38 protein-coding genes (1 of these 38 running past the window's edge) are annotated in these 57671 nt (G+C 66.8%); 14 read left to right on the forward strand and 24 right to left on the reverse strand.

All coding sequences use genetic code 11. The features are described 5' to 3' along the window. From tuf to rpsL, 4 genes are all read right to left on the reverse strand, one after another. Positions 1 to 877 (reverse strand): elongation factor Tu (gene tuf, locus YWC_RS0121660; protein WP_027867275.1); only part of this gene is annotated, 877 nt, incomplete at its 3' end. Between the two features lie 84 nt (positions 878 to 961). Then, complete coding sequence (fusA, locus tag YWC_RS0121665; RefSeq protein WP_027867276.1) at positions 962 to 3067, reverse strand: elongation factor G; 2106 nt, start codon at positions 3065 to 3067, stop codon at positions 962 to 964. A gap of 117 nt (positions 3068 to 3184) precedes the next feature. After that, positions 3185 to 3655, reverse strand: a complete 471-nt coding sequence (rpsG, locus tag YWC_RS0121670) for a 30S ribosomal protein S7 (protein WP_027867277.1) — start codon at positions 3653 to 3655, stop codon at positions 3185 to 3187. A 148-nt stretch (positions 3656 to 3803) separates the two neighbouring features. Continuing rightward, positions 3804 to 4190 carry a 30S ribosomal protein S12 gene (gene rpsL, locus YWC_RS0121675; RefSeq protein ID WP_027867278.1) on the reverse strand — a complete coding sequence of 129 codons (387 nt, stop codon included), beginning with the start codon at positions 4188 to 4190 and terminating at the stop codon, positions 3804 to 3806. A gap of 363 nt (positions 4191 to 4553) precedes the next feature. Between rpsL and YWC_RS0121680 the strand changes: the two genes are divergently transcribed. Continuing rightward, positions 4554 to 6332: a phosphoethanolamine transferase gene (locus YWC_RS0121680; protein WP_027867279.1), complete on the forward strand. Its 1779-nt coding sequence runs from the start codon at positions 4554 to 4556 to the stop codon at positions 6330 to 6332. On the opposite strand, the gene YWC_RS30260 is transcribed toward YWC_RS0121680, so the two are convergent. Further along, positions 6319 to 7902 (reverse strand): MutS-related protein, encoded by a 1584-nt coding sequence (locus YWC_RS30260; RefSeq protein WP_051306641.1) that lies wholly within the window; start codon positions 7900 to 7902, stop codon positions 6319 to 6321. The genes YWC_RS0121680 and YWC_RS30260 overlap by 14 nt on opposite strands. 56 nt (positions 7903 to 7958) lie before the next feature. Next, positions 7959 to 8843 (reverse strand): LysR family transcriptional regulator, encoded by an 885-nt coding sequence (locus YWC_RS0121690; RefSeq protein WP_027867280.1) that lies wholly within the window; start codon positions 8841 to 8843, stop codon positions 7959 to 7961. A 99-nt stretch (positions 8844 to 8942) separates the two neighbouring features. Here YWC_RS0121690 and metE point away from each other — a divergent pair, with 99 nt between their 5' ends. From metE to YWC_RS0121740, 10 genes are all read left to right on the forward strand, one after another. Then, on the forward strand, positions 8943 to 11228 hold the full coding sequence (gene metE, locus YWC_RS0121695; protein ID WP_027867281.1) for a 5-methyltetrahydropteroyltriglutamate--homocysteine S-methyltransferase: 2286 nt from the start codon (positions 8943 to 8945) through the stop codon (positions 11226 to 11228). 165 nt (positions 11229 to 11393) lie between these two features. Then, positions 11394 to 12662, forward strand: coding sequence for an efflux RND transporter periplasmic adaptor subunit (locus tag YWC_RS0121700; protein WP_027867282.1), 1269 nt, complete (start codon positions 11394 to 11396; stop codon positions 12660 to 12662). A 29-nt stretch (positions 12663 to 12691) separates the two neighbouring features. Further along, positions 12692 to 13402: an ABC transporter ATP-binding protein gene (locus YWC_RS0121705; RefSeq protein WP_027867283.1), complete on the forward strand. Its 711-nt coding sequence runs from the start codon at positions 12692 to 12694 to the stop codon at positions 13400 to 13402. 13 nt (positions 13403 to 13415) lie between these two features. Continuing rightward, positions 13416 to 14726, forward strand: a complete 1311-nt coding sequence (locus YWC_RS0121710; protein ID WP_027867284.1) for an ABC transporter permease — start codon at positions 13416 to 13418, stop codon at positions 14724 to 14726. 24 nt (positions 14727 to 14750) lie between these two features. Continuing rightward, entirely contained in the window at positions 14751 to 15983 is a 1233-nt protein-coding gene (locus tag YWC_RS0121715; RefSeq protein WP_027867285.1) for an ABC transporter permease, read from the forward strand. A 30-nt stretch (positions 15984 to 16013) separates the two neighbouring features. Continuing rightward, positions 16014 to 17345: a sigma-54-dependent transcriptional regulator gene (locus YWC_RS0121720; RefSeq protein WP_027867286.1), complete on the forward strand. Its 1332-nt coding sequence runs from the start codon at positions 16014 to 16016 to the stop codon at positions 17343 to 17345. Beyond that, positions 17342 to 18715 (forward strand): sensor histidine kinase, encoded by a 1374-nt coding sequence (locus YWC_RS30265; RefSeq protein WP_036215390.1) that lies wholly within the window; start codon positions 17342 to 17344, stop codon positions 18713 to 18715. The genes YWC_RS0121720 and YWC_RS30265 overlap by 4 nt, the downstream gene beginning before the upstream one ends. A gap of 16 nt (positions 18716 to 18731) precedes the next feature. Continuing rightward, the gene (locus YWC_RS0121730) at positions 18732 to 19331 is read left to right on the forward strand and encodes a glutathione S-transferase family protein (protein ID WP_027867287.1); all 600 of its coding nucleotides are present in this window, start codon (positions 18732 to 18734) and stop codon (positions 19329 to 19331) included. Between the two features lie 41 nt (positions 19332 to 19372). Further along, complete coding sequence (locus YWC_RS0121735; RefSeq protein WP_027867288.1) at positions 19373 to 20149, forward strand: spermine/spermidine synthase domain-containing protein; 777 nt, start codon at positions 19373 to 19375, stop codon at positions 20147 to 20149. Between the two features lie 246 nt (positions 20150 to 20395). Continuing rightward, on the forward strand, positions 20396 to 22837 hold the full coding sequence (locus YWC_RS0121740) for a TonB-dependent receptor plug domain-containing protein (RefSeq protein ID WP_027867289.1): 2442 nt from the start codon (positions 20396 to 20398) through the stop codon (positions 22835 to 22837). A gap of 65 nt (positions 22838 to 22902) precedes the next feature. On the opposite strand, the gene YWC_RS0121745 is transcribed toward YWC_RS0121740, so the two are convergent. The 12 genes from YWC_RS0121745 to YWC_RS0121800 form a co-directional block, all read right to left on the reverse strand. Continuing rightward, positions 22903 to 24243: a GGDEF domain-containing protein gene (locus tag YWC_RS0121745; protein ID WP_027867290.1), complete on the reverse strand. Its 1341-nt coding sequence runs from the start codon at positions 24241 to 24243 to the stop codon at positions 22903 to 22905. A gap of 167 nt (positions 24244 to 24410) precedes the next feature. Continuing rightward, positions 24411 to 26294, reverse strand: coding sequence for a Kelch repeat-containing protein (locus tag YWC_RS32250; RefSeq protein ID WP_169728146.1), 1884 nt, complete (start codon positions 26292 to 26294; stop codon positions 24411 to 24413). A 23-nt stretch (positions 26295 to 26317) separates the two neighbouring features. Further along, on the reverse strand, positions 26318 to 27847 hold the full coding sequence (locus YWC_RS0121755) for a hypothetical protein (protein WP_229413158.1): 1530 nt from the start codon (positions 27845 to 27847) through the stop codon (positions 26318 to 26320). Beyond that, complete coding sequence (locus YWC_RS34065; protein WP_027867292.1) at positions 27847 to 29841, reverse strand: DUF4175 family protein; 1995 nt, start codon at positions 29839 to 29841, stop codon at positions 27847 to 27849. Before YWC_RS34065 ends, YWC_RS0121755 begins: the two co-directional genes overlap by 1 nt. Further along, positions 29825 to 30796, reverse strand: coding sequence for a BatA domain-containing protein (locus YWC_RS0121765; RefSeq protein ID WP_027867293.1), 972 nt, complete (start codon positions 30794 to 30796; stop codon positions 29825 to 29827). The genes YWC_RS34065 and YWC_RS0121765 overlap by 17 nt, the downstream gene beginning before the upstream one ends. After that, the gene (locus YWC_RS0121770) at positions 30793 to 31698 is read right to left on the reverse strand and encodes a DUF58 domain-containing protein (RefSeq protein WP_027867294.1); all 906 of its coding nucleotides are present in this window, start codon (positions 31696 to 31698) and stop codon (positions 30793 to 30795) included. The genes YWC_RS0121765 and YWC_RS0121770 overlap by 4 nt, the downstream gene beginning before the upstream one ends. A 2-nt stretch (positions 31699 to 31700) precedes the next feature. Then, complete coding sequence (locus YWC_RS0121775) at positions 31701 to 32705, reverse strand: AAA family ATPase (RefSeq protein ID WP_027867295.1); 1005 nt, start codon at positions 32703 to 32705, stop codon at positions 31701 to 31703. A gap of 3 nt (positions 32706 to 32708) precedes the next feature. Continuing rightward, the gene (locus YWC_RS0121780; protein WP_027867296.1) at positions 32709 to 33329 is read right to left on the reverse strand and encodes a DUF4159 domain-containing protein; all 621 of its coding nucleotides are present in this window, start codon (positions 33327 to 33329) and stop codon (positions 32709 to 32711) included. Between the two features lie 16 nt (positions 33330 to 33345). After that, the gene (locus YWC_RS0121785) at positions 33346 to 34683 is read right to left on the reverse strand and encodes a TldD/PmbA family protein (protein ID WP_027867297.1); all 1338 of its coding nucleotides are present in this window, start codon (positions 34681 to 34683) and stop codon (positions 33346 to 33348) included. A gap of 14 nt (positions 34684 to 34697) precedes the next feature. After that, positions 34698 to 36335 carry a TldD/PmbA family protein gene (locus YWC_RS0121790; RefSeq protein WP_027867298.1) on the reverse strand — a complete coding sequence of 546 codons (1638 nt, stop codon included), beginning with the start codon at positions 36333 to 36335 and terminating at the stop codon, positions 34698 to 34700. A 147-nt stretch (positions 36336 to 36482) separates the two neighbouring features. Further along, positions 36483 to 37817 carry a TldD/PmbA family protein gene (locus YWC_RS0121795; RefSeq protein ID WP_027867299.1) on the reverse strand — a complete coding sequence of 445 codons (1335 nt, stop codon included), beginning with the start codon at positions 37815 to 37817 and terminating at the stop codon, positions 36483 to 36485. Positions 37818 to 37832: 15 nt separating this feature from the next. Continuing rightward, complete coding sequence (locus YWC_RS0121800; protein ID WP_027867300.1) at positions 37833 to 39467, reverse strand: TldD/PmbA family protein; 1635 nt, start codon at positions 39465 to 39467, stop codon at positions 37833 to 37835. 390 nt (positions 39468 to 39857) lie between these two features. Between YWC_RS0121800 and YWC_RS0121805 the strand changes: the two genes are divergently transcribed. Beyond that, on the forward strand, positions 39858 to 40658 hold the full coding sequence (locus YWC_RS0121805) for a class I SAM-dependent methyltransferase (RefSeq protein ID WP_027867301.1): 801 nt from the start codon (positions 39858 to 39860) through the stop codon (positions 40656 to 40658). 107 nt (positions 40659 to 40765) lie between these two features. Beyond that, on the forward strand, positions 40766 to 42337 hold the full coding sequence (locus tag YWC_RS0121810) for a S1C family serine protease (RefSeq protein WP_027867302.1): 1572 nt from the start codon (positions 40766 to 40768) through the stop codon (positions 42335 to 42337). 120 nt (positions 42338 to 42457) lie between these two features. Here YWC_RS0121810 and YWC_RS0121815 read toward each other — a convergent pair whose 3' ends face one another. Beyond that, positions 42458 to 44071, reverse strand: a complete 1614-nt coding sequence (locus YWC_RS0121815; protein ID WP_027867303.1) for a serine hydrolase — start codon at positions 44069 to 44071, stop codon at positions 42458 to 42460. A 35-nt stretch (positions 44072 to 44106) separates the two neighbouring features. Continuing rightward, positions 44107 to 45960, reverse strand: a complete 1854-nt coding sequence (locus tag YWC_RS0121820) for a M1 family metallopeptidase (RefSeq protein WP_027867304.1) — start codon at positions 45958 to 45960, stop codon at positions 44107 to 44109. Positions 45961 to 46091: 131 nt separating this feature from the next. Between YWC_RS0121820 and YWC_RS0121825 the strand changes: the two genes are divergently transcribed. Then, positions 46092 to 46667 (forward strand): TMEM165/GDT1 family protein, encoded by a 576-nt coding sequence (locus tag YWC_RS0121825; protein WP_027867305.1) that lies wholly within the window; start codon positions 46092 to 46094, stop codon positions 46665 to 46667. Between the two features lie 4 nt (positions 46668 to 46671). Here YWC_RS0121825 and YWC_RS0121830 read toward each other — a convergent pair whose 3' ends face one another. From YWC_RS0121830 to YWC_RS0121845, 4 genes are all read right to left on the reverse strand, one after another. Beyond that, complete coding sequence (locus tag YWC_RS0121830; RefSeq protein ID WP_027867306.1) at positions 46672 to 48315, reverse strand: CehA/McbA family metallohydrolase; 1644 nt, start codon at positions 48313 to 48315, stop codon at positions 46672 to 46674. A 116-nt stretch (positions 48316 to 48431) separates the two neighbouring features. Further along, on the reverse strand, positions 48432 to 49298 hold the full coding sequence (locus YWC_RS0121835; RefSeq protein ID WP_027867307.1) for a hypothetical protein: 867 nt from the start codon (positions 49296 to 49298) through the stop codon (positions 48432 to 48434). 4 nt (positions 49299 to 49302) lie between these two features. Continuing rightward, positions 49303 to 57384: a GH36-type glycosyl hydrolase domain-containing protein gene (locus tag YWC_RS34070; protein ID WP_036215393.1), complete on the reverse strand. Its 8082-nt coding sequence runs from the start codon at positions 57382 to 57384 to the stop codon at positions 49303 to 49305. 157 nt (positions 57385 to 57541) lie between these two features. Further along, positions 57542 to 57671 carry the end of an aminotransferase class V-fold PLP-dependent enzyme gene (locus YWC_RS0121845; protein ID WP_027867308.1) on the reverse strand. 1835 nt of this gene lie beyond the right edge of the window, so 130 of the gene's 1965 nt are visible here — the last part of the coding sequence; its start codon lies beyond the right edge, outside the window; the stop codon is at positions 57542 to 57544.

A 57671-nucleotide genomic window follows, 5' to 3' on the forward strand; every position in this document is an offset into this window, starting at 1 on the left:
GGCCACGCTGGACGTCTTCACGCTTGGTGCCGCGCAGCAGCAGGCCGACGTTGTCGCCAGCTTGACCCTGGTCCAGCAGCTTGCGGAACATTTCCACGCCGGTGCAGGTGGTCTTCACGGTGTCGATGATACCGACGATTTCGATCTCTTCGCCGACCTTGATGATGCCGCGCTCGACACGACCGGTCACCACGGTGCCGCGACCCGAGATCGAGAACACGTCTTCCACCGGCATCAGGAAGGCGCCGTCAACGGCACGTTCCGGGGTCGGGATGTAGGTGTCCAGAGCTTCAGCCAGTGCGACGATCGCGTCTTCGCCCAGCGGACCAGCAGCGCCTTCCAGGGCCATACGAGCCGAACCCTTGATGATTGGCAGGTCGTCGCCCGGGAACTCGTACTTCGACAGGAGCTCGCGCACTTCCATTTCGACCAGTTCCAGCAGTTCTGCGTCGTCGACCAGGTCGCACTTGTTCAGGAACACGATGATGTACGGAACGCCAACCTGACGCGCCAGCAGGATGTGCTCGCGGGTCTGCGGCATCGGGCCGTCAGCGGCCGAGCACACCAGGATCGCGCCGTCCATCTGCGCTGCACCGGTAATCATGTTCTTGATGTAGTCGGCGTGGCCTGGGCAGTCAACGTGGGCGTAGTGACGGTTTGCGGTTTCGTACTCGACGTGCGCGGTGTTGATGGTGATGCCGCGTGCTTTCTCTTCCGGAGCCGCGTCGATCTGGTCGTAGGCCTTGGCTTCGCCGCCGAACTTCTTCGACAGAACGGTTGCGATTGCAGCCGTCAGGGTGGTTTTACCGTGGTCAACGTGACCGATGGTGCCGACGTTGACGTGCGGCTTGGTCCGTTCGAATTTACCTTTTGCCATTTCCTATCTTCCTTTAAAAGAAACGAATATTTATTTTTAGCTTGTTGGGGACAGGTTCTCGTGGAACCCGCCCCCGGTTTTTTATTACTTGGACTTTGCAGTCACGATCGCGTCGATCACGTGCTTCGGAGCTTCCGAGTAGTGCTTGAACTCCATCGTGTAGGTCGCACGGCCCTGGGTCGCCGAACGCAGCGAGGTCGAGTAACCGAACATTTCCGACAGCGGGACTTCGGCCTTGATGATCTTGCCGCCGCCGCCCGGGATTTCGTCCATGCCCTGCACCATGCCGCGGCGGGACGACAGGTCGCCCATCACGGAACCGGCGTAGTCTTCCGGCGTTTCCACTTCCACGGCCATCATCGGCTCGAGGATGACCGGCGATGCCTTGCGGCAGCCGTCCTTGAATGCCATCGAACCGGCCATACGGAACGCGTTCTCGTTCGAGTCGACGTCGTGGTACGAACCGAAGGTCACGGTGACTTTGACGTCAACGACCGGGTAGCCAGCCAGCACGCCGCTGGTCAGGGTCTCGCGCACACCCTTCTCGACTGCCGGGATGTATTCGCGAGGAATGACACCACCCTTGATGGCGTCGACGAATTCGAAGCCCTTGCCCGGCTCTTGCGGCTCGATGGTCAGGACTGCGTGACCGTACTGGCCGCGGCCGCCCGACTGCTTGACGAACTTGCCTTCGACGTCGGTGACCGCCTTGCGGATGGTTTCGCGGTAGGCAACCTGCGGCTTGCCGACGGTTGCTTCCACGCCGAATTCGCGCTTCATGCGGTCAACGATAATCTCCAGGTGCAGCTCGCCCATACCACCGATGATGGTCTGGCCCGATTCTTCGTCGGTACGCACGCGGAACGACGGATCTTCCTGTGCCAGGCGGTTCAGGGCCAGGCCCATCTTTTCCTGGTCGGCCTTGGTCTTCGGCTCGACAGCCTGCTGAATGACCGGCTCAGGGAAGACCATCTTTTCCAGGGTGATGATGGCCGAAGGATCGCACAGGGTTTCGCCGGTGGTCGCTTCTTTCAGGCCGACTGCAGCGGCGATGTCGCCGGCGCGGACTTCCTTGATTTCTTCGCGCTGGTTGGCGTGCATCTGCAGGATACGACCCAGGCGTTCCTTCTTGCCCTTGACCGGGTTGTAGACGGTGTCGCCCGAATTGATCATGCCCGAGTAGACGCGGAAGAAGATCAGCTGGCCGACGAACGGGTCGGTCATGATCTTGAACGCCAGTGCCGAGAACTTCTCGTTATCGTCAGCCTTACGGGTGACCGGCTGGTCGTCTTCATCGGTACCTGCCACTGGCGGAATGTCGACTGGCGATGGCAGGTATTCGATCACGGCGTCGAGCATGGCTTGCACGCCCTTGTTCTTGAACGCGGTACCGCACAACATCGGCACGATTTCCGATGCGATGGTGCGCTGGCGCAGGGCGGTCTTGATCTCTTCTTCCGACAGATCGCCTTCTTCCAGGTACTTGTTCATCAGGTCTTCGTTCGCTTCAGCAGCGGTCTCGACCAGTTTTTCACGCCATTCGTTCGCCAGCTCAACCAGGTGCTCCGGGATGTCGGCGTATTCGAATTTCATGCCTTGCGAAGCCTCGTCCCAGATGATTGCTTTCATCTTGACCAGATCGACTACGCCTTGGAAGTTGTCTTCCGCGCCGATTGGGATCACGACCGGGATTGGGTTCGCCTTCAGGCGTGCGCGCATCTGCTCGTACACTTTGAAGAAGTTCGCACCGGTACGGTCCATCTTGTTGACGAATGCCAGACGTGGGACTTTGTACTTGTTAGCCTGACGCCACACGGTTTCCGACTGTGGCTGCACGCCACCGACTGCACAGTAAACCATGCAAGCGCCGTCGAGCACGCGCATCGAACGCTCGACTTCAATGGTGAAGTCAACGTGGCCCGGGGTGTCGATGATGTTGATGTGGTGAGGCTGGAAGTTCTTGGCCATACCGCTCCAGTAGCAGGTCGTCGCTGCCGAGGTAATGGTAATGCCGCGTTCCTGCTCCTGCTCCATCCAGTCCATGGTGGCGGCGCCGTCGTGCACTTCGCCCAGCTTGTGGTTCACGCCCGTGTAGAACAGGACGCGTTCGGTGGTGGTGGTCTTACCAGCATCGATGTGAGCGGAAATACCGATATTGCGGTAGCGCTCAATGGGGGTCTTGCGTGCCATAATTTTTCCTAAATCTTTGAATGGACAAAACCGGGCGGCATCTTGGAGTCAAAATGTGCCCGGCCTGAACAACGAATACTGCGTTGGCCGCGCCCCCTGAAGGGTTTGGCCGTGTGCTTAGAAGCGGAAGTGCGAGAACGCCTTGTTCGCTTCTGCCATGCGGTGCACTTCGTCACGGCGCTTCATTGCGCCACCGCGCATTTCAGCCGCTTCCATCAGTTCACCACCCAGGCGTTGCGGCATGGATTTTTCGCTGCGCTTGTTTGCGGCTTCGCGCAACCAACGCATGGACAGCGCCATACGACGAACCGGACGAACTTCCACTGGCACCTGGTAGTTGGCGCCGCCGACACGGCGGGATTTCACCTCGACCATCGGCTTGCAGTTGTTGATCGCGGTCGTGAACACTTCCAGCGGGTCCTTGCCCGATTTTTGCTGGATGTGCTCGAACGCACCATAGATGATGTTTTCAGCGACCGATTTCTTACCGGACAGCATCAGAACGTTGACGAACTTGGCGACATCGGTGTTGCCGAATTTTGGATCCGGCAGGATTTCGCGCTTGGGTACTTCACGACGACGTGGCATTTCAATTCCTTCCTATCTTCAGTTGAGTGCGGGATCCGCACTCGCGAAAGACCCTCATGATCTTTCACTTACTCGGCCTTCCGGCCGGCTCAACTTAACTTTTTAATGTGACCTGTACGTGACAGGGTCCGCAGGATTACGCGAAGAATTACTTCTTGGCGCCGGCCTTGGCGCGCTTCGCACCGTACTTCGAGCGAGCCTGCTTACGGTCTTTCACGCCCTGGGTATCCAGCGCGCCGCGGACCATGTGGTAACGCACACCCGGCAAGTCTTTCACACGGCCGCCACGGATCAGGACGACGCTGTGCTCTTGCAGGTTGTGGCCTTCACCGCCGATGTACGAAATGACTTCGAAACCGTTGGTCAGGCGAACTTTAGCGACCTTACGCAGTGCCGAGTTCGGCTTCTTCGGGGTCGTGGTGTAGACACGGGTGCAAACACCGCGCTTCTGCGGGCAGTTTTCCAGTGCCGGGGACTTGCTCTTCACAACCGCGGCTTCACGCGGCTTGCGAATCAGTTGATTGATGGTTGGCATCGTTCAAAAATCCAACAAAATTACTACGTTGATGACCCGGACCCTTGTTGCGCTTGTCCGGGGACTGAAACCTAGTCCCGGATTCGTGCTCACAGCAGAGGCGACGAAAGCCACTCACCGAAGGAGCGGCTGCGAATGCGTATACCATGTGCAGAATAAATCGAGAACTCGCGAGTATAGACCCGATATGCAAGTGGGTCAACCGCTATGGCGGCCGGCCGAACCGGCTGCGGGGCAAACCTGGGGTTTACCGTGATGGATGTGGCAAGCCTGCTACAAAGCGGCTTTCAAACTTGCGGCAAAGATAGTGTATTTCCAGCTATAAAGACAGGATAATAGCCGATTTCGCCCTCTTCCTGCCCGATGTCCCGCCTGCTTCGTCCCGCCAACCTGTACCTGCTGCTGAGCTACGCCCTGCTGTCGAGCATGCCTTTTGCGGCGAAGCTGCTGGACCTGCCAGGCGCGCAAGGCGGCAGCGACCCGTGGCAGTTGCTGGGCGCCGGCGTGTTCGCCTGGATCGCGGCCTGGGCCCTGTGCAAGCGCCCGGCCTGGTTCCACTGGGCCCTGCTGCCGGCCTTCCTGGCCCTGCCGACCGAGCTCTACCTTCTTATCCATTATGGACAGGGGATTTCGACCCATCACCTGGGCATCATCGCCGAGACCAGTCCCAGCGAGGCACTCGAGTTCCTGGGCGGGAAAGCCTGGCTGCTGGGCGCGGTGATCACCGGCGTGCTGCTGTGGTTCGGCTCGACCTGGGCGGCAGCCTGGCGTACCCGCGACCTGGACTGGAACGACCGCTCGCGCTGGATCGTGCTGGCAGTGCTGGGCGCCGGCGCCGCGGTGCTGGCCTACGGGCAGAAATCCGGCTTCGCCCAGGCCGACGGGAAGCACGCTGCCGCTACCGCGGGAAGCTGGCCGCCACTGCCCGCCTGGACCAGGCCGCCGGTCGACCTGGCGCTGTTCGCCCAATCCTGGCCCTTTGGCCTGAGCGCGCGCGGCCTCGACTTCTATAAAGAGCGGGTCTACCTGGCGGAACTGAACCGGCGCAGCGCCGCCTTCCGCTTTCATGCCAGGCAGGCGGGCAGCGAGCACGGGCCGCAGCTACTTGTCGTGGTGCTGGGCGAATCCTCGCGCTACGACCGCTGGAGCCTGAACGGCTATGCACGCGAGACCAATCCCTTGCTGGCGCAGGAAGAGAACCTGGTCATGCTGAAGGATGTGGTCACGCCGGTATCGGCTACCCGCCTGTCGATCCCGGTGATCATTTCGCGTAAACCTGCGATGCAGAGCCTGAAGGATGGCTTCTCCGAAAAATCCTTCCTGTCGGCCTTCAAGGAGGCCGGCTTCAAGACCTTCTGGATCTCCAACCAGGTCTCGTTCGGCAAGTTCGACACGCCAGTGTCGGTGTTCGCGAAAGAAGCGGACGACGTCCAGTTCCTGAACCTGGGCAGCGTGTCCGACGCATCCAACCACGACGCGGTACTGCTCGAGCCCTTGCGGCGCGCCATCGACGACCCGGCGCAGAAGGTGCTGGTGGTGCTGCACACACTGGGTAGCCACTGGAACTACGCGCACCGCTACCCGCAGGAGTTCGACCGCTGGCAGCCCTCGCTGAAGTCGATCGAGAAGCCCGACTACACCAATCCGCGCATCGAGCCGCAGATGAACAACAGCTACGATAGCGCCATTTTGTATACCGACTGGTTCCTGTCGAACGTGATCGGGGTGCTGAAGGAAACCGGCCTGCCCGCCTCGCTGCTGTACGTGGCCGACCATGGACAGACCCTGTACGACAAGTCGTGCAAGATCGCCTTCCACGGCCATAACACCCAGTACGAATTCCACGTGCCGGCCTTCGTCTGGTATTCGGGCAGCTACGCCGAGCGCTTCCCCGGCAAGGTCGAGCAGCTGCGCCGCCACCGCAAGGCCAGGCTCTCGACCGAGAACATGTTCCACACGGTGCTCGACATGGCCGACATCCGCTACCCCGGCGAAAGCCTGGAACGGAGCTTCGTCAATCCGGCCCTCAAGCGCCATAAGCGCTACGTCGACAGCTACGGCTGGACCGACTACGACGACGCCACCATGCGCGGCGACTGCCGCGAGGTGATTGCGAACGGCAAGCCGCTCAAGCGCAACTGAGGGCGGGCGGCTGCTTGTCCTCGGACTCGGCCAGGTGCGTGCTGAGCCAGCGCGCCACCTCGCCGGCCCGGCCTTCGATCCGCTCCCCGAAACCCTGCGTGGCCAGCAGCGCGATGCCGTTCGGGTTGCGCAGCACGCCCGGCAACAGGACCGGCCGGCCACTGGCGGTATCGATGCGGAAAGGTTTCAGCCTGCCGTCGAGGATGCGCGCCAGCACCAGATTGTGCGAAGACACCAGCACCAGGTCGCGCTCGCACAGGCTTTCCAGCACCGCGGCTGCCGCCGACACCGATTCCAGGTGGTTGGTGCCGCGGAAGACCTCGTCGACCAGGCAGATGCCGGCCGCCTCCCCGCTCGCGTCCAGCAGTTCGCGCGCCCGGCGCAGCTCCGACATATAGAGACTCTCGCCACCCAGCAGCGAATCCTCGTTCTGCATGCTGGCGCGCACCGGCACGGCCGGCAGGCGCGCTGCCTGCGCGTAGCAGAAGCCGAAGGCGCGCGCCGCCACCAGGTTCAGGCCCACCATGCGCAGGAAGGTGCTTTTTCCCGAGGCATTCTGCCCCGTGATGAAGGCGCCCTGCCCGTCCAGGCCGACGGACAGCGGGACCGGCATCTCCATCAGCGGGTGCACGCCGCCCTGCAGGTCCAGCGTGCGCGCGGCGCTGCGTTCGGCCCAGCACCAGTGCTCCTGGCGGCGCAGGTGGCGGGCCAGCGCGACGTCGGCCTCGAGCTCGGCGCTGCGCAGGTAGCAGGCGCGCAGGAAATCGCGCGCCCCGTACACGGTGCGGATGGTCTTCCAGTAGCGGCGCACGTTATAGGCGGCGAACCAGTTCATGTATGCCTCGCCGCCCGGGATCATGCGCAGCAGCAGCGGGCGCCCGATGCGCCCGTGCAGGCGTGCCGCCGCGGCGCGCTCCTCGACGAAAGGGTCCAGCAGGGGGCCGCCGAGTTGCGCCAGCGTGTGGCTGCCGGCCAGCAGCGCGTTCAGGCTGTCCAGCGTGTTCTTCCACAGCTCGAGGCGGCGGTGGTAGCTGATCTGCAGCGCCATCAGCGGCGCCACCGCGGCCAGCGTCGCCATCCAGCCCAGCGGCTGGGTAGCCAGCAAGCCAAGCGATAGTAGCAGGACCAGCGGCAGCGTCCAGAGCAGGCGGCTCCACCAGGGTGGCTGCGGCATGTCGTCGCCAGGTCCTTCGAACAGCAGGCCGGCGACCTCGGTTTCCGCAAACCGCAGCGGCCGCAGGGCCTTGGTCAACGCATCGAGCCGCGCCGGATCGTCGAGCAGGCCGCGCAGGCGCCCCGTCAGGGCCGCGCAGTCGGCGTCCTGCAGGCCGGCGCGCAGGCGGCGGTGCAGCAGCTGGCGCCCGAAGATGCTGGTGTCCTGCGTTAGCCGCTCTTCCCAGGATTCGAGCAGCAGGTCGTGCCAGGTCTGGTCGTCGAGCGCGCTGCGGTGATCGCCTTGCGCGCGGTACAGGCGGCCGATCTCGTCAGGGGTGAAGTATGGCGACGGCGGTTCGGCGTTCGCGGCGGAACCGAACAGGCCGAGGATGGGCTGCAGCAGCCGATGCAACATGGTTTGGCTCATCGGACAATGCTAGCAGCTCGCCGGCCCCGGATTCTCAAGCATTGTCACCCGATCGCCGCCGCCAGCCGGACGAAGGCGTCCAGGTAGTCGGCCCCGGCATCTTCCTCGCGGATGCCGAGGAAGATCTGCTTCGGGATGCCGTTCGGGCCGAGCCGCACCGGCGTCACCGGCAGCTTTTGCGCGTATTCCGCTACCAGCCAGCGCGGCAGTGCCGCCACGCCGCGGCCGCCGGCGACCATCTGCAGCAGGATGTCGGTGGTCTCGATGGTCTTGCGCTGGCGCGGCGCGCAGCCGGCCGGCAGCAGGAAGTAGTTGTAGATGTCGAGGCGGTCGATGTCAACCGGATAGGTGATCAATACTTCGTCGCTCAGGTCGCAGGGTTCGGCCCAGGGCTTGCCTGCCAGCCGATGGTCATTGGCGACCACCAGCACCTGCTCGTAGTCGAACACCGGGACGAAGCGCAGGCCGGGCTTGTGCAGCGGATCGGGCGTCACGAGCAGGTCGATTTCCCAGCCCTCCAGCGCCTGCAGGCCGCCGAACTGGAAACGCTGCCTGACGTCGACGTCGACGTCCGGCCATTGCGCCAGGTACGGCGCCACCACCTTCAACAGCCACTGGTAGCAGGGCGCGCACTCCATGCCGATGCGCAGGGTGCCACGCTGGCCCTGTGCGTACTGCGCCATCAGGCGCTCGGCGTGCTCCAGTTGGGGCAGCAGGCGGTTCGCCATGTCGAGCAGGTAGGCGCCGGCCTGGGTCAGGCGCAGGCTGCGGCCGTCACGGGTCCAGACGTCGACGCCGAGCTGCCCTTCCAGCTTGCGGATCGCGTGGCTCAGCGCCGATTGAGTCAGGAACAGGGTCTCGGCGGCAGCTGTCAGGGAACCGCGGCGTGCGACCTCGCGCAGGATGGCCAGGTGTATGCGTTCGATCATGATCTATGAATGAAATTACTTGATATATGAAATCATATCAATTTTATTCATGAATTGTCATGTCTATGATGTACTCATCCATTCGACAGGGACGACACCATGACCATTACCCACAACCTCGGCTTTCCCCGCATCGGCGCCCGGCGCGAACTGAAATTCGCGCTGGAGCGCTACTGGCGCGGCGACAGCAGCGCCGCCGACCTGCAGGCGGAAGGGGCGCAGCTGCGTGCCCGCCACTGGGCCTGCCAGGCCGCCCTCGATTTCGCTCCACTGGGCGATTTCTCGCTGTACGACCAGGTGCTGGACATGAGCTTCACGCTCGGGAACGTCCCGGCGCGGGCGCGTGCACACGGCGGCGATCTGCTGGACCAGTACTTTCGCGTCGCGCGTGGCCGGGCGGGCGCGGCGGACGCGGCCTGTGGCTGCGTGCATGCCGGCGAAATGACCAAGTGGTTCGACACCAACTACCACTACATCGTGCCCGAGTTCACGGCCGCTACCCGCTTCACCCTCGACACCGTCCGCTTGCGCGAACAGCTGCAGGAAGCGCGCGAAGCCGGGGTGCGCGCCAAGCCCGTGATCATCGGTCCGCTCACCTACCTCTGGCTCGGCAAGTCCAGCGATGGCGCCGACCGGCTGGCCCTGCTGCCTGCCCTGCTGCCGGTGTATGCCGAACTGCTCGACTGGCTGGCCGGCGAAGGCGCCGAATGGGTGCAGGTGGACGAGCCCGCGCTCGTCACCGACCTCGATGCGCGCTGGCGCCAGGCCTACGAGGATGCCTATGCCGCACTGCGCGGCCATGGCCCGAAACTGCTGCTGGCCACCTATTTCGGCGCCCTGGAAGACAATCTCCCGCTGGCCTGCGGCCTGCCGGTGGACGGCCTGCACCTGGACGCCGTGCACGGGCGCGGAGAGGTCGATGCCGCGATCGCGCTGCTGGCTCCGCAGCAGGTGCTGTCGCTGGGCGTGGTCGACGGGCGCAACGTCTGGAAGACTGACCTGCATGCGACCCTGGCCTGGCTGGAACCGGTGCATCGCCGGCTGGGCGAACGCCTGTGGATCGCGCCATCCTGCTCCCTGCTGCACGTGCCGGTCGACCTGGCGGGCGAGGATGGAGCCGGCCCGGACGCCGAAGTCAGGTCGTGGCTGGCCTTCGCGGTGCAGAAGCTGGACGAACTGCAGCTGCTGGCGCGTGCGCTCGACCACGGCCGCGTGCAGGTGCAGGAGGCGCTGATCGCCAACGCCGCCGCCATCGACCGCCGCCGCGCCTCGGCACGCGTCCATGATCCTCGGGTCGCCGCGGCGCTGGCCGCGCTTGCGCCGCAAGCAGGCCGGCGCGCCAGTCCCCATGCGCAACGCAGCGCAGCCCAGGCCGCCGTGCTGCCCCTGCCCTGCTATCCAACCACCACCATCGGTTCCTTCCCGCAGACGCCGGACATCCGCCAGGCGCGCCTGCAGCGCAAGCGCGGCGAGCTGGACGAAGCGCAGTACCGCGCGGCGATGCAGGCCGAGATCGCGCGCTGCGTGCGTGCGCAGGAAGCGCTGGGCCTGGATGTGCTGGTGCATGGCGAAGCCGAGCGCAACGACATGGTCGAGTATTTCGGCGAACAGCTCGACGGCTTCGCCTTCAGCGCCAACGGTTGGGTGCAGTCCTACGGCTCGCGCTGCGTCAAGCCGCCGATCCTGTATGGCGACGTGCGCCGGCCACGGCCGATGACGGTGGAATGGACCCGCTACGCCCAGTCGCTGACCGGCAAGCCGATGAAGGGCATGCTGACCGGTCCGGTGACGATGTTGAACTGGTCCTTCGTGCGCGACGACCAGCCGCGCGCCGAGACCTGCCGCCAGCTGGCGCTGGCGGTGCGCGACGAGGTGCTCGACCTGGAGCGCGCCGGCGTGCGCATCATCCAGATCGACGAGGCCGCGCTACGCGAAGGCCTGCCGTTGCGCCGCGCCGGCCGGGACGCCTACCTCGCCTGGGCGGTCGACGCGTTTCGCATCGCCGCCAACGGCGTGCACGACGTCACCCAGATCCACACCCACATGTGCTACTCGGAGTTCAACGACATCATCGCGGCCATCGCGGACATGGACGCCGACGTGATCACCATCGAGACCTCGCGTTCGAACATGGAGCTGCTCGACGCCTTCGACGGCTTCCGCTACCCGAACGCGATCGGTCCGGGTGTGTACGACATCCACTCGCCGAACGTCCCCAGCCAGGAGCAGATCATTGAGCTGATGCGCCGGGCGGCCACCCGGATTCCGGCCGGACGGCTGTGGATCAATCCCGACTGCGGCCTCAAGACGCGCAGCTGGGACGAAGTGCTGCCGGCGCTGGAAAACATGGTGGCCGCCGCCAGGACCCTGCGCGCGGCGGCATAGCGTCCGGCGCGCGACGGCCTGTGTCCGAACGCTGTCCGCCCGGCGTAATGACGGACACTCCGGACACCGGACGCGGCAGTAACATGTCCTGCAAAATCAAGCACTTGCCTGACTGGCACGGATCGTGCATTGACAACGCCATCCAACGTTGTCACCCGAGATGCCATGATCCGCGATACATCAGAACAAGACGCTGTCCTTACCCCGGCCCCGGTCCACAAGCTCAAGCGCCGTGCGCTGTGGGTGGGCGGCGCTTGTGCCCTCCTTGCCGTCAGCGTCGCCGTGCTGGGCGCCTGGACCAGCAGCGAACACTCCGTCAGCGAAGCCCGCCTGCGCATCGCCGAAGTCACCCGCGGCACCCTGGTGCGCGACGCGTCGGTGAATGGCCGCATCGTGGCCGCCGTCAGCCCCACCCTGTATTCGACCGCCCCATCCACCGTCAACCTGAAGGTCGCGGCCGGCGACACCGTCAGGAAGGGCGACGTGCTGGCGGTGCTGGAGTCCCCGGACCTGACCGATGAACTCAAGCGCGAGACCTCGAGCTACGAGCAGCTCAAGGCCGAGGTGGCGCGCCAGCAGATCCTGGCGCGCAAGCAGAAGCTGCTGGCCAAGCGCGAAGCCGACACCGCCGAGATCGATCGCCTGTCGGCCCAGCGCACCCTGGAGCGCTACGAGAGCGTGGCCCAGGTCGGCATCATCGCCAAGATCGACTACCAGAAGGCCAAGGATGCCCTGAATTCTGCCGAGATCCGCGCCAACCACGCCTCCCAGGCCGCGGCCCTGGAAGGCGACGACGTCCAGCTGGCCCTGAAGACCAAGATCAACGAACTGGAACGCCAGCGCCTGTCGCTGGCCAATGCCCAGCGCCGCGTCGACGAGCTGACCGTGCGCGCGCCGGTGGACGGCTTCATCGGCACCCTCAACGTCCAGAACCGCATGGTGGTGGCCGCCAACTCGCCCCTGATGACCCTGGTCGACCTGTCGAAGCTCGAAGTCGAGGTCGAGGTGCCGGAAACCTATGTGGCCGACATCGGCCTGGGCATGAACGCCGAGATCACCCTGCCGTCGGGCAAGGCCACCGGCAAGCTGTCCGCGCTGTCGCCGGAAGTGGTGAAAAACCAGGTGCTGGCGCGCGTGCGCTTCGACGGCGAGCAGCCGAAAGGCCTGCGCCAGAGCCAGCGCGTGACCGCCAGATTGCTGATCGAGGAAAAACCCAACGTGCTGATGCTGCCGCGCGGACCCTTCGTGGAGAGCGAAGGCGGACGCCATGCCTATGTGGTGCGGGACGGGATCGCCGTGCGCACCCCGATCCAATTGGGCGCCACCAGCATTTCCGCCGTCGAGATCCTGTCGGGCCTGAAGCCCGGCGACAAGGTCGTCGTCGCCGGCACCGATACCTTCAACAACGCCGCCCGCGTCTCGATCAACCGCTGAACAAGACCAACACAAACTAGGAGAATCCCATGCTGCGCATGACCAACCTGAGCAAGGTGTACCGCACCCACATGATCGAGACCCACGCGCTGCGCGGTTTCGAGATCGAAGTCAAGCAGGGCGAATTCGTCACCGTGACCGGCCCCTCCGGTTCGGGCAAGACCAGCTTCCTGAATATCGCCGGCCTGCTGGAAGAATTCACCTCGGGCGAATACATCCTCGACGGCGTCAACGTGAAGGGCCTGGACGACAGCGCCCGCTCGCGCCTGCGCAACGAGAAGCTGGGCTTCATCTTCCAGGGCTTCAACCTGATCCCCGACCTGAACCTGTTCGACAACGTCGACGTGCCGCTGCGCTACCGCGGCTTCAACAAGACCGAGCGCAAGGAGCGCATCGAGGATGCCCTGGCCAAGGTCGGCCTGGCCTCGCGCATGAAGCACTTCCCGGCCGAGCTGTCCGGCGGCCAGCAGCAGCGCGTGGCGATCGCGCGCGCGCTGGCCGGTTCGCCCAAGTTGCTGCTGGCCGACGAACCGACCGGTAACCTGGACACGCAGATGGCGCGCGGCGTGATGGAACTGCTGGAAGAGATCAACGCGGCCGGCACCACCATCCTGATGGTGACCCACGATCCGGAGTTGGCGGTGCGCACCCACCGTAACGTGCACATCATCGACGGCCAGGTCTCGGACCTGGTGCGCAAGGGCCCGACCCTGGTCGACAAGTCCGCCGTGACTGCATAAGGACGACCAGACCATGTTCTCCTACTACTTCAAGCTGGGCGTGCGCAGCCTGCGCCGCAACCCCGCCCTGACCGCCCTGATGGTGCTGACCCTGGCCATCGGCGTGGCCGCCAGCGTGTCCACGCTCACCATCCTGCACATGATGTCGGGCGACCCGATCCCCGCGAAGAGCGACCGGCTGTTCGTCCCGCACGTGGACAACGGCCCGGTCGAGGGCTGGGCGCCGAGCGACGGTCCCAACGACAACCAGCTGGGCTACATCGACGCCGCCAATTTCATCAAGAGTGGCCAGGGCGAGCGCCGCACCGCCATGTACGGCGTCTACCAGCCGATCGAACCGCCGCGCACCGACATCCCGGCCTTCACCGCCTCCGGCCTGGCCCCGACCCGCGACTTCTTCGCGATGTTCGATGTGCCCTTCCTGCACGGCCAGGCCTGGACCGAAGGCGACGATGCGCGTGGCGCCGACGTGGTGGTGCTGGGCCGCGCGACCGCCGAGAAGCTGTTCGGCGAGGCCAGTCCGGTCGGCAAGCAGATCAGGGTCGGCGGCTTCCCGTACACGGTGGTCGGCGTGTTAGACAACTGGAATCCGCTGCCGCGCTACTACCGGCTGATCGGCGGCAGCCGCTTCGGCAACTCGGAAGAATTCTTCATCCCGTTCTCGACCGCGCTGCGCCACGAAATGGGCCACAACGGCAGCATGAACTGCAGCGCCAACCGCGACCCGGGCTTCGCCAACCTCCTGACCTCGGAGTGCACCTGGATCCAGGCCTGGTTCGAGACCAGCAGCAGCAGCGACCGCGCCGAACTGCAGACCTGGATCGACAACTATGCGAGCGAGCAGCGCAAGCTGGGCCGCCTGAAGCGCAATGCGCCGAACAAGCTGTACGACGTGATGGAATGGATGGAGCACATGAAGGTCGTCGGCAACGACAGCAAGCTGTCGGCCTGGCTGGCCTTCGGCTTCCTGATCCTGTGCCTGGTCAACACCGTCGGCCTGCTGCTGGCAAAGTTCTCGGTGCGCGCATCCGAGATCGGCGTGCGCCGCGCACTCGGGGCTTCGCGCCGCGACGTGTTCCAGCAGTTCCTGATCGAGACCGGCGTGGTCGGCCTGGTTGGCGGTGTGCTCGGCCTGGTGCTGTCCTTCGGCGCGCTGGCCCTGATCGGCATGCAGAGCAAGGGCATGGCGGCGGTCGCCCGCATGGACTGGCAGATGCTGATGCTGACCTTCCTCATGTCCGTCACCGCCGCCATCGTCGCCGGCCTGCTGCCCACCTGGCGCGCCTGCCAGGTGACCCCGGCCATCCAGCTGAAATCGCAATAAGAACGAGAAACGAGAGAGACCATCATGGAAATCAAGCCCATCCTGTCCGCGCTGATGCGCAACAAGACCGGTCCGATCCTGGTCGCGCTGCAGGTCGCGCTGAGCCTGGCGATCCTGGCCAACGCCCTGCATGTCGTCAACGAGCGCCGTGAAGTCGCGGCGCGCCCGAGCGGCCTGCTAGATGAAGCCGCGACCTTCTACTTCAACGTGCGCAACCTGAACAGCGACGGTCCCGAGCAGATGCTCGCCACCATGAAACGCGAAGCCGATGTGTTGCGCGCGGTGCCGGGCGTGGTGTCGGTGGCGAACGTGTCGCAGATGCCGATCTCCGGCAGCGGCAGCTCGAACAGCGTGGCGCTGGATCGCCGCCAGTCGCGGGAAAGCGCGATTACCTCGATCTACATCTCGGGCGACTCGCTGGTCAAGACCTTCGGCCTGAAGATCGTCGAAGGCCGCGACTTCCTGCCGCATGAAATGGTGGACATCAACGAAAACGAAAACCGCGACCTGCCCAAGCAGCTGATCATCTCGAAAGCGCTGGCGGACAAGCTGTGGCCGGGCGCTTCCGCGATCGGCAAGACCTTGTACTTCGGCACCGGCGAGGACGCCCAGGGCACGCAGGTGGTCGGCGTGGTCGAACGGCTGCAGTCGGCCCATGGCGACGTCGGCGAACGCGGCGAATGGTCCGCGATCACCCCGGCTCGCCTGTACGGCAACCCCGGCGCCCTGTATGCCGTCCGCGCCGAAGCGGGCCAGCGCGACCGCGTCATGAAGGAAGCGGAAGAAGCGCTGCGCAAGTCGTCGGCGACGCCGATGATCCTGGAAGCCAAGACGGTCACGGACGACCGCCAGAAGCGCTACCGCGGCGACGTCGCCCTGTCGTGGATGCTGATCACCGTCAGCGTGCTGCTGCTCCTGATTACCTGCTCGGGCATCGTCGGCATGGCCAGCCTGTGGGTCACCCAGCGGCGCAAGCAGATCGGCGTGCGCCGCGCCCTGGGGGCGCGCAAGATCGACATCCTGCGCTACTTCATCACCGAGAACGTCATGATCACCAGCGCCGGCGTGTTCGGCGGCGTGCTGCTGGGCCTGGGCCTGAACCACCTGCTGGTGACCAGGCTGGAGATGGCGCGCCTCCCGGCCGAGTACCTGATCGGCGGCGCGGTCGTGTTCTGGGCGCTGGGCATCCTGGCGGCCTACGGTCCGGCGTGGCGCGCGGCCAGCATTTCGCCGGCGACCGCCACCCGCAGTGCCTGATGGCAAACAACCAGTGCTAAACTTGCCCTCATGCCCACTGTACTGATCATCGACGACAACGCCGCGGTCGCCATCGCGCTCGAGGTCCTGTTCTCCCTCCACGACATCGCCGCCCTGCGCGCGGCCTCGCCCGAGGAAGGGCTGGACATCCTCGGGCGCGAGCACGTGGACCTGGTCATCCAGGACATGAACTTCACGGCCGACACCACGTCCGGCGAGGAAGGCGTGGCGCTGTTCCGCGAAATCCGCAAGCGCCACCCGGACCTGCCGGTGATCCTGCTGACCGCCTGGACCCACCTCGATGCCGCGGTGGAGCTGATCAAGGCCGGCGCCGCCGACTACCTGTCCAAGCCCTGGAACGACGAGCGCCTGCTTACCACGGTGACCAACCTGATCGAGCTGGGCCAGGCCAACCGCGCCCTGAACCAGCGCCTGCAGCGCGAGCGCAAGGCCAAGCGCGAGCTGGAACAGAACTTCGACCTGCGTGGCCTGGTCTGGCAGGACCCGGCCACCGAGCGCGTGCTCACCCTGGCCTGCCAGGTGGCGCGCGCCGACGTGCCGGTGCTCATCACGGGCCCGAACGGCACCGGCAAGGAACGCATCGCCGAGATCATCCAGGCCAACTCGCAGGTGGCCGACGGCCCCTTCGTGGTGCTGAACTGCGGCGCCCTGCCCTCGGAACTGATCGAGGCCGAGCTGTTCGGGGCCGACGCCGGCGCCTATACCGGCGCTTCCAAGGCCAGGGAAGGCAAGTTCGAGGCGGCCGACGGCGGCACTCTGTTCCTGGACGAGATCGGCAACCTGCCGCTGGCCGGCCAGATGAAACTGCTGCGCGTGCTGGAGACGGGGCGCTTCGAGCGACTCGGCTCCAACCGCGAGCGCCAGGTGAAGGTGCGCGTGATCAGCGCCACCAATGCCGATCTGGGCGCCATGATCCGCGCCGGGACCTTCCGCGAAGACCTGTTCTACCGCCTGAACGTGATCGAGCTGCGCCTGCCGCCGCTCGCCGCGCGCCCGGGCGACATCCTGCCGCTGGCACTGTCCTTCCTGCGCGGGAAGACCCTGCACCCGTCCGCGGAAAGCGCCCTGCAGGCCCACACCTGGCCCGGCAACGTGCGCGAGCTGAAGAACGTGATGGCGCGCGCCAGCCTGCTGGCGCAAGGTGAGGTCATCAAAGCCGCCGATCTCGGCCTGCCGGTGGCGGTGGCGTCCACGCCGGACACCGAGCCGGACCGCGACGCCATCGTGCAGGCGCTGGCGCGCGCCGGCGGCGTGGTGGCGCAGGCTTCAAACGAACTGGGCCTGTCGCGCCAGGCACTGTACCGGCGCATGGAGCGGCTCGGCATCGCCAGGCCGGCATGAAGCGCACAGGGTTCCGGCTCTCGCTGGTCACGCGCTGGTCGGCGCTGGTCGGCACCCTGCTGGCCCTCGGCATGCTGATCGCGCTCGGGCTGGACCACCTCTTCCCCGAGCATCCCGCGCTGGTCTTCTTCACCTGCCTGGTGGCGATCGTCCCGATTGCCATCATCACCATCCGCACCCAGATCCAGCCGATCCTGTCGCTGTTCCGCGCCCTCGAGGGCACGGTGGCGAGCTACCGCGACGGCGACTTTTCCTTCAGCCTGCACTGGCCGCAGAACGACGAGCTGGCCGACCTGATCGCCGCCCACAATGACCTGGGCCAGGTGCTGCGCGAACAGCGCCTCGGCCTGGTGCAGCGCGAGCTGCTGCTCGACACCATGGTCCAGAACACCCCGGTGGCCATGCTCCTGGTGACGGACTTCGCCACGGATACGGGCACCTCGGCCGGCACCATCGTCTACGCCAACCTGGCCGCGCGCCAGCTGCTGTCCGAGGGCCGCAAGCTCGAAGGGCACGGACTGGGCGCCGTGCTCGAGACCGCGGCCCCTGCCCTGAAAGAGGCGCTGGCGCGCGGCGGCGACGGCCTGTTCACCGCCGGCGAATCCGAGGAAGAAGAGGTCTACCACCTGGCGCGCAGCAGCTTCACCCTGAACGGCCGGCGCCACGAACTGCTGCTGCTGCGCCACCTCACCACCGAGCTGCGGCGCCAGGAAGTGCAGACCTGGAAGAAGGTGATCCGCGTGATCAGCCATGAACTGAACAATTCGCTAGCGCCGCTGGCCTCGCTCGCGCACTCGGGCGCGGAGCTGGTGCGGCGCGGCCAGACCGAGCGCCTGCCCCAGATCCTGCAGACCATCGGCGAGCGCACCCGCCACCTCGAGACCTTCATCCTGGGCTATGCGCGCTTCGCCAAGCTGCCCACGCCGCGTCTCGAAGCTCGCCCCTGGGACGTGTTCATCGACGGGCTGGCCGACCAGGTGCCGTTCCGCCTGCTCGGCGACTTGCCGCAGGAGCCGGCCTGGATCGACGCCCCGCAGATGGAGCAGGCCCTGCTGAACCTGCTCAAGAACGCCCACGAATCCGGGTCGAAGCCCGACGACGTCGCGCTGCAGGTGCGCCGCGTGCAGGGCGCCCTGCGCATCGACGTGCTGGACCGCGGCACCGGCATGAGCGACGCGGTGCTGACCAACGCCCTGGTCCCCTTCTATTCCACCAAGCGCAGCGGCACCGGCCTCGGGCTGGCGCTGGCGCGCGAGATCGCCGAGGCCCACGGCGGCCGCATCTCGCTCTCGAACCGCGAGGGCGGCGGCCTGGCCGTCACTCTCATCCTGCCGGCGCTGCCGGCCCTGTCGGGCCCCCACACCCCATGAGCATGAAAGGATGCACATGCTGAAGATCATCGGCAAGGACACGTCGATCAACGTGCGCAAGGTGCTGTGGACCTGCCGCGAGCTCGGGCAGCCCTTCGAGCGCGAGGATTGGCACGAGGGACACGCCGTGTTCAACCCGAACCGGCTGGTGCCGGTGCTGGTGGACGAGGGTTTCGTGCTGTGGGAATCGAACACGATCTGCCGCTACCTCTGCAATCGATATGGCGCCGGCGCACTGCTCCCTCCAGGCGCGCGCGACCGTGCCCGCGTCGAGCAATGGATGGACTGGCAGGCCACCGACCTGAATACGGCCTGGCGCCCTGCCTTCATGGCGCTGGTGCGCAGGCACCCGGCCTTCCAGGACCCGGCGCAGGTCGAGGCCAGTATCGCCGCCTGGAACCGCCACATCGGCATCCTCGATGCCCAGCTGCGCGCCACCGGCGCCTATGTCGCGGGCAGCGCCTTCACGCTGGCCGACGTCGTGCTGGGACTGTCGGTGAACCGCTGGATGATGACGCCCATGGACAAGCCGGACTTGCGCCACGTGGCGGCCTATGTCGAGCGCCTGAGCGAACGGCCGGGTTTCCGCGAGTTCGGGCGTAACGGCATTGCCTGAAGCGCTCTGGTAAGATCGGCTTTCACCGCCGCTCCTCTGCCATGCCGCCTTCCTACGCCCGCATCGATCCCCGTTTCGCCCAGCCTGGCCATCCGCCCGCCACCATCGACGAGTTCGACGGCGTGCGCTTCCTGCACCTGGGCACCTCCTGGGTGCAGGGCGCGATGCGGCTGTCCAAGCCGGACGCGATCGAGCTCGAATACGTCCAGATGATGATGATGTGGACGCTGTTCATCCAGAACCCGCGCCGCATCGTGCAGCTGGGCCTCGGCAGCGCGGCCCTGACCAAGTTCTGCTACCGGCGCTTTCCCGGTGCACGCGTGAGCGTGGCCGAGCTGAACCCGAACGTGATCGCCATCTGCCGCGCCCTGTTCGGCCTGCCCGAGAACGACGCGCGTCTGGACGTGCGCGAGATGAACGCGCTCGACTTCGTGCTCGATGCCGGCAACCACGGCCAGGTCGACGTGCTGCAGGTCGACCTGTACGACCACGAGGCCCGCGGACCGGTGCTCGATTCGCTGGATTTCTACCAGGGCTGCTACGACTGCCTGAGCAGCGATGGCATCATGACCGCCAACGTGTTCGGCCACTTCGACAGCTACGACAAGAACCTGCTCACCATGCAGCAGGTCTTCGACGCCGTGGTCTGGCTGCCCGAGGTGCACGATGCCAACATCGTGGTGCTCGCCTTCAAGAACGCGCCGGAGCTCGATTTCTCGGTGCTGTACGAACGTGCCGGCGAGATCCGGCGCCACCTGAACCTGCCGGCCAAGAAGTGGGTGGACGGGCTGAAGGAGTGGATGCGCGACCACGCCTGAGGTCGCGCAGCGGCAGCTCAGTGCACCAGCGCCCCCTCGGCCTTGCCAGCGACAGCCTCGCTGCTAGCACAGGTGGTCCTCGCTTGCCATCCCCTTCTCATCAATACACCGAATCACGTAAAACTGTTGTGTCTTGCACAGTTCACACTTGTATTTACGCATTTCCTTGTTCAGAATCAATTCGCCACGGTTATAAGAGACCTAGTTTTTGTGATGGCGTAATTCAATTCTCAACAAGGGGACAAGATGGTGAAACACGCAGAAAAGCAGGTATTACTGGTGACCGCGCTGGTATCGGCGATGGCATCGGCGTTCGCGCAGGAAGCAGCGGGCGGCCAGGGCCAGGGACCGAAGGACACGGCAACGGTGGTCGTGCTGGGCTCGCGGACCCAGGCCAAGACCGCACTGGACACCGCCGTGCCGGTCGGCCTGATCAGCGCGAAAGACCTCCAGTCGGCCGGCTCGCTCGAACTCGGCAAGGTGCTGCAAGACCTTGACCCCTCGTTCAATTTCACCACGACTTTTATCAGCGACGGCACCGATATCATCCGCCCCGCCACCCTGCGCGGCCTCGGCCCCGACCAGCTGCTGGTGCTGGTCAACGGCAAGCGCCGCCACCAGCAGGCGCTGGTCAACGTGCAGCAGACCATTGGCCGCGGCTCGGCCGGCACCGACATCAATGCGATCCCCCTGTCCGCCATCCAGTCGATCGAAGTGCTGCGCGACGGCGCCGCGGCGCAGTACGGCTCGGATGCGATCGCCGGCGTGATCAACATCGTGCTGAAAAAGGGCGTGACCGACACCCAGTTGAGCGCCAGCCTCGGCACCACCAAGGAAGGCGACGGCGACACCTATGCCGCTAGCGCGCATAAAGGCTTTGCCCTCGGCGCCAACGGCGGCTACATGAACCTGTCGGTCGAAGGCCGCGACCGCGACGAAACCAATCGCGCCGGTCTCGACACCGCGCGCGTCAACCCGCCGCGGGTCACCCAGCGCATCGGCGACAGCAAGGCCAAGGACGCCTACCTGTGGCTGAACGCCGCGCTGCCGGTGGGCGGCGGCGAGCTGTACGCTTTTGGCGGCGCATCCCGGCGCAAGGGCGATTCGTCCGGCTTTTTCCGCACCGCCGACGACGCGCGCAACGTGCCGGCCGTGTACCCGAACGGCTTTCTGCCGAACATCATCACCACCGTCAAGGACGCGTCGCTGGGCCTGGGCTACAAGCACGACCTGAGCGGCGACTGGAGCGTGGACCTGAGCGTCAACCACGGCCGCAGCGAGCTCGGTTTCCACGAGCGGAACTCGATCAACGTCAGCTACTACTACGAGAACGGCAGCTCGCCCCTGGAGGCCGACACCGGCAAGCTGAAGTTCGACCAGACCACGCTGAACCTGGACTTCAAGGGCTCGGTCGACGTCGCCGGCGCCCCGCTCCACATCGGCGCCGGTGTCGAATGGCGCCGGGATAACTACCAGATCGTGGCCGGCGACCCGGTCTCCTACCAGTACGGCCGCAGCAACGACCCGCGCAAGATCATCCGCGACCAGAGCGGCGGCATCGCGGCATCCGGCATCCAGGGCTTCCCGGGCTACACCCCGGGCACCGAAGTGGACGACGGCCGCCACAACACCGCCTACTACGTCGACCTGGAACGCAAGCTTGGGGATGCGCTCTCGCTCGGCGCGGCCCTGCGCCATGAACGCTATTCGGACTTCGGCAACACCACCATCGGCAAGCTGAGCCTGCGCTACGACCCGTCGCGCACGATCGGCCTGCGTGCCAGCGCCTCGACCGGTTTCCGTGCGCCGGGCGTGCAGCAGAAGTTCTACAGCTCGGTGTCGACCAACCTGAACGCCGCCGGCGTGCTGACCGAAACCCTGACCGCGCGCGAGAACAGCGCCGTGACCCGCGCCTTCGGCATCGCCCCGCTGCAGGAAGAGACCTCGAAGAGCGCCAGCATCGGCATGATCCTGCGCCCGACGAACAACTTCTCCGTGACGGCCGACCTGTACCGCACCAACATCGACGACCGCATCGTGTTCTCGTCGAACATCGCGCCGGAGTCGGGCCCGTGCACCACGGCCGCCACCTGCCCGATCCGGGCCATCCTCGACCCGCTGCGCGTGGGCCAGGCGCAGTTCTTCACCAATGCGATCGACACCAGCACCACCGGCTTCGATCTGGTGGCCCAGCACACCACCCGCGGCCAGGGTTCGACCCTGGTGCTGTCCGGCCAGCTCGGCTTCAACCGCACCAAGGTGAAGGACCGCCATTCGCAGTCCTCGGTCTTGACGGGCGCCCAGTTGTTCGACGACACCCAGGTGACGCTGATCGAGAAGGGCCAGCCGCGCCAGCACCACGTGGTGGCCGCCGACTACACGGTCGGCCAGTGGAATGCGACGGCGCGCGCGAACTACTTCGGCGAGGTGGAAGGCCAGGGCTTCACGCCGGGCTTCATCCAGACCTGGTCGGCGAAGTGGATCGTGGACCTGACCGGGCGCTACAACTTCACCAGGAAGCTGAGCCTGACGGCGGGTGTCAACAACCTGTTCGACACCTATCCGACCAGGTGGGACCCGGTCAAGGCGGCGCCCTTTCCGCAACTGGGCTTTACGCACTGCTGGGAAACTTGCCCGTTCGGGATCAATGGCCGGTCGTACTACGTGAAGGCGGATTACGCGTTCTGAGCCGAGGCTGCGGCCCCGACCTGTGCTTGCCGCAGGTCGAGGATGCATCATCTGGAAGCGGCGGCTCAGTGCGCCGATGCGCGTTCGCCGTCGAACGCGTGGACACGGTCGCGTCCGCTAGCCTTTGCGTTGTACAGCTCCCGGTCGGCATGCTTGATCACGATCCCGATCTCGTCCCCATTGCAATGCTGGGCGACCCCGAACGAGGCGGTGACGGCCAGTCCAGCCGGCCAGTCTTGCCGGTGCAGCGCTTCGCGCAAGGATTCGGCGACCAGCTTGGCCTGGTCGCCCCTCGTCATCGGACAGATGATCAGGAATTCCTCCCCGCCCCAACGCACCAGTTGGTCCGACGAGCGCACGCCGGACCGGACCACCTGAGCGAACTTGCGCAACACTTCGTCACCGACGTCGTGACCGTGACGGTCGTTGATCATTTTGAAATGATCGATGTCGATGAAGATGACCGACATCGGATCAGCCATCAGTGTCGACGTACTGATCAACACCGCGCGCAAGCCCTGGCGGTTCAGTACGCCGGTCAGTGGATCGATATGGGCCTGGCTGGCCAGCTCCTGGGCTTCCAGTTCCAGCGCACGGTTGATTTCTCCGAGCTGCTTCAAGGCCGCGTCGCTTTCGCGGAGTTGCTTGCGTAGTGTCATGGCGGCAGCCAATGGCCAGCTGACCGCGAACAGGATCCACATGACGACCAAGCCGATCAGCAAGGTATTCTGGCTGATCATTTTCCCGTGCAAGCGGATGGCGCGAATGTCATACAGGTGCTCGCCCGCTGCCACGCCGGCTGGCGTCGACAGTTCCAGGCGAACGATGTTGTCGATGCGTGTGGACGAGTGCTCGAGAGGCGGTTTGGCGAGCTCTTTCCACCATTGGGCGACAACGAACCAGGAGGTCGGAACGAACAGCGATTCATTTGCCGGGATGTCAATGGCGTCGACCTGGTTGATCTTGTAGGTCTGCCATTGGCTCGATACCGTGAATCCCTCTTCGGAATTAACAAGCATCATGCCGAGCCTTGCAGGACCAGCTCCTTGATACGCAATATCGAGCGTGATATGACTTATCCGAGTCATGTCGATACCCTGGCTTACCGAACGTTCGAGGATCACATTCAGTTTGCAATATGGCCAGTCGGCCACCTTGACTATCCTGCAACGAAATAGCGCATGACCGCCGTTGCGCTCGATGCTGGCCTCCGACTTGCCGCTGGATATCCGGTCGTCCTCTGCATACAGTTCGAAATGCGGATCGATAATGTCGACGACACGCTCCATCCCGTAGTGCTGCCAGCACAGCAAGGCCATAGTCACCAGCAGCAATGCAATGAAGGAGGTACGCGCGAGAGTGGAAACTTGCGCAAGATTGAGAACGAAAGAATCTCTAGCGGACATACGTATTTGTCGAAAAAGCCGGGCGCTACCGAAACCGATAAGCCAAAAAGACAAATAGTATGTGTGTTATTTCCATGTGGCAATGCATGTTGCCATTTTTGCGTATTTATGCCGCATGCCGTTGCGTAGGCACCACCCTTTGTCCGAGCAGAGGAGGCGATGTTTCCTTATTTGAAGGCGTCTTGTTTGCCTTTGAACCATTGGGCAAGACCGGCGACAAACTCCGGGAGATGGTCTTTGTCAGGTGTCCGCAGCGCGTGCCCGGCCTTGGGATACTCGATGAACGTGAAGTTTTTATTGGGGCGTGCAGCGAAATAGTCGCGCAGCTTGCGGCCTGATTCGATCGGGACGCTGTCGTCTTTTTCGCCCATGGCGGCGACGATCGGGATAGTCAAAGCCGCGTAGGCCGACAGCGGATCGTAGAACAGGTGCGAACTCCAGTAGCGATACGAGTTGCCGAAGAACTCCTTGTCGACGTTGTGCGGATCCGCCTTGATGGCAGCATAGGTCTGGAGTAACTGCTCGCGCGTGAACAGCGTTGCATAGGGCGCGACGCCACGCGCGTTAAAGATCAGGAATTCTTCGCTTTGCGGCAGGCCGCCGCTGCCACCCGTGGCAAGCCAACCAATTTTCGCGCTACGCGCAGCAACGATCGGGGCGACCATGCCGCCTTCGGAGAAGCCAAGGATTGCCAGCTTGCGCGCCGCAAGCGCCTTCAGGCGGGGCTCCTTGTCGATGAATGCCAGTGCGTCCTCGACCCGGCGCTCCAGGAAATCCGCGCGGCGATAGGCCGCCGAACAACGCGTGCCATCGTCGCCCTTCTCGATGCCGGCTTTTTCAAGGAAGTAGACATCGACAGGCGCCGGGTAGCGCTGGAAGAAGGAGGGAACGCGCTGGCCGAACGCGCGGCAACCAGATCCGCTGATCAGGAGGATGGGAACCGCATTTTCAGCAGCCCCGGCATCATGCAAGCGGAAATAGCGGCGCTGCTGGCCGTCGATCTGCACCGTTCCCTCGTCGAGCCTGTGTTCGGCTGGGATCTCGAGGACTTCCAGCACCCGGCTCGCGCCTACTCCCACCTTTTCACCGCCACCCATCAGGAAGATGCGGTTGCCGACGACAGCCGCGCCATGTCCGTGCCGTGGCGTCGGCATGGCCGGCAGGGCCGACCAGCGGTCCGTCTTGGGATCGTAGACCCAGGCATCGGGAAACACCTTGCTGGCCGGGACGAACTGTTCGCCGCCGAAGGCATACAGCTTGCCGTCGTAGGCGGCCGCAGCCAGGCCGCCCTGGGCCTGCGGCATCGGCGCCCTGGTCTCCCAGCGCTTTGTGGCCGGATCGTAGACCTCCAGCGTCGCCAGATTGACCGGGCGCTGCCTGCCATCGGCCTGCTCCATCATTTGGCGGCCGCCCACCACATAGATCTTGTCGTCGATGACGGCGGCGGCGGCGCTGTTGCGCGCGCTTGGCGCGTCGGGAATGCGCTCCCAGCGCTTGGTGCGCGTGTCCAGCGCCTCGCCTCGGGCGGTATCCGCGTGGGCGTTGATGTGGGCCGCCTCCACGCTGGTCGGGACACGCCCGCCGATGAAGTAGATCCTGTCCTTGACGGTAGCGACCACGCCTTCGGCCCGCGGCTGCGGCAGCGACGGGCCGGCCGACCACCGGTTGGCCTGGGCGTCGTAGACGAACACGGTCGCATGGGCGCGCCAGTCCGGAATGGCGCCGGAGAAGCCGCCGATGCCGTAGATCCTGCCGCCGGCCTCGGCCAAGGCGATATGGTGCCGGCCTTCCGGCAAGGGCGCGAGCGTGGTCCAGCGGCCCGCTTTCACGTCGTAGGCTTCGACATGGTCGGTGAAGCCCGGCGGCTGCGAGAGCACCCCACCTGCCACGATGATCCTGTCGCCCAGCACGGCGGGATAGATTTCCTGCCGCGCGATGGCGGCGTCGGGAGCCCGGGACCAGCGCACTGCCGGCGTCGCGTCGGCGACTGCCTGCGCCGCGGCTTGATATGGGGTGGCAAGCAGGGCCACGGCCAGCACGGCCGGCAGCATCGACTTCACTTTGTCTCCTTCGATCAGCGGCGCTCGCGCCACCAGAGCAGCAGCATCGCCAGGGTGAACGCGAGCGCGAACGGCCAGGCCGGGAAGGCACGTGCGGCGCCCGCCAATGCAGTCGCCGGCGTACGCGCGGCATAGCGCGCGGTGGCATCGCGCCGCTGCGCCGCCTGCCATTGCGGCCAGTCGCCCGGCGCGTAGACGTAGACCGCATGCGTGCCCGCCTTCGCATCCTCTACCCGCAGCCAGCCCGACCGCTCCGGCCAGACGGCCACGCAGGCGGCATCGACACGCGGCGACCAGGTGCGCGTGAGTTTCAGGTCGGGGAAGGATACGTCACCCTTCACGCCGCGTGCGCACAGCTCCATGCGCTGGCCCGGCAGCGGCAGTTCTTCCGGCTCCAACCATTCGACTTCTTTCGACACGTCGATGCCCACGCGGTCCAGCACGCCCTGCCACCACAGCGCCAGCGCCTGCGGTTCAGTGATCGCATGGCGGTGCCATTCGGCGGCGCCGAGCCAGGCGATGCGGCCCTTTTGCCAGCTGCGGGTCCACACCATGTCGTCCGCGCCAAGCCACTCGCCGGCGTCACGCGCGGCGGGGTTCAGCCGCGCCACCGGCATCTCCAGCGGCGCGTCGATCTTCTTGTCCGCCGGCTGCGGCAGCAAGCGCAAGCCCAGGGTGCGCGACCAGATGCCCGGGTCGTTGGCGTTCGCACCCAGCACCAGGAGCGGCAGGCCGCCGGCAACGCGGCCCAGCAGCGCCGAGCGTTCCGCGCTGCTTGCACGCTCGAACCAGGCGGCATCGATCACCAGCAGGTTCGGCGCCTTCATCTCGGCCAGAGGCAGTTCGGTGCGCGTGATGGCGCGGCCCAGCACCACCTGCCAGTCGAGCAGCGCACCGCTGCCGGCCAGCAGCTCGTTCAGCGCGCGCAGGTCGAAGGACGGCGCGCCGAAGCGGCCCTGCACCTGCAGGATGTTCGGTTCCCTGATGGTCAAGGGCACCGGACCTTCGGCGATGGTCTTGCCGGCGCCATCCAGCAGGCGCGCCCTGAGCACAAGACGCTCGGCCAGCGGCGGCACCCAGTTCACCACCAGGTCGCCGGTGCCGCGCGCATCGGCGATCACCTGGCCGTTCTCGGCCAGCAGCTGCAGGCGTGCATCTGTCTTATCGTCACGCTGCACCCGGAGCGTGAACGTACGGCCGAGCGCCAGCTGGCGCGGGTAATGCAGGCGCAGGGTGCCGCCTTCCGGGCGCTGCCACTGCAGCGGCAGCGCGGGCAGGTCGTTCCACTGGGCGGCGCGCAGGCCGTCGCCGTTCACTGCAAAGGCGCGCACGCCCTCCAATGCCGGCGCAGGCGCGGCTGGATCGAGCGTAAGGGTTCGGCCTGCATCGCCCGGCATGCGGATGCCGGCCGCGAACAGGCCGAGCGCCGCCGCGGCGACCAGCACCAGCAGCGCGTCGATGAATTTTCGGCGCCAGGCGTAGAGGCTGGCGCTGGCGATGCCCGCAAGGCCAATCAGGGCCAGCATCAGGTTGGTGCTCATCATTATTTCGCTCCCTCACGCCAGGAGCGTATGAAGGGCGTCTCGACCACCGGCCTGGCCTGCAGCAGCACCTGGCCCTGCCCCGCCCCCTGGCGCAGCCAGGCGCGCAGCACCGGACGGCAGGCTACACAACCGTCAAGCACGTCCTGGATCGCCTTCTGGGCCGACAGGCGCTGGTCGTCGTCCTGCAGGCGCTCGCGCACCCAGTCGTGGGCGCTGCGGGTCCACAGTGCCGGCAGCGGGCCGTCGCCGGACAGCGCCTGCACCAGTTGGCCAAGGTCTTCCGGCACCCGTTTGTCGGCGCCACCCTGTTCGCGGCGGTAGCTGGCGGTGCCGTCCATGTCGCCGGTCATGCGCTTTTCTTCCTTGATCGGCGGCGGCACGAAGGCGGTCTTGTGCAGGTAGATGCGCTCGGCCTGCTGCAGCTCCTTGATCGCTTCCAGCGCCTTGTGCTCGGGCGCCAGGGCCACCTTCGGCGTGATCGCGCGCAGCGCCTTCTCGGCATCCCACATCGCCACCAGCGCGCGGCGCAGCACCTTTTTCGTATCTTCGTCGTACAGCGTGGCGTTCTCGGCCTCGTCGTGGGCGTGGCCATATTCGTGCAGGATGTCCTGGGTGCTTCCCTCGCCGCGGCCATGGTCGTGGCCGTCGTCCTCGCCGTGTTCTTCCTCGCCATCCGTAAACAGCGAAGATTCCTCGCCCAGGAACTGCCCGTAGCGGCGGCGCAGCGTGCCCTGGTCGCTGGCGATCTTCTGGCTGCGCTCGATCACCTCGTCCTTGGCGATCTTCTGGGTGCGCATGTCGGCGATCAGCTGCTCGGTATCGATGATGATCTGGCGCTGGCTGCGCAGGCTCTGCGGCTTGACCAGCATCGGCATGGCGGCGCTCTCTTCTTCCGCTTCTTCCGCGGGCGCCGGCAGGCGCAGGGTATAAGTCGGCGACTGCACGGTATGCGGGCGCGCCGCGTTGTCGGTGGCGCGCACGAAGAAATACAGCTCGTCACCCGGCTCCATGCCCAGTTCCGCCAGCGACCAGTTCTTGGACCAGTTGCGCTGCTTCGGGTCGGGCGAGCCCGGCAAGGGCATCTCTCGGTCGGTGAAGCGGATGTTCTCGCCGCTGCCGCGCGCCAGCGTCATGTGCAGGGTAGCGCGCTTGATCAGGTAGTCGTCACGCACCTTCACGCCCATGGCGGCGCTGGTCGCCGTATCAAGCAGCTCCTGCACCATCTGGGCCGGTGCGGTGATGGTGATTTCCGGCGGCTGGTCGGGAATCACCTTGACCGTATAGCGGTTGCCGCGCCAGCGCCAGAACACGGATTCGGTGGCAGTCCAGCGGGCGCACGCCTTGCCCGGCTTGAGCACATGGCCGGTACTGAGCTCGATGCTTTCTTCCGCAGCCGACGGGCCCTTCAGGCACCAGGTCATCACGGTCTGCTCGGGCACCTGCAGGTCTTTCGGCGCCGATTCGATCGGCGCCACGCCGGTATAGGCCGGCGGCGCGGTACGCACCACCAGCTGGCCCGGTACCTGCGCCGCGATCGCCGCCGGCAGCTTGCCCGGTGCGGCGACATCGCCCTGCTGCGGCGCGGCCGTGGCGAACCAGACCGCCGCGGCGGCGGCCACGCTGCCCAGCAGCCAGGGCACACCAAGCGTCACGCGGCCGCGGGCGATGCCGCGCAGTTGCCGGTTCGCGAGGCTGGCATCGAGGCGCTCGAGGATGCGGCGGCGCTGCAGCTGGGCGACCGGCGTCGGCGCATGCTCGAGCAGCGCGCTGCTGTCTTCCATCTCCGGGACGGCGCCATCCAGCCAGGACGTCCATTCGATACCGACACGGCGGCGCAGGATGGCCCAGTCCCAGGCGCACCACATGCTCCAGGCGATCAGGCCCGGCGCGGAGCGGATGAACAGCCACGGCAGCGCACCGGCGATCCACAGGGGCAGCCGGCGCAGCTGGGCGGCACGCCAGACGCGTTTGACGATCTCAGCGCCGTCTTGCATGCGTGAGACTCCTTTCGAGTACGAACAATGCCAACAAGGCGGCCATCAGCATGTCGCGCAGCGCGCCGCTCGGTTCCGGCGCACGGGCCGTGCCGGACGCTTCGAACACGCGCGAGGGCGCGGTATGGCTTGGGGGACCGGCGTGCAGGCGCTGCCAGTTGTCCAGCAGCGTGCGCGCGGCATCCGCCGTCTGCGGCGGCCAGGCTTCGGAATGCCAGACGCGACCACGTGAACTGTCGGCGTAGCGCAGGCCGTCTACCTGCTGCGCCTTGCCCAACTCGGGGAAGGCGGCGATGTCGGTGACCAGCCACAGCGGTGCGCGCAGCGATGCCGGCGGCGCCTCCTTGCGGTCCCAGACGATGAGCGAGGTCGTCGCGCCCGGCGCCGCGTCGATGGCGATTCCTTCCAGGGCGAACACGCGGCGCCACTGCTCCGGACGCTCGCTGGCGATATGGACGCGGCGCTCGACGCTTTCCGGCTGGCGCGCCAGGGTGCGCAGTTCGATCCTGCGGCCGAACTCCGGCAGCAGCGCCGGCATCGGCACGTCGCCCAGCACCAGCAGGCGCGCTTCCGGGCGCCACTCGCGCTGGTGGGCGCGCAGCCAGGTGATCGCCTGCTCCGCCGGCATGCTCAGGCGGTCGGCCTTGGCCAGCCCGGCCTGCGCCGCCTGGGCGTCGGCCCATTCAGGATCGGTACCGTTGGCGACGATCACGGTGTCGCCGCGCCAGGGCGTGACCGGGTCGGCCAGCCAGGCGATGAGGGTGGCCAGCAGCAGGCAGCGCACCAGCAGCAGGAGGATGTCCTTCCAACGCCATTCGCGGGTCTGGCGCGGCTCGGCGCACGGCAAGAAACGGCTGGTGGCCAGCAGCTCGGCCTTGTGCTGCTCGCGCTTGCGGCGATGCCACCAGACCGGCAGCAACAGGATCGGTAATGCGAACCACCACAGCTGGTTCATGAGCGGCTCCCCGGACGGCGCAGGGATGTTGGATACAACATCCGGCGCAGGATCTCACCGGGCGACTGCTCGATGCGCGCGGACACGATCGGAATATCGCTCTTGCGGCAAGCCGCGGTGACGATGGCGAAGTGCGCCTCTCGGTTCTGGCGATAGCCTTCCTTCAGGTCGGCGCCGAAACGGTACACGCCCGCTTCCTGCTCCGGATCGCGGTAGGCCAGGTTCGAAGAAAAGCTGGCGTCCACTTCCGCCTGCGTCTGCAGGCACAGCACGCGCACGTCGTGGCGCATGCCGCGCAGGCGGACCAATGCCTGCGACAGCGGCGACGGCCAGTCGAGCAGGTCGCTGGCCGCGAAGATGACACTGGGGGATTGGGCGAAGTGCAGGCTAGCGCGCAGGGTGTCGGCGTCCGGCAGTTCGCCCTCGGCCTGCACGCGGCTGAGCTGCAGCAGCACGCGCTGCAGCTGGCGCGGTCCGCGCATCGCCGGTGTGAACTGGACCTTGCCGCCGTTCAGGACGGCCAGTCCGAAGGCGTCGCCCTGGCGCTGGGCGATCGCCGCCACACAGCCGAGCAGCATGCGCGCATAGGCCAGCTTGTCGACGCCTTCCACTTCGCGGCTGGGCTCGAGCATCGAGGCGCTGGCGTCCAGCACCAGCCAGACCGCCACGTGGCTGTCGCGCTCGGCCTCGCGCACGAAATAGCGGTCGGCGCGCGCCAGCAGCTTCCAGTCGACGCGGCGCCACTCGTCCCCGGGCGCATAGGCCCGGTATTCCGAGAATTCAACGCCCGCCCCGCGCTCGCGCCCGGCGTGGATGCCATGGCCGAGCCCCGCCAGCACATGGCGGATCACGAGGTCGAGCTTCTGCGTGTGCGCGATCAGCGCGGTCTTCGCCAGCGACAAGATTAATCGACCCGGATCTCGTTGCGCAGGGATTGCAGGATGTCGGCGATGGCGATGCCGTCGGCCTCGGCCTCGAAGTTGCGCAGCACCCGGTGCGCCAGCACCGGCAGCAGCATGGCCTGGATGTCGTCGCGCGTGACCGCCAGGCGCCCCTGCATCAGGGCGCGCGCTTTCGAAGCCAGCACCAGGGCCTGGCCGGCGCGCGGGCCGGCGCCCCAGCCGACGTGCTGCTTGACCGCCGCCACCGTGGTGATGGCAGGACGGGTGTTGCGCACCAGGCGCGTCGCGTAGCGCAGCAGGTGCTCGCCGATCTCGATGTCGCGCACCAGCTGCTGCAGGCGCAGCAGGGTCTCGACCGTCATCGCCGGCTCGGCGTCGTCCAGTCCCGCGTGGGTGGTGCGCGAGACCATCAGCACCTCCTCGTCCTCGGTCGGATAGACCACGTCGATGCGCAGCAGGAAGCGGTCGAGCTGGGCTTCCGGCAGCGGATAGGTGCCGGCCTGCTCGATCGGGTTCTGGGTAGCCAGCACGAAGAAGGGGCGCGGCAACTTGTGCGTGGTGCCGGCAAACGTCACCGCACGCTCCTGCATCGCTTCCAGCAATGCCGACTGGGTCTTGGGCGGTGCGCGGTTGATCTCGTCCGCCAGCAGCACCTGGGTGAACACCGGGCCTTGCTGGAAGCGGAACACGCGCTGGCGCGTCGTGGTGTCTTCTTCCAGGATCTCGGTGCCGACGATATCCGAGGGCATCAGGTCCGGCGTGAACTGCACGCGGCGAAATTCCATGTCGGTGGCCTGCGCCAGCGATTTCACCAGGAGGGTCTTGCCCAGGCCCGGCACGCCCTCGACCAGCGCATGGCCGCCGGCCAGCAGGCAGGTCACCAGCAGGTCGACCACGTCTTCCTGTCCGATGATCACGCGCGCCATGCTGGCCTTCAATGCGTCGATTTTCGCCGTCAGCTCGGCAATTTCCGTTTCACTCCACGCTACCACTTCACGTTCAGCCACCGCTTACGCTCCCAACGCATATTGAATGATATTGACCGCGAAGCGGGTGTTGTCGACCGCGAGAAACCGCTTGTTGCGGAAGTCGTAGTCCCACTCGCATCCGTAGTCCTTGTTCGAGTACAGCAGGCGGATGCGCCCGCCGAACTCGATCGCCTTCAGGTACTCGTGCACCAGGTCGTCGCCCCAGCCATTGAGTTCCCCGCCGGTGGTCGGCGGCCCGTCGAACTTGAAGAAGCAGGAATACAGCGGGTGCGTATTCGGAATCTTCTTCAGGGCGGAGGCGCCGAAAATCTTGACCATCTCGGCCTCGAAGGACTTGGCGAACAAGCCGTCGATGTCGTGGTTGCAGTCGTCCACGAAGACGAAGCCGCCGCCACGCACGTATTTCTCGAGGTTGCGCCGTTCTTGCGGGGTGAACTGCACCAGTTTGTGCCCCGCGAAATAGCAGAACGGCGCCTGCAGCATCTTCGGATCCGACAGGGCGACGATGCGCTCCGCCGGATCCACCCGCAAGGTGGTGTACTCGACGAGCGAGTTCAGCACGTTGCTGGGCATACGGATATCCACGTCCCAGTCGCCCGATTCGTAGCTCAGGCGCGTGAAGTAGAAATCGTAGTTCGCCATCAGTGAAAGCCCAAACTCAGACCGCGTCGGACAGCGAGGTGAAGTTGAAGTCGCGGACCTTCATCGGCGGCAGCACCATCTGGAACGGCACCTCGTCGCCACCGATGATCTCGGGCTTGCCCAGCTCGTCGATGTTGTTGAGGATGGTGACCGGGCTTTCGTTGAAGCGGAAGTTCTTCACCGGGTGCTTGATCTTGCCGTTCTCGACATAGAAGGTGCCGTCGCGGGTCAGGCCCGTGATCAGGAGCGACTGCGGGTCCACCATGCGGATGTACCAGGTACGGGTGACCACGATGCCCTTCTTGGTATCGGCGACCAGCTCGTCCAGCGACTTGGTGCCGCCGGCCATGATCATGTTGCCATGGCCCGCGGTGGCCTGGTTGCCGGTCTTCTGCGCCCAGAACGGCGAGTAGCCGAGCGAAGCGACGCGGCCGTTCTTGATCAGGTCGGTGCGCTTGCGGGCGAGCATGGTCTGGTTGTCCCACGGGGCCACCGGCACGTCCGGATTCCACGGGTCGGCCCAGATATTCACCTGCTCGTCGAACAGCTTCTCGCCCAGGCGGTTGCCGCCGCCCTTCTTGGCCAGGAAGCTGCGGCCTTCGTCCGCGGCGCGCGCGCCAAAGGAGCTGAACATGTTGCCCAGGATTTCCGAGGTGGCCGCCGGTTCCAGGATCACGGTGTAGCGGCCCGGCTCCAGCGCCTTCGCATCGACCGAACGCAGCGCCTTGTCGATCGCGATCTCGGCTGCTTCACGCGCGTTGAAGCGGCGCGCATCGACCGCCGAGCGGGTCACCCAGCCCGAGCCGCGGCCGTCTTCGGTACGCGCGGTGCAGGTGAAGGACAGGTCGGTGAATTCCTGGAAGCCGAACACGCCCTTCGAGTTGGCGATGCAGGCGAAACGGGTGCTGTCGGTGAAGAAGCCGGCGGTGACCAGCTTCTTGGCGCGCGCCTGGCCGATCGAGGCGGCCGCCACTTCGGCGCGGTAGGCCGGGTCGATGGCGGCGGTGCTCGGCACGAAGGTCTTGGTGAGCTGGTATTCCTGCTTGCCGACGGCCGGCACGAACTCCGGATTCTCCGGCGCCAGGCGCGCCAGTTCCTCGGCGCGGCGCACGGCCTTTTCCAGCGACTTGTCGTCGAACTCGTTAACGACGGCGGTGCCGACGCGCTTGCCGAAGGCCACGCGCACGGCCAGCTGGGTGTCTTCGGTCAGGCCGGCGGTCGACACGCTGTTGCGTGCGAAGCGGATGTTACCGGTGCGATTGCCTTCGATCGAGACGCTGCACTCGTCCGCTTTCGAGAAACCGATCACGCGGTCGGCGATGCGTTTTGCTTCTTCCTGGTTCAGCTGTTTCATATTGTCCCCTTCCCTCAACCGATCTTGCGTGCGGTGTTGATGACGTTGATGCCATTGAAGCGCGCGGTACTCGAACCATGCGAGACTGCGCTCACCTGGCTCGGCTGGCCTTTGCCGTCGAAGAACGAGCCGCCCATGCGCCAGTCGCGCTCGTCGCAGATGGCCGAGCAGGCGTTCCAGAATTCCTGGGTATTGGTCTGGTAAGCCACGTCTTCCAGCTGGCCGGTGATCTTGCCGTTCTTGATCTCGTAGAACAGCGTGCCGCCGAACTGCGAGTTGTAGCGCTGCTGGTCGATCGAATACGAGCCGCGGCCCAGGATGTAGATGCCCTTCTTGACGTCCTTGACCAGTTCGTCCGGAGTCAGGCGTGCCTTGCCGGCTTCCAGCGAGATGTTCGGCATGCGCTGGAACTGGATGGTGCTCCAGCTGTCGGCGTAGGAGCAGCCGTGCGATTCCTTCTCACCGATGATGTGGGCCTGGTCGCGCGTGGCCTGGTAGTTGACCAGGATGCCGTTGCGGATGATGTCCCACTTCTTGGCCGGTACGCCTTCGTCGTCGTAGCCGATCAGGCCGAGCGAGCCCGGCGTGGTGCGGTCGGCAACGAAGTTCACGCGCTCGGAGCCGTACTTGAATTTCTTCGACTCCCACTTGTCCAGGCCCACGAAGCTGGTGCCGGCGTAGTTGGCTTCGTAGCCGAGCACGCGGTCGAGTTCCGTCGGGTGTCCGACGTTTTCGTGGATGGTCAGGAACAGGTGTTCGGGCGACAGCACCAGGTCGTACTTGCCCGGCTCGACCGACTTGGCGCTGAGCTTGTCGCGCGCCTGCTTGCCCGCCAGCCTGGCGTCCTCGATGATGTCGTAGGAGTTGGTGTACAGGGTGGTCACGCCGCCGGCGGCCTGCACCTTGTCGCTGGCCTTGGCGTCGAAGTATTCGTAGCCCATGCTCACCGGCGAGGACAGGCCCGCGCGCGAGCGGAACTTGCCGCTGGCCTTGTCGACCGCGGTCGCATTGATCGGCGCCCACAGGCGGTGGATGTCCTGGTCGATGTAGGAGCCGTCGGTGGAGGCGAAGTACTTCTGCTGGTTGATCTGGAACAGCGACGCGGTCATGAAGCTCGCGCCGGCGGCCATGCCCGCCTTGTTGGCGGCGATCAGCATCTCGGCCTTGTCCTTGACCGGGATGCCGCGCCAGTCCTTCTTGACCGGGGTGGCCCAGGCCACTTCGCCCACGCCTTTTACGGGGGCGAGGCGCACCGGCTCGGTCTGCAGCTTGGCGTTGGCCTTGGCGATGGCCACCGCCTGGCGCGCGGCGTTGGCGATGCCGTCCGGGGTCAGGTTGTTGGTCGAGGCGAAGCCGTAGGCGCCGTTGGCGATCACGCGCACGCCGACGCCGGTCGATTCGGTGTTGCTGATGTTCTCGACGTTCAAGTCGCGCGTGATGATGAACTGGTTCAGGTAGCGTCCGATGCGCACGTCGCAGTAGGACGCGCCGGCCTTGGTGGCGGCGTTCAACGCGGTGTCGGCCAAGGCCTTCTTGGCGCTGGTGGGCATGACGCTCATCAGTTCATCGGCGGCGATGGCGTTGCCGAAGACGGGGATGAGCATGGCGCCCGCGGTGCCGGCGCCAATCTGGAGGAATTTACGACGTTCCATGTGTGTTTTCCGTATGCGTTCACCCGCGGCCCGAGAACGTCATCCCGGCGCAGGCCGGGATCCAAGTTTAACGCCGACACGACGCAGCGGAATTGGATTCCGGCCTTCGCCGGAATGACGGTTTTAAGGCCGCGGGATAACTGTTGCTTAAACCGCGTCCGACAGCGACGTGAAGTTGAAATCGCGGATCTTCATCGACGGGATCAGCATCGAGTAGTTCGCCTCGTCGCCGCCGATCACCAGCGGCTTGCCGATCTCCTCGATGTTGTTCAGCATGCTCACCGGGCTCTCGTTGAAGCGGAAGTTCTTGATCGGGTGCTTGACCTTGCCGTTCTCGATGTAGAAAGTGCCGTCGCGGGTCAGGCCCGTCACCAGCACCGACTGCGGGTCCACCATGCGGATGTACCAGGTGCGGGTCACCAGCACGCCCTTCTTGGTGTTGGCGATCAGCTCGGCCGTGCTCTTGTCAGTGCCGGCCATGATGATGTTGCCGGCGCTGCCGATGGCGCGCTGGCCCTTCTGCTTGGCCCAGTACTGCGAGTAGTTCAGCGCATTGATGCGGCCGTCCTTCACCAGGTGGGTCCGTTCGCGCGGCAGCATGTTGCCGTCCCACGGCAGCACCGGCACGTCCTTGTCCCACGGGTCGGACCAGATGTTGACCTGCTGGTCGAACAGTTTGTCGCCCAGGCGGTTCTGGCCGCCTTTTTTCGACAGGAAGCTGCGGCCCTCGTCGGCCATGCGGGCATTGAAGCCGCCGATCATGAAGGTCAGGAGGTCGCTGGTGGCGGATGGCTCCATCACCACGGTGTAGCGGCCCGGCTCGAGGGCCTTGGCGTCCACCGAGCGCAGCGCCTTCTCGATGGCCACGTCGGCCGCTTCGCGCGGATCGAAACGGGCGACGTCGCGCGCCGAGCGCTTGACCCAGCCCGAACCGCGGCCGTCTTCGGTCCGCACGGTGCAGGTGAAGTCGAGCGAGGTGGCGACCTGGTGGCCGAACACGCCGTTCGAGTTGGCCACGGTTTCAAACGTTTCGCGGTCGGTGAAGAAGCCGGCCGAGACCAGGCCCTTCTTGCGGCAGGCTTCCATCGCGTAGGCGGCGGCCTGGGCGCGGAATTCCGGGTCAATCTCGGCGGTGCGCTTGACGTAGGTCTCGGACGACTTGTAGCCGGTCTTGGCGATCGCCGGCATGAATTCCGGATTCTCCGGCGCCAGGCGCGCCAGGTCCTCGGCGCGGCGCACGGCTTTTTCCAGCGACTTGTCGTCGAACTCGTTGATGGTGGCGGTGCCCTGGCGCTTGCCGAAGGCCACCTGCACGGTGAGGCGGGTATCGTCGGCCAGGCCGGCGGTGGACACGGCGTTACGTGCGAAACGGATGTTGCCGATGCGGGCGCCTTCGATGTTGACGATGCACTCGTCGGCCTTCGAGAGCGACAGCACCCGGTCGGTGATGCGCTTGGTCTGGTCCTGGGTAAGGATGCTCATGAGGGTCCTCTTGCCTTAGCCGATCTTGCGGGCGGTGTTGATCACGTTGATGCCGTTGAAGCGCGCGGTCGACGACCCGTGCGACACGATGCTGATCTGCGGCGGCTGGCCCTTGCCGTCGAAGAAGGAGCCGCCCATGCGCCAGTCGCGCTCGTCGCAGATGGCGGTGCAGGCGGTCCAGAATTCCTGGGTGTTGGCCTGGTAGGCCACGTCTTCCAGCATCTGGCCGATCTTGCCGTCCTTGATCTCGTAGAACAGCTGGCCGCCGAACTGGGCGTTGTAGCGCTGCTGGTCGATTGAGAAGGAGCCGTCGCCGACGATGTAGATGCCCTTCTTGATGTCCTTGACCATCTCGTCCGGGGTCAGCTTCTTCTTGCCCGCCGCGAGCGACACGTTCGGCATGCGCTGGAACTGCACCGAGTTCCACGAGTCGGCGTACGAGCAGCCGTGCGATTCCTTCTCGCCGATGATGTGGGCCTGGTCGCGGGTGGCCTGGTAGTTGACCAGGATGCCGTCCTTGATGATGTCCCACTTCTTGGTCTTGACGCCTTCATCGTCGTAGCCGATGGCGCCGAGCGAACCCGGGGTCGTCTTGTCGGCGAACAGGTTGACGATCGGGTTACCGTATTTAAACTTCTTCGATTCCCATTTATCCAGGGTGGCGAAGCTGGTGCCGGCGTAGTTGGCTTCGTAGCCGAGCACACGGTCCAGTTCCGTCGGGTGTCCAACGTTTTCGTGGATGGTCAGCCACAGGTGTTCCGGCGACAGCATCAGGTCGTACTTGCCCGGGAGGACCGATTTGGCGGTCAGCTTGGCCTTGGCATCGCGGCCCGCGGCGCGCGCGTCCTCGATGATGTCGTAGGTATCGGTGTACAGGGTAGCAACGCCGCCCGCAGCCTTGATCTTGTGCTCCTTGAGGCCATCCAGGTATTCATAGCCCTTGCCGACCGGCGCACCCAGGCCGGAGCGCGAGCGGAACTTGCCGGTGGTCTTGTCGACGGCGGTCGCCTGGAACGGGGCCCACAGGCGGTGCACGTCCTGCTCGATGTAGGAGCCGTCGGTGGAGGCGAAGTACTTCTGCTGGTTCACCTGGAACAGCATCGAATTCATGAAGGTCGCGCCGCCCTCCATGCCGGCCTTGTTGGCGGCGATGAGCAGGTCTGCCTTCTCCTTGATCGGCACCGCGCGCCAGTCCTTCTTGATCGGGGTGGACCAGGAGACATCGCCGACGCCCTTCACTGGTGCAAGGCGCACCGGTTCGGACTGCAGCTTGGCATTGGCCTTGGCAATCGCCACCGCCTGGCGCGCCGCATTGGCGATGCCGTCGTTGCTCATGTCCGAGGTGGCGGCAAAGCCGTAGGCGCCGTTCGCGATCACGCGCACGCCGACGCCGGCCGACTCGGTGTTCGCCACGTTCTCCACGTTCAGGTCGCGCGTGGTGATGAACTGGTTCAGGTAGCGGCCGATGCGCACGTCGGCATAGCTGGCGCCGGCCTTGGTGGCGGCGTTCAGCGCGACGTCGGCCAGCGCCTTCTTGGCGGCCGTGGGCATGGAGCTGAGCAGTTCGTCCGCGGCAATCGCGCGGGTGAAGGGGACGAGCGTGGAGGCGAGCGCCAGGCTGCTGAAATTGAGAAAGGTACGGCGTTCCATAAAGTCTCCTGAAATCAACCTACTTCTGGGCAGCGGTCCCGCCTTGTGGTGCGGCCCGCTCTTGTATTTACTACGGAGGGAGTGGTTTCGACAGGGCTGATGGCCCCGCTAAACTTGTCAACCTTAGCAGCAACTCGAGGTTTTGAATAGGCAATTGTTGTGCCAGATCAAAGCACGTTTTAAACCCATGATTTGGTGGACGTCGACTGTCCGCGCAAAGTGTCCGCGCAGGTGTCCGGGCGTCCGCCGCGGACACTGAGGCGGACATGTTGTCGAGTGAAACATATGCATGTTTGAAGAACGCTTGACTGTCCGGCAAGTGTGGCCGATCATCAGCGCGGCGGCGGCGTCCCGCCCGGCCGCGCACAATCAACTGGAGACTTCGAACCGATGAAACGACTGATCCTGGCCGCCATGCTGGCCACCGGCCTGGCCGGCGCCGCCGGCACCGCACTGGCGGACGACGCCCTGAAAGCCGCCATCGCGGGCGAACACCGCAGCGCCGCCAACAAGGCGCGCGACGCGGCGCGCCATCCGTACGAGACGCTCACCTTCTTCGGCATCAAGCCCAACATGACGGTGGTGGAGCTGGCGCCCGGCGGCGGCTGGTACACCGAGATCCTGGCGCCCTACCTGCGCCAGAACGGCAAGCTGATCGCCGCGGGCCAGGCCTTCGTGCCGGAAAAGCGCGGCGGCATGGCGCTCAAGCAGAAGTTCGAGGCCACGCCGGCGATCTACGACAAGGTGGTCCCGGCCGTGTTCGAGCCGCCTGCGACCTACCAGATCGCGGCGCCGAACAGCGTCGACATGGTGCTCACCTTCCGCAACCTGCATAACTGGGTCGGCAACGGCGAGGACGCGCTGAAGAACACCTTCAAGGAAATCCACAAGGTGCTCAAACCGGGCGGCGTGCTGGGCGTGGTCGACCATCGGCTGCCGGCATCGATGACGCAGGACGCCAAGGCCTCGAGCGGCTACGTGCACGAAGCCTGGGTCATCAAGACCATCGAAGGCGCCGGCTTCAAGCTGGCCGCCAAGTCCGAGGTGAACGCCAACCCGAAGGACACCGCCAACCACGAAAAAGGCGTGTGGACCCTGCCGCCGGTGCTGTCCAACAAGGACAAGGACCGCGAGAAGTACATGGCAATCGGCGAGAGCGACCGCATGACGCTCAAGTTCGTGAAACAATAAGCGCAACGCGGAGGCATCAGCCCCCCCTTGTGAGGTTTTGTGTATTTCCTTCGGCGGCAAGCGTGTATATTCTTGCCACTCGTACCGTTGAGCCACCGAAGGAACCCATGAAAACCGCACGCCTCGCCGCCGCCGTGGCATTCGCCCTGAGCGGCCTTGTCCACGCCCAGGACACCTCCCCGCCTCCAGCACCGACTCCCGCCACGCCGCCCTCGCCGGCCGTCGCCACGCCGTCCGCCACCAAGGCGCCGGCCCTGCCGGCGGTCGAGAACTCGGTGGTCAAGATCTTCGCCACCGTGCGCCGCCCGGACCCGTACAAGCCCTGGACCAAGGCCTCGCCGGCCGACGTCACCGGCTCGGGCGTCATCATCGAGGGCAAGCGCATCCTGACCAACGCCCACGTAGTCGGCTACGCCAGCCAGGTCGAGGTGCAGGCCAGCCAGTCCGGCGACCGGGTGCCCGCCAAGGTGATCGCACTGGCGCGCGGCCTGGACCTGGCCGTGCTGGAACTCGAAGACCCGTCCTTCTTCGACAAGCGACCGCCGGTGCAGCGCGCCGCCGTGCTGCCGGACGTGCGCGAAGCGGTCTTCGCCTACGGCTATCCGGTCGGTGGCAACTCGCTGTCGACCACCCGCGGCATCGTCTCGCGCGTGGAATTCGTCGGCTACGGCTCGTTCAGCTCGGGCCTGCGCATCCAGATCGACGCGCCGATCAACCCGGGCAACAGCGGCGGCCCGGTCATCGCGGGCGACAAGATGATCGGCCTGGCCTTCTCGATGGCGGCCAATGCCCAGAACATCGGCTACGTGATCCCGAACGAAGAAATCGAGCTGTTCCTGAAGGACGTGGCGGACGGCCGCTACGACGGCAAGCCGCTGCTGCACGACAGCTTCCAGAACCTGGAGAACACGGGCCTGCGCCAGTACCTGAAGATCGACAAGTCGGTGGAAGGCGCGCTGGTGCACCGTCCGTACAAGAACGATGCCAGCTGGCCGCTGAAGGAAGGCGACATCGTCACCCACGTCGGCGAGCACCCGATCGACAACCAGGGCATGGTGAAGCTGGGTTCGAACCTGCGCGTACGCTTCCAGTACCGCATCCAGCAGCTGGCGAAGGACGGCAAGGTGCCGATGTCGATCATCCGCGCCGGCAAGCCGATGAAGGTCGAGGTGCCGACCAGCGGACCGCGTCCGCTCCTGATTCCGGACCTGAACGGCGGCTATCCGTCCTACTTCGTGTACGGCCCGGTGGTGTTCACCCGCGCCACCAGCGAATTCCTGTCCTTCATGGTGGCGAGTGCGCCGGCGGCGAATGCCTATGCCTTTAACGACAGCCCCCTGATCACGCGGCGCGGCGATTCGCCGGATGCGGCGCGTGACGAGCTGGTGGTGATCAGCGGCCCGTTCTTCCCGCACCCGCTGGTCCGCGGCTACAACAACCGCTTCGGTTCGGTGGTCGATACGGTCAACGGCGTCAAGATCCGCAGCCTGGCCCACCTGGTGTCGACGCTGCGCGACCTGAAGGACGAGCACGTCGTGTTCAAGTTCGACCAGCGCTATGGCGAGAACATGATCCTGCCGCGCAAGGCGGTGCTGGATGCGACCGAAGGGATCCTGTCGGATAACGGGATTCGGACGCAGGGGTCGGAGGATATGATGAAGGTGTGGAACGGGAAGTGAGCTAACGCTGCTCACCGAGAAATTGGGTTCCCGCCTGCGCGGGAACGACGGTTTTAAATCTACTAGCCTAAAAACCGTCATCCCCGCGCAGGCGGGGATCCAATTTCAACAGTGCCGGTATTAAACCTTCTTGTCCTTCTTCACCGGGGTGAACAGCAGATCCTGGAAGTCATAGCTGAAGTCGGTCTCCGTCGACACCGGCTTCATGCGCACCCGTTCGATGCTACCGTCGTGGTCCAGCGAGAAGGTGACGTAGGCATCCGCATTGAAGTTGCGCTCCTTCCAGCGCACGATGAAGGTGTCGTGCTGGAAGTGCTCCATCTCCCCGGTCAGGTCCGGCGTCTTCGCGAACGACAGCACCAGCTTGTTGTTCACGCGTTTGATCGACGCCTTGCCATACCACGCATCCTCATACTCCCCTTCGTAGGACGCCAGCGGCAGCGACGGCTTCGAGCTCGCCGCGCGCGTCGCGGATTCGCCCTTGATGCGGGCCGCTTCCTTGGCCTGGTTCTCGCGGTCGATGTCGGCGATGCGGCCGATCCAGTCGGTCGGCGTCACGCCCAGGTGCTGGTCCAGCAGGCGGTACTGCAGCGCGTTCAGCGAGGGGCCGCTTTCGGCGTTGGTGAAGATCGCGATGCCCAGCTTCGACTCCGGCACCAGCAGCACGCGGGTGTAGAAGCCCTGCAGCGCGCCGCCGTGCATCGCCACCAGCTTGCCCTGGTAGTCGCGCAGCTGGAAGCCCAGGCCGTAGGCATAGAAGTTCGGCTTGGTGGCGGCCAGCGGCGCGCGCGGCGTGTTGATGGTCATCGGGGTCTGCGCGGTCCACATCTCGCGCGCCTGCTTGTCCGACCACAGGCGCACGTCCTTGCCGTCCGCGCCCTTGCCCAGCTTGCCGCTGTCCAGCAGCACGTTCATCCAGCGCGCGATGTCCTCGGCATTGGTGTTGATGCCGACCGCGCCGACCGCGTTCCCCACCGGCATCGGTTTTACGGGAACGGCCTTGCCGTTGATCTTGCTGTGCGGCGCCGACACGTTGGCGAACTTCGCGTTTTCTTCCAGGCTGGTGGTGGTGTTCGCCATGCCGACCGGCTTGAGGATCCACTCGTGCATGGTCTCGCCCCAGGTCTTGCCCGACTTGGCGGCGATGATCTTGCCGGCCACGATGTAGAGCAGGTTGTCGTAGGCGTAGGCGCTGCGGAAGCTGGTGGCCGGCTTGATGTAGCGGAGGTTGTGGATGATCTCGTCGGTGCTGAAATTGGTGGTCGGCCACCACATCAGGTCACCGGCGCCTAGCCCCAGGCCGCTGCGGTGCACCAGCAGGTCGCGGATGGTCATCTCGGCGGTGACGTAGGCGTCGTACATGCGGAAGTCCGGCAGGTGCTTGATCACCGGGTCGTCCCAGCCCAGCTTGCCCTGGTCGACCAGCATGGCCAGCGCCGCGGCCGTAAAGGCCTTGGAGTTCGAGGCGATCTCGAAGATGGTCTTGCCGTCGACCCTGGCCGGCTCGCCGCGCTTGCGCACGCCGAAGCCTTCGGCCGCCAGGACCTTGCCGTCCTTGACCACGGCGATGGCGATGCCCGGCACGTCGAATTCCTTCATGACGCGTTCGACGTCGGCGCGCAGGTCGTAGGCAGGCGCGACGGCAGCGCTGGCGGGCGCGGCGTCCTGCGCGAATACGGCGCCGGTGGCAGTAGCGGTCAGCGCGAGCAGGGCCGCGGCTGCAATGCGATTCATGGCAAACACTCTGTTCATCCCTCTTTGGTTGATCGTTATTTGGTCATCTGCTTGTCGACGCTGCCCTGCGTCTCCGGGTGGTAGCGCTCGCGCGCCGCCTTGTACACGCGCTCGGCCCAGGCCCGGTCGTCAAGGTTGGCGCGCAGCGCGCCGTACAGCGGCACCACGAACTTCTGGCGGCCCACGCTCATCAGGAAGGCTTCCAGGTTCGGGCGGATGCCGCGGTAGCCGGCGTGTACCGAAGCGCGGTAGAAGCGGAAGGCCACTTCATTGTTGCCGGTCTTGGCCAGGCCGTAGGCCTTGTCCAGTTCTTCCAGCTTGGCGGCATCGGCCTTGTTGTCGATGTCGTTCAGGAACTTCATCCACTCGGCGGCGTTCCAGTCCTTGGCAGGCAGCTGGGCAGTCTTGATGTCGCCCTTGAGCCAGCGCGCGGTGGTGTCGTTCAGCTTGGCCAGGCGGGTCGAGACGGCGCGGGTAGCGCTGGCCGGGATGCCCGGGCCGTACAGCCACTCGTCCAGCTCGGCGTCGCTCATGATCTTCGGGTTCTTGGCCAGCAGGTTCGCGCGCAGGAAAGCGACGAACTGGTCGGTGGTCACGCTCTGGAAGGCGTGCTGGTCGAACCAGCTGCGGAGAAAAGTGTCGAAGGCGGCGCGGCCGGCGCGCTGCTCGAGGGTGCGCAAGAACCAGGCGCCCTTCGGATAGGCCAGACCCTGATCCGTGTAGTGCTCGGAACTGGTGTCCGGGTCGCGCGTGAGGAGGGCCTGCTGCGCCAATGGGATGTCCTTCAGCGAATCGAGCGCTTCCTCCTGCTCGAGCTGCAGGTTCATGGTCGCCACTTCCTCGCCGTACATCTTCTCGAGGATGCGGGTGGTGACGTAGGTGGTGAAGCCTTCGTTGAGCCACCAGTGCTTCCACGAGGCGTTGGTCACCAGGTTGCCCGACCAGCTATGCGCCAGCTCGTGCGAGACCAGGTCCACCAGGCTGCGGTCGCCCGCGATCATGGTCGGGGTCAGGAAGGTCAGGCGCGGGTTTTCCATGCCGCCGATCGGGAAGGACGGCGGCAGCACCAGCATGTCGTAGCGTCCCCAGCGATACGGCCCGTACAGTGATTCGGCCGCGGCCACCATCTTCTCGGTGTCGGCCAGCTCGTATTCGGCGGCCTTGATGCGCATCGGCTCGGCGTAGACGCCGGTGCGCGGGCCCAGGGTGCGCGCTTCCAGCTCGCCGATGCCGATGGCGATCAGGTAGGACGGCACCGGCTGCGGCATGGTGAATTTCCAGCCGCCCTTGCCGGTGGCCTTGGGGTCGTTATCGGCGCTCATCACGACGCGCATGCCTTCCGGGGCCTGGATGCGCGCGGTGTAGGTGAAGCGCACCGCCGGGGTGTCCTGGATCGGCACGAAGGAGCGCGCGGCGATCGGCTGCGACTGGCTGAACATGAAGGGGTACTTGCCCGACATGGTCTGCTTCGGCGTGAGCCACTGCAGCGCCGGCGCGGTGGGCGCGGTCTGGTAGTGGATGCGCACCTTGCCCGGCTGGCCGGGCAGCGCGATGTGCAGCGCCTGGCCTTTTTCGGCATCCAGCTTGTCGAGGGTGTACTTGACCGGCTTCCACGCCCCTTTCGCGTCCTGCGCCTCGATCTTCGAGATCTTCAGCTCACGGGTGTCGAGGTCCAGCGTGGTGGCCGACTTGTCGATCCAGTTCAGGGTCAGGTCGGCGTAGCCGGCCAGGGTCTTGCGCGCGAAGTCGGCCTTCAGGTCCAGGTGCAGGGCGGTGGTCTTGACCTGGTCGTATTTGGCGTAGCTGAGGGGGTCGAGTGCGAACGCGTAGGCGCTCCACTGGCAGATAAAGGCGCAGGCCGAGGCGCGCAGCAGGGTGCTAGTCTTCATGGTCTCTCGCGTGGAAGGAAGCGGGCAGAATAGCATCTTCGATCGTGGCCGGAAAGCACCGCAATGGCGCTGGCGCGCGCTGTAAGGACAGAGGGCTCTGCTATGATCCGGGCTTTCGTACCTGCCGCTTCATGGACGCTTTTCTCGTATCGACCGGCATCGTGGGACTTGCCGAGATGGGCGACAAGACCCAGCTGCTGGCCTTCCTCCTCGCCGCCCGCTTTCGCCGCCCTTTGCCGATCGTGTTCGGCATTTTTGTTGCGACCGTGTGCAACCACGCTTTCGCCGCCGCCGTCGGCGCCCTGGTGAGCGAACTGCTTGGCGCGGGCGTGATGCGCTGGGTGCTGGGCCTGTCCTTCCTCGCCATGGCCGCCTGGGTTATGGCGCCCAGCAAGGTGGATGCGGACGAGGCGCCGCTGGCGCGCTTCGGTGTCTTCCTGACCACCGTGCTGGCCTTCTTTATCGCCGAAATGGGCGACAAGACGCAGGTGACCACCGTGGCCCTGGCGGCGCGCTACGAATCGATGGCGGCGGTCGTCGCCGGCACCACCTTGGGCATGATGCTGGCGAACGTGCCGGCGGTGGTGTTCGGCGAGCGCATCGCCAAGTGCGTGCCGCTGAAGCTCGTGCACGGGCTGGCGGCGCTGATCTTTGCGGTGCTGGGCGTGGCTACCCTGCTGGGTGCGGGCGCGCCGCTCGGCTTCTGATCCCCTACTCCTGCGTCACCCACACCGGCGCCGACCACAGCACATTGCCGTCTTCCTGGGTCACCCGCGCATAGAAGAGGTGCTTCCCCGGCGCCGGCGTGAAGGTGCTGGTGGCCAGGTTCGAGACTTCGGTGACGGCGCCGTTCCGCCCCGGCACGCCCGCCACGATCGACACCGCCGCCACCTTCTTGCTCGCGCTCGATGCAAAGTTGGCAACCAGCGTGAGCGGCCCGCGGTTGGTGAAGCGCTCCCCCATCATTTTCCCGTTCGCGGTGAGGATCAGCTGCGAACCCTTGTCCATGGTGGCGAACACGCGCCGCGCCTTGAGCGCCTCCACAAAACTGTCGCGCGTGAGCGCCGTCCCGTTGGGCAGCAGGATGCCAGTGCGGTTGGTGTAGGACGCGCCCCAGTTGGCGCAGTGGTTGTCCTGGTTGGTGCTGAAGGCCACGTGGTAGCCGGCTTCCAGCAGCTTGTTGCAGGCCTGCTCGAAGTTGCTGCGCCGGGTCTCGTTCTCGGTGTCGTTGGTGGAGAAGGCGGTGCTGTTCATCACCTCGCACAGCGCCATCGCCTCGTCGCCGTCGGGCGTGTAGGCGAGCGGCACGCCGTTGACCTTGAACTGCCCGCTGTGCGCGGGATGGTTGAACTGCCCCACCCAGCCGCGCTCGCGCATCAGGGTGTAGAGCGCGCCGTAGTCGCTGCGCGCGGTCCGCGTATCGGCCAGCAGTTCGCCCAGGGCGTTGGTCTCCCAGCCCAGCAGCTCGTCGCTGTTGAAGATGTTGACATGGCCGCCGTTGTTGATCACGCCCCACTCCATGCCGTACAGCGCCAGGAAGCCCGGCTTGGTGGCATTGAAGGCGGCGGCGCTGGCCAGGCCGGCCTTGTACAGGTCTTTCGCCTTGGCCGGGTCGGCATTGGGGTCGGTACCGTCCGAGCCGTCGTACATGTGGTTGTGCTCGGAGACGGCCAGGATGTCGAGGCCGCGGCCGCGCGCATAGGCGAAGGCGGCTTCGGGACCGTACTTGGCCTTGAGCGGATCCTGAGCGCCCTTGCAGGCGTCGAGGGCGGCGCCGCCGTCGCTGTGGTTGCTCTGGCTGTGCAGGTTGGCCAGGTAGACCGTGTAGGGCAGCGAGGCGGCGGCCGGTGCTGCCGCCGCACCTGTGGAAGCGGCGTCGCGCGCGCCCGGCAGCGGGGTAAAGCGCGGCGTGCGCTGCGCCGGCGGGGCGCCGACGGCGATCTGCCAGTCCTGCTCGACGGCGTCGTGGTGATCATCGTGGGGGACGCCGCGCAGGACGGCGCGCATGCGCACCCGGTACAGGCCGGCGGGCGCGGACGTGCCCTTGAGCCGGCCATCCCAGGCGACCCGGACAAGGGCGGTCTCTCCGGAGATGCGGCTGTTGCCACGCCAAAGCCGGACAGCGCGCCCCTCTGGGTTGACCAGCTCCAGCTTCCAGTACACGGTGCCCGGCTGTTCCAGGCCGGGATAGCTGAAGTTCAGGCTGAAGGTTCGGCGCGCATCCGCTGTGCCCTGGAAGGGCGCGTGCAGGGTAGCTTCGAATTCCTTGTGCTCGGCCGGGGCCGCGAACGCGCTGTTGCAGGACAGGGCCAGCAGCAGCGCACCAATAGTGGGGGGCAGGAAGGTGGTTTTCATAATGCAATTTTTGCAATTGCATGGGAAAACACCTTGCGCCGATTCGTCTCAACAATTGTAAATTTATCTACAAGTGTTGAGCCAATTTAAGTGCCCTGCAGACTCCTCAACCAGTCCTAGAAATGGAAGTCCGCCCGCACCATCGGCGTGCTGGCGCGCTGCCCCGCCCCGCCGGTCGTCCGGCGCGAATTGCCGAACTTGTTGTTCCAGAACTGGTAGCCGACGCCGACCCGGACCTTGTTCTTCGCGTAGCCCAGGCGCGGGCCGACGTCATACATGAAAGCGAAGTCCAGGTTGGTCTCGGCGCTGGTCGGAGCGCCGGTCTCGTCCAGCCCCTTGGCGGCGATGAAGTTCAGGAAGCCTTCGAAGGACCAGCCCTCGGCCACCGGGATGCCCCAGCTGGCGGCCAGCATCGGATGGGTGTCGTAGGTATAGCGTCCGCGCACGTTGGCGATCGGCGGGAAGGGTCCGCTCGGCGCATTCGATTCGCGCAGCCACAGGATGCTGGTATTCAGGAAGCCCGGCACGTCCCACATCAGGGTCGGGCCGGCGACCAGCATGCGCTTGCGCGAGTTGTAGCCGACGTCGTCCTTGTGGTTGATGTCGAAGCCGACCGTCAGGCCCACGCCTTTTACTTTACCGAAGCGGATTTCCTGGCCGCGCAGGGCGCCGATGTCGAGCGTGTGGCGGTACAGCAGGTAGCCCTCGAGCGCGCCGCTGTCGCTGCCCAGGTCGCGCGGGTCGGTACTGTCGGACTTGAGCACGTCCAGGTTCAGGTAGTTGCTGCCGTACTTGTAGCCGCTGGCGTGGGTGAACGCCACGATGTGCTTCTTGATGTGCTCCGGATTGAAGGGCTCGGCGAAGCGGGTGCCGTAGCGGTAGCTGATGGCGTTGTCGCTCCAGTCCACCGCGCTTGCCGGCGCGGCGCAGCACAGCAGGGCGGCGCAGGCGGCGCCGCTCCATGTCGTCAATCGTTTACTCATGTCCTCATTCCTGGCTGGTTGTTTGATGGCCGGCGAGCGCGTCGCCCGGCTTGCGTTCCACATACAGTTCCACCGTGTGCTCGCGCCCGTCGTCGACGAGTTCGATCACCTGCTCCTGCTGCGGCGTGCCGTCGAGTACGAGCAGCTCGCCCGTCTCGGCCGGCAAAACCGTGACATGATAATCGGTCCGGCCGCTGCGGTAGCGAAAACGCAGGCTGTCCCAGCCCAGCGGCAGCAGCGGCGCCAGCGCCAGGCGGTCGACCGTGCGCTGCAGGCCGAGCAGTGCGTCGCTCAGCAGCAGCTGCGCCCAGCAGGCAACCGTCCCGCCCCCGACGGCATCCATCATGAGCCAAGGCGCGCCGGAGAAGCGCACGTGTGTGCCGGCGTCCGGCGCAAGCGGATTCAGGCGGCGCGCCACTTCCCACGCGGGCGTGCCGGCGCCCTGCGCGGCCAGGGCCAGCGCCGCCCACGCCGCCGTGCGCCCGTCCTGCACGTCGCTCGTATCCAGCGCGGCGAGTACCGCCTGGATGCGGCCAGGCGTCGCGCCGGCCATGGCGGCCCAGGCCTGGGTGGCCGCGCCGCCGTCGCCATAGGCGGCGCCGTTCCAGCCGTATTCCTCGGCCTGCGCCTTGAGCGCCAGCGCCGCGCCGCGGCAGGTGGTGGCGAAGCCGAAGTCGGCGCGCCGGTCGGCCACCTCGGCGAAGCGTTGCAGCACCGCGGCCAGCAGGAAGGCCAGCAGCACGCTCTCGGGGCGTGCGTCCAGCTCCTCATCGCCCTCGTGCATGCGCGCATCCTGCAGCGGCATGCCGTGCACCCCGAAGCGCAGGCAGCCGCGCAGGCCGTGCACGCAAACCTGGTACAGGTCGTCGCGCGCCAGGCGCGTGCCGCTCGACGGGTCGCCGCCGGCCGGCTCGCGCAGGATGCCGTAGTCGCCGGTGATGCCAACGTAGCGGTGCAGCGCGTAGGGCAGCCACAGGAAGTCTTCCACCGGCCGGCCTTCGGCGCCAATGTCGGCGCGCGCCGCCCGCAGCAGCGCATCGCGCAAGACCGCCGGGTTGCCGTGCACCGCCGCCATCGCGCCCTGCAGCTGCTGCGCCGGCGTGCCGCCCATGGCGCCGGCCACTGCCGCATAGGGCAGCCAGCCGTTGGCAAGCAGGTCGAAGGCTGCATCCGGCGTGGACACGCGCTGGCTGCCGAGCAGCTCGTCCCAGAAGGCATGCACCTGGCGCAGCGCCAGCGCCGCCGCTTTTGCCCCGCCGTGCTGCTGCACCGCGCGGCTTGCCGCCAGCGTGTCGGGTCCGGCCACGCCGAGCAGGAACACGAGCTCGATCGCGGCGCCCGGCGCCAGTTCCACCCGCGTCTGCAGGGCCGCGCACGGGTCGAGCGCGGCGCCATTGGCACCGGACAAGCCGTTGCGCTCCAGCGCCGCCGGCCGCGCCAGGCTGCGGTGGCGGCCGACGAATTCGCGCCGGTCGCAGGTCGACGCCACCTGGGGTGCGTCGAGGTGGAAGAAGCCGAGCGTGTCGCCAAAGCCGTCGCCGAAGGCATTGCGCGCCACCAGCGCGCCGCTGGCCACGTCGACGCTGGTAACGACCTGCAGGCCGGGGTTGGCGGCGGCATCGTCCATCCACCATTGCACATAGCCGGTGACGGACAGGCGGCGCGGCGCACTGGAGGCGTTGTGCAGCTTGAGCACCGCATACTTGAGCGGCGCGCCGGGCGCCACGAAGCAGCGCAGCTCGGACCCGATGCCCTGCGCCACGTGCTCGAACAGCGTATAGCCGAACCCGTGGCGCGTGCGGTAGGGCTCGCCGGACGGCATCGGCCAGGGCGTGGGCGACCAGGCGCTGCCCGTGTCCTCGTCGCGCAGGTAGAAGGCTTCGCCCTGCGGCGCCGTCAAGAGCAGCGTGCGGCGGCCGCACCAGGTGCTGCCCGGGCCGGTCTGCGGCAGCACCGCGCCGAACACGCCGTTGGCCAGCGCGTGTTCCGATGGCGCCGTCGATGCCCTGTCGCTGCGGATGAGCAGCTCGCGCCCGTCCCGCGAAAATCCTCCGTCGAGCTGGTGCGCCTCGGCATCAGGCAGGCGCGCCTCGCTGGTCCAGGGCGCCGGCTGTTCCTGGGCCGCGAACGGCGCCGGCAGCGCGGGCAAGCCCGGCGCCGCACGGCGCAATTGCTCTAGCAGGCTGCCGCGCTCTTCGAGCAGCAGCACCTGCGCCGCCGCGCGCAGCAGGATGCGGTCTTCCTGCGGCACCTCGGGCAGCAGGTGGACGTGGATGCCCTCCGCCTCCCCCGACGCCAGCGCCATGACCTGGTCGAACACGGCGCGGCCCTCGCACAGCACCAGCAGGTCGGCCTCGAAGCCGCGTGCGCGCCAGTAGCCGTGCGCCTGCAGCACCTCGCGCGCCAGATCGCTGTCCGGGCCGGGCTGCAGCACCAGCAGCGGGCGGCTGCCGTCCACGCCGTAGGGACGCAGGGCGGCGCGTCCGCGCACGTTGCGCTCGATGACGCCGGCGTCCGCCCGCAAGCCGGGCACCGGGTCGAGCAGGCAGCCGGCCAGGCGGTTGTAGAGCTGGGCCTGCGCCTCGCTGATGCCGGCCGCGCGCAGGAAGGCCTGGCCGTGGGTCCAGGCCGCCTCCACCGCCTGCCCCACCGCCTGGGTGCCGGCATAGCGCGCAGCCAGTTCGCGCGCGGTGGCGGGGGTCGGGGCGACGCCCAGCACCAGGTCGATGCTCACTTCCTGGTTTGGCGCCAGCGTGATGCTGCGGCGGATCGCCAGCGCCGGCTGGGAAACGGGCGATGTTTCATCCAGCGGTGGCAGCGCCGCAAGCGGGTCGTGGCAGGCGGCGCTGTATTCCGGTGCGCCGGCCTCGCCGCGCACCGCCATCAGGTGCAGGACGGTCGGTGCGCCCGGCCCCAGGGTGCACAGCATGGCCCGGGTCGGCGCATCGATGCGCAGCTGCGCAGCGTGCCCTTCTTGCGCCAGCAGCGCGACCTGGCTCGTCACCTCCAGCGTGCGCGGCACGGCGCTCCGGTTGTGGATGCGGATGTGGCGCAGCTCGATGTCGTCCTCGGGCGCCACCACCACCTCGCTCATGATCGCCAGGCCGCGCTCCTCGCGCCGGAAGCTGGCGCGTCCCTCCGCGAACACCGCTTCGTAGCGCTCAGGCTCGCCGTAGATGGGCGCCAGCGTGGGCGACCACAGTTCGCCGGACGCGCTGTCGCGCAGCACGCAGGCAAGGCCGCCCCGGGCGCCGAGCGGGTCCGGCTGCCAGCGGCTCAAGAGGAATTCGCCCCAGCGGCTGTAGCCGGCGCCAGTGCTGTCCACCAGCACGTGGTAGCTACCGTTCGACAGCAGCTGCACGTCCGGCGTCGACGTATCCGCGCGGTCGATGAGCCGTCCCTGGGCGGATCCCGGGTGCTGCGGCGCGCTGTCGTAGGCCGTTCCAAGCGATGCGCCGCTGGCCGGCACCGGCTCCTGCAGCAGCGGCAGGGCCGCACGCAGTTCCGGGTCGAGGCGGAAGCGGCGCTGCATCGGCGCCCCGTGCAGCAGCTGCAGCAGCGCGAGCAGGCCCATGCCCTGGTGGCGGGTGGCGACGACGCGCACCACGTGGCGGCGCTCGCCGTGCGGCAGCCGGCCCGGGGTATGGTCGACCGCATCGAGATAGCCGTAGTCTGCGGCCAGGCCTTCCTGGGCCATGCGCTCGAGGTTGGCCAGGGCCAGGGCCGGCGCCACCGGCAAGGCCAGCATGGCCGCATACGGCGCCGCCACCAGGCCGGCATCGGCGCTGCGCTCCAGGCTGGCCGCGGGAATGCCGAAGCGGCCGAACTGGAACAGCAGCTGGGCGTCGACCGCATTGCAGCTCGACTCCGAAAAACCCCAGGGCATGTCGTGGCGCGCGCCATGCACTGCTTGGGCGCGCACGGCGGCGCGGCCGGCGTGGTCGAGCAGGGTCTCGCGCCAGGTCGGCATCAGGAGCTGCGGCGCCAGGTAGTCCGACAGGCTGCCGGTGCGCGACAGCAGCAGCTGTTCCGGCCCGGCGATGCGCAGCGGCCGGCCCAGCGCCCACCAGTGGCGCTGGCCGAGCTGGCCCTGCGCCACCGCCAGGAAGCTGGCCATGCGGCTGTCCGAGGCCAGCAGGTCGCAGCTGCCCGTGTCCAGGCGTCCGTCGCGCACGTGGCAGGCGGCCGCCAGCAGGCCGGTCTCGGGATCCAGCAGCGCGGCGAAATCCATGCCGGCGAAGCTGCGCGCCTGCCCGGCCAGGCGGGCGCACTCCGCCAGCAGCTTTTGCGCGTGCTGGCGGCCTTCGCGCACCAGCCGCGCCAGGCCGTGGTGGCTACCGATCGGGGCCTCCAGGGACGCCAGTTCGCGCAGCGTCGGGATCCGCGTCAGGCTGGCCTCGAGCACGTATTCCTGCTCGGCGCGCATCCAGGGGGCCAGCGCCAGCAGCTCGTCCTGCTGCGCATGGCATTGCGCGGCCAGGCGCGCCGCCCAGCCGCGCAGCGCGGCATCGGCGGTTTCCGGCAGGCCGGCTTCCAGCGCGTCGGCGGCGGCGGCCACGTGGCGCAGGCATTCGGACAATCCCGGCAAGGTGTCGGCCGCGCGGCAGCGCTGCGGGTCGAGCGCGCCCCAGACCTCGGCCACCAGCGCACGCACGCGATGCGCCTGGTGCTGGACCAGCTCGTCCACCACCTGCACGGCGGCGCGGATGCCGTCCAGCGCCTGCGGTCCGGCGACCGGCGTGTCCGGCAGCTCGTCCAGCCCGCCGGCAAGCAGGCGCAGGCCGAGCGCCAGCCAGCCGCTGTCGCGGGTCGACACGCAGGCCGGCTCGACCGGCGCCAGGGTGGCGCTGTCGTAGGCGGCCAGGAAGTGGCCCTTCCAGCGCTCCAGCAGGGCCATCGAGGCCAGCGAGACATCCATGCGCCGCAGCAGCTCGCCCGGTGCGATGAAACCGAAATCGCGCGCCGCGAGCGTGGACAGCAGGAACACCGACATGCCGCTTGGGGTGGTGCGGGCGTCCACCAGGGGATGGGGATGCTCCTGCACGCTCTCCGGCGGCAGCCAGTTGCTGGCCGGGCCGGCGTGATCCTCGAAGAAGCTCCAGCTGCGGCGCGCGAGGCGCTGCAGGCTTGCCTGCCGCGCCGCCGGCAGGCGCACCTGGGCGCGTTGCGGCAGGCTGGTCCACCAGGCCAGCAGCGGCGACAGGAACCACACCAGCAGGACCGGCGCCGCCGTGAACAAGGAATACGGGTTGGCGAAGGTCAGCAGCAGGCTGGTGGCCACCGCCAGCGCCGGCGCGAACCACATGGTCAGCCAGTTGTTGGCCACCACCCGGGCCGGGCGCGCCAGCGCGGCCGGGCGCCATTCCAGCTGGCGCCGGCGCGACACCCGGCTGCGCCACAGGGCCTTGAGCACCGCATCGAGCTGGCACCAGGCCGCATGCGGCAGGAAGCTGGTCGCCAGCGCCGCGCGCACCAGCGGCACGCGCGCGCCGCGCGCCCAGCTGTCGAGGTGCTGGCGCCAGGGCGCATCGTGCGGGCGGTCGCTCAGCGCCACCAGGCTGCCCAGCAGGGCCGGCAGGAAGAACACCGACAGCACCATGGCGGTCCAGAACGCCGGCTCCGCCAGCCGGCTCCAGCACAGGACCAGCAGCGCCGCCAGCGCCGGCGCCACCAGGCTGTCGCGCAGGGTGTCGAACAGCTGCCAGCGGTCGGCGGCGCTCATCGGGTTGGCTTCGCGTTCGCCCTTCGCCTTGCCGATGCGCGGGCGGATCCAGCCGGCCACCTGCCAGGCCGCCCGCACCGCGCGGTGGCGGCGCACGGCATGTTCGCCATAGCTGCCGGGCAGCGCTTCGGCGAGCCGCACCTCGCAATCGCTCTTCGCGTGCAGGCAGCCTTCGTCGACGATGCCCGGCGCCGGCAGGACCTCGTCCGGCAGGCGTCCGCGCAGCACCCGTTCGTAGGCATCGACCTCGTAGATGGCGGACCAGCCGAACATGCCCTGCGCTTCGCACTCGCGCACCGCGAGGCCGGCGGCCCAGGTGCCGTGGGCTTCGAGCCACATGCGCTGGTAGCGGCAGGCTTGCGGGTCGGGCAATGCGCCGCCGACGACCGGACGCAGCATGGCATGCCCTTCGATCACGCGGGTGCCGCCGGCATCCAGGGCCGGCTGGTTGAGCGGATGGGCCATGGCGCCGACCAGGCGGCGCGCCGCATCGCGCGGCAGGTCGGTGGCGGCGTCGAGCGTGATCACGTAGCGCATCTCCGCCAGCCCGGCCGTGTTGCCGGCCACCGTGGCGAAACGCTCGCGCCCCGGTCCGGCCAGGAAGGCATTCAGGTCGGCCAGCTGGCCGCGGCGGCGCGCGCGCCCGATCCACGCGTGCTCGCCGGCGCTCCAGGTCCTTGGGCGCTGCAGCAGCAGGAAGGGTTCGACGCGCACCCTGGTGGTGGTGGGCTGGCCGTCCTCGTCGAGCGTGGGGAAGCGGTGTTCGCGCGCATGCTTGCGGTTGAGGGCCTCGATGGCGGCGGCGGCATGCGCCACCAGCGCCTCGTCGCCCGGCATGGTCTCGCCAGGCGCGTCGTACAGGTCGGCCAGCAGGCAGAAACGCAGGCGCGGATCGCGGTTGGCCAGGTAGCGCACTTCGAGGTCGCGGCACAGCGCGTCGAGCTGGGCGCTGTTGACCAGGCGCGCCGACACCGCCACCAGGGCCTGCTCCGCGGCGGGGATTCCCTTGTCGAAGTCCATGCGCGGCGTCGGCGACGGGTTTGCCAGCCAGCTCGCCATCATGTCGACCAGCGAGCGCGCCAGGCCGCTGGCGCCGACAAGCGCAAGCAGTCCGATGATGAGCTGCAGCCCGAGTCCGGCGCCCTGCTGGCGCGCGGCGATGACGACCGCCGCCGCGAACAGCAGCGTGAACACCGCCATCCCGGCGATGCGGGCCGCCAATGGGGCATGGCGCAGGCGCCGCCCCACCCCTGCCGCCAGGCCGGGTGTCGGCTGCAGCCGCGCTTCCAGCGCCGCCTGGCCGGGGCCGGCAAGGTAGTAGCCGATGTGGCGCCGGCGTGCGTCGAGTCCTCCTTCACCCGGCGTCAGGTTCTTGCCCGCCAGGGCCAGCGCCTCTTGCGCCACCTCGGCTTCGCTGCGTCCGCTCCGGCGCGCCAGCCGTTCGATGGCAAGGCGGTACAGGTCGCGGGTGGCGCCGTCCATGCGCGGATAGCTGCCATCCGGGTCGGCGCGCAGGATGGGTTCAATGGTGCTGGCGCCTTCAGCGAGCTGCCGCCAGTCGATCCCGCCGAGCAGGCGCAGGCTGGCGAGGGTGTTCGCCACCCGCGTGCCGTCCGCCGCCATGGCGTCGCGCTCGTCCGCTACCCTCTGGCTGATGCTGGAACCCTCGTCCGCCAGGCGCGCATCGATCCAGCCGAGGGCCTGGGCGACCACCGGCCCCTGCCCCTGCAGGCGGCGCGCCAGTTCCGCCACGAAGCTGCTGCCCAGCGGCTGCACGGCGCGCGCCATGTCGGCCACCAGCAGGACCAGGTCGCCGGAGCGCTGCGCGGCGGTGTCGAGCAGCCTGCCGGCCCAGTCGGCGGCCAGGATGCGTTCCTCGCAGGCGCGGGCGGCGCGCACGGCGACCTGGCGCAGCCCGTCGAGCAGCGCCAGGCGCAAGGCGGCGGGAAACAGGCGCAGCTCGGCCAGCAGCAAGGGAGCGTCCTGCTGGGCGGCGGCGAGGAAGCCTGCCAGGCCAGCGCGTTCGATGCGTCCGTCGTCCCGGCTTGCCGCGTCGCGCGCCAGCGCCAGGATGCGGGCCTGGCCGCCAGGTCCCGGCAGCGCGCCGCGATCGTGCAGGCCAAGGGCGGCCTGCACCTGGCGCAGCTGGGCATCGATCAGGGGGCTGTTGTCGAGGATGGCGCCGGCGGCGGGCGGCAGTTCGCTGCCGCGCTGGCGGGCGCGGTCGAGCGCATCGCATGCGGCCTCGATCGCGCCGGCCAGTTCGGCCAGCTGCGCCCGCAGGCCGGGCGCGTCCTCATCGCGCACATTGCTCATGACTGCGGCGGTGCCGGATTCAGCCTTCGGGTTCTTCTCTTGCTTCAACAGGGACCTCGACACAGAGGCGCGCGCTGTCGACCGCCGGCGCGCGGCGCGCCTGAAGCAGGTCGATGGGAAGGGAAACGCAGGGCGCGCACGGCCACCGCCATGCTAGAAGAAGCCAGCGGTAGCTACTGTGCGGTGCCGTACACAGGCGGGGGATTCAGCCGGCCAGCGCCAGTCCTCCGGCCACATGCCAGGCCTGGGCGTGCCCGAGGCGGCGCAGCAGGCGCGCGGCGCGGGCGCTGCGGTTGCCGCTGCGGCACAGGAACACCAGCGGACGGGGCTCGCGC

This window comes from Massilia alkalitolerans DSM 17462 (genome assembly GCF_000427785.1).
Lineage (GTDB): Bacteria > Pseudomonadota > Gammaproteobacteria > Burkholderiales > Burkholderiaceae_D > Telluria > Telluria alkalitolerans.

Coding starts and splice junctions, on each gene's coding strand:
- fusA (WP_027867276.1), bottom strand. CDS start 3,067: ATGGCACGCAAGACCCCCATTGAGCGCTACCGCAATATCGGTATTTCC.
- rpsG (WP_027867277.1), bottom strand. CDS start 3,655: ATGCCACGTCGTCGTGAAGTACCCAAGCGCGAAATCCTGCCGGATCCA.
- rpsL (WP_027867278.1), bottom strand. CDS start 4,190: ATGCCAACCATCAATCAACTGATTCGCAAGCCGCGTGAAGCCGCGGTT.
- YWC_RS0121680 (WP_027867279.1), top strand. CDS start 4,554: ATGTCCCGCCTGCTTCGTCCCGCCAACCTGTACCTGCTGCTGAGCTAC.
- YWC_RS30260 (WP_051306641.1), bottom strand. CDS start 7,902: ATGTTGCATCGGCTGCTGCAGCCCATCCTCGGCCTGTTCGGTTCCGCC.
- YWC_RS0121690 (WP_027867280.1), bottom strand. CDS start 8,843: ATGATCGAACGCATACACCTGGCCATCCTGCGCGAGGTCGCACGCCGC.
- metE (WP_027867281.1), top strand. CDS start 8,943: ATGACCATTACCCACAACCTCGGCTTTCCCCGCATCGGCGCCCGGCGC.
- YWC_RS0121700 (WP_027867282.1), top strand. CDS start 11,394: ATGATCCGCGATACATCAGAACAAGACGCTGTCCTTACCCCGGCCCCG.
- YWC_RS0121705 (WP_027867283.1), top strand. CDS start 12,692: ATGCTGCGCATGACCAACCTGAGCAAGGTGTACCGCACCCACATGATC.
- YWC_RS0121710 (WP_027867284.1), top strand. CDS start 13,416: ATGTTCTCCTACTACTTCAAGCTGGGCGTGCGCAGCCTGCGCCGCAAC.
- YWC_RS0121715 (WP_027867285.1), top strand. CDS start 14,751: ATGGAAATCAAGCCCATCCTGTCCGCGCTGATGCGCAACAAGACCGGT.
- YWC_RS0121720 (WP_027867286.1), top strand. CDS start 16,014: ATGCCCACTGTACTGATCATCGACGACAACGCCGCGGTCGCCATCGCG.
- YWC_RS30265 (WP_036215390.1), top strand. CDS start 17,342: ATGAAGCGCACAGGGTTCCGGCTCTCGCTGGTCACGCGCTGGTCGGCG.
- YWC_RS0121730 (WP_027867287.1), top strand. CDS start 18,732: ATGCTGAAGATCATCGGCAAGGACACGTCGATCAACGTGCGCAAGGTG.
- YWC_RS0121735 (WP_027867288.1), top strand. CDS start 19,373: ATGCCGCCTTCCTACGCCCGCATCGATCCCCGTTTCGCCCAGCCTGGC.
- YWC_RS0121740 (WP_027867289.1), top strand. CDS start 20,396: ATGGTGAAACACGCAGAAAAGCAGGTATTACTGGTGACCGCGCTGGTA.
- YWC_RS0121745 (WP_027867290.1), bottom strand. CDS start 24,243: ATGTCCGCTAGAGATTCTTTCGTTCTCAATCTTGCGCAAGTTTCCACT.
- YWC_RS32250 (WP_169728146.1), bottom strand. CDS start 26,294: ATGCTGCCGGCCGTGCTGGCCGTGGCCCTGCTTGCCACCCCATATCAA.
- YWC_RS0121755 (WP_229413158.1), bottom strand. CDS start 27,847: ATGATGAGCACCAACCTGATGCTGGCCCTGATTGGCCTTGCGGGCATC.
- YWC_RS34065 (WP_027867292.1), bottom strand. CDS start 29,841: ATGCAAGACGGCGCTGAGATCGTCAAACGCGTCTGGCGTGCCGCCCAG.
- YWC_RS0121765 (WP_027867293.1), bottom strand. CDS start 30,796: ATGAACCAGCTGTGGTGGTTCGCATTACCGATCCTGTTGCTGCCGGTC.
- YWC_RS0121780 (WP_027867296.1), bottom strand. CDS start 33,329: ATGGCGAACTACGATTTCTACTTCACGCGCCTGAGCTACGAATCGGGC.
- YWC_RS0121785 (WP_027867297.1), bottom strand. CDS start 34,683: ATGAAACAGCTGAACCAGGAAGAAGCAAAACGCATCGCCGACCGCGTG.
- YWC_RS0121790 (WP_027867298.1), bottom strand. CDS start 36,335: ATGGAACGTCGTAAATTCCTCCAGATTGGCGCCGGCACCGCGGGCGCC.
- YWC_RS0121795 (WP_027867299.1), bottom strand. CDS start 37,817: ATGAGCATCCTTACCCAGGACCAGACCAAGCGCATCACCGACCGGGTG.
- YWC_RS0121800 (WP_027867300.1), bottom strand. CDS start 39,467: ATGGAACGCCGTACCTTTCTCAATTTCAGCAGCCTGGCGCTCGCCTCC.
- YWC_RS0121805 (WP_027867301.1), top strand. CDS start 39,858: ATGAAACGACTGATCCTGGCCGCCATGCTGGCCACCGGCCTGGCCGGC.
- YWC_RS0121810 (WP_027867302.1), top strand. CDS start 40,766: ATGAAAACCGCACGCCTCGCCGCCGCCGTGGCATTCGCCCTGAGCGGC.
- YWC_RS0121815 (WP_027867303.1), bottom strand. CDS start 44,071: ATGAATCGCATTGCAGCCGCGGCCCTGCTCGCGCTGACCGCTACTGCC.
- YWC_RS0121820 (WP_027867304.1), bottom strand. CDS start 45,960: ATGAAGACTAGCACCCTGCTGCGCGCCTCGGCCTGCGCCTTTATCTGC.
- YWC_RS0121825 (WP_027867305.1), top strand. CDS start 46,092: ATGGACGCTTTTCTCGTATCGACCGGCATCGTGGGACTTGCCGAGATG.
- YWC_RS0121830 (WP_027867306.1), bottom strand. CDS start 48,315: ATGAAAACCACCTTCCTGCCCCCCACTATTGGTGCGCTGCTGCTGGCC.
- YWC_RS0121835 (WP_027867307.1), bottom strand. CDS start 49,298: ATGAGTAAACGATTGACGACATGGAGCGGCGCCGCCTGCGCCGCCCTG.